The sequence below is a fragment of the Streptomyces sp. MUM 203J genome, from assembly GCF_022414595.1.
GTDB lineage: Bacteria > Actinomycetota > Actinomycetes > Streptomycetales > Streptomycetaceae > Streptomyces.
Map to the genome: position 1 here is coordinate 1 of NZ_JADWYO010000053.1, position 46,588 is coordinate 46,588.

Sequence of the window (46,588 nt, forward strand, 5' to 3'; positions counted from 1 at the left end):
GCCCAACGGCCACGGTCCTCGCAACTCCCACAGATCGCGGGTGTTGCGAGGACCGTCAGAACCCAAGCTGGCACCGGGGCCCTCAGTCATGCGCGGCGAGAGACCGGGCCGCCCGGCGCCCGCTCAGTCGTGCCAGGCGCCGTACTCGTCCAGCAGGGCCTGGAGCGGGGCGAAGACGCCGGGACTCGCCGCCACCGTCAGCTCGTCGCCCTCGGACGTGCCCGGGCGGCCGCCCACCAGGGCCCCCGCCTCGCGCGCGATGAGTGCTCCGGCGGCCCGGTCCCAGGGGCGCAGCCCCCGCTCGTAGTAGCCGTCCAGCCGCCCGGCCGCCACATCGGCCAGGTCCACGGCCGCCGAACCTCCCCGGCGGATGTCCCGCAGGCGCGGGATCAGCCGGTGGGCGACCTCCGCCTGGTGGGCGCGCACCTCGGCCACGTAGTTGAAACCGGTCGACACCAGGGCCTGGTCCAGCGGCGGCGCGGGACGGCAGCGCAGCCGCCGCACCCCCAGGAACGCCCCGCGCCCCCGCACCGCACGGAACGTCTCGCCCCGCATGGGCGCCTCGACCACCCCGACGAGCGCCTCGCCGTCCCGTTCGGCGGCGATGGACACGGCCCAGGTGGGCAGTCCGTACAGGTAGTTCACGGTGCCGTCGAGCGGATCGACGACCCAGCGGATGCCGCTGGTGCCGACGCTGGTGCCGCCCTCCTCGCCGAGCAGCCCGTCCTCCGGGCGGCGCTCGGCCAGGAAGTCGGTGATCAGCTTCTCGGCGGCGAGGTCCATCTCGGTGACGACGTCGATGGGGCTCGACTTGGTCGCGGCGACGCCGAGGTCCGCGGGGCGGCCGTCGCGGAGCAGCGCGCCGGCCCTGCGGGCGGCTTCCAGGGCGATCGCCAGCAGTTCGTCCGAGAGCGGGTCGTCGCTGCGGTCGGCGTTCGGCTGTTCGGTCACGGAATCTCCTCGTCAGGTGGTCCGAGGTCGGGGCCCGGCCCGGACGCCCACAGCTCGGCTGTCCGGGGGTGCCCCTTCGGGGGAGGTGAGGACGGGCGGCGCGCCGCCGCACGGGGCCGGTGCCCTTCCACGGCGGTGGCCGCACGTCGACGCGGCCGGGGCGGGGCGGTGCAGAGGCGGACCGGCCGGGCCTCAGGCGTACGGGCTGTCCGCGCCCGCTGCCGCGGGGTGTTCCGCACGCGCCGGGCAGCAGCCGGTCGGGCACAGGTCGTGCGACGGCCCCAGAGCGCCCAGAGCGCACCGCTCCACTGCGGCGCCCCGCTCCGTCGCGGCCCGCTCCAGCAACAGGTCGCGGACGGCGGCGGCGAACCGGGGGTCGGCGCCGACGGTGGCCGAGCGGCGCACCGGCAGCCCCAGCCCGGCGGCCTTCGCGGTGGCCTCGGTGTCCAGGTCGTAAAGGACCTCCATGTGGTCGGAGACGAAGCCGATCGGGACCATCACGGCGGCCGGGACACCCTGCTGGTGGAGTTCCTCCAGGTGGTCGCAGATGTCCGGCTCCAGCCACGGGATGTGCGGGGCGCCGCTGCGGGACTGGTACACGAGCCGCCAGGGGTGGTCGACGCCGGTGCGCTCCCGTACGGCGTCGGCGATGAGGCGGGCCACGTCCAGGTGCTGCCGGACGTACGCCCCGCCGTCGCCGTGGTCCGCGACCGGGCCCGAGGTCTCGGCGGCGGACTCGGGGATCGAGTGCGTGGTGAAGGCCAGATGGGCGTCCGCGCGCACGGACGCGTCCAGCCCTTCCAGGGACTTCAGGACGCCGTCGGTCATGGGCTCCACGAAGCCGGGGTGGTTGAAGTAGTGCCGCAGCTTGTCGACGCGGGGCAGCGGCAGGCCCTCCGCTTCGAGCGCGGCGAGAGCGTCCGCGAGGTTCTCGCGGTACTGGCGGCAGCCGGAGTACGAGGCGTACGCGCTGGTCGCGAGGACGGCGATATGACGCCGTCCGTCGAGCACCATCTCCCGCAGGGTGTCCTTCAGGTACGGCGTCCAGTTCCGGTTGCCCCAGTACACCGGCAGGTCGAGCCCGGCGCCCGCGAAGTCCTCACGCAGCGCGGTGAGGAGGGCCCGGCACTGCCCGTTGATGGGGCTGACACCGCCGAACAGGAAGTAGTGCTGCCCGACCTCCTCGAGCCGCTCCCGGGGGATCCCACGGCCCCGGGTCACGTTCTCCAGGAACGGGACCACGTCGTCGGGGCCCTCCGGCCCGCCGAAGGAGAGCAGCAGCAGGGCGTCGTACGGGGCGGGGTCGCGCTCATCGGGCACACGCTGATCGGACATGGGAATGATCCTGCCACCCGCGGCCGACAGCCGGAAAACCGCGGTGCACACCCACCCGTTCGGCCGTAATCTGTGAAGGCTGGCCATACGCCTTACCGGTGTGACGCGTAGGCCTCGGCCCCCACGCTCAGCACCTCGCGCCTCGCGCGTCCCCGACCGGAGTCCCCCTTGCCCAGTCCCTATCGCGCGGTCTTCGCCGCCCCCGGCACTCTGAACTTCTCCGCTGCCGGTTTCGTCGGCCGGATGCCACTGGCGATGACCGGCATCGGCATCCTGACGATGATCTCCGAGCTGACCGGGCGGTACGGGCTCGCGGGCGCCCTGACGGCGACGCTGGCGCTGTCCGCCGCCGTGCTGGGCCCGCAGATCTCACGGATGGTCGACCGGCACGGCCAGCGCCGGGTGGTGCGCCCGGCCGCGCTCGTGTCGGTGGTGTCGGTGGGCGCGCTGCTGCTCGCGGCCCGGGAGGAACTGCCGGACTGGACACTCTTCGTGTGCGCCGCCGGGGCGGGGGCCGTGCCGAGTGTGGGCGCGCTGGTCCGGGCGCGGTGGGCGGAGATCTACCGGGGCCGGCCGCAGGAGCTGCACACGGCGTACTCGCTGGAGTCGGTCGTCGACGAGATCTGCTTCATCGTGGGCCCGCCGGTCTCCATCGGGCTGTCCACGGTCTGGTTCCCGGAGGCCGGTCCGCTGCTGTCCGGGCTGTTCCTGCTCGCCGGTGTGTGGTGGCTGACCGCCCAGCGGGACACGGAGCCGGCGCCGCATCCGGTGCGGAGGAACGCGGGCGGGCGCTCCAGCGCCCTGCGCTCCCCCGGACTCCAGGTGCTGGTCGCGGCGTTCACGGCCACCGGCGTGATCTTCGGAGCGGTGGACGTGGTGACGCTGGCGTTCGCGGAGGAGGCCGGGCACAAGGCGGCGTCGAGCCTGGCACTGGCGGTGTACGCGCTCGGCTCCTGCCTTGCGGGCGTGGTGTTCGGGCTGACGCCCCTCAAGGGCGACCCGGCGCGGCGCTGGCTCGTGGGGGTCTGCGCGATGGCCGTGAGCATGATCCCCCTCCAGCTGGCCGGGAACCTGCCGTTGCTGGCGGGGGCACTCTTCGTCGCGGGTCTTGCCATCGCGCCCACCATGGTGACCACCATGGCCCTCGTCGAGGCGCACGTACCGCGTGGCAAGCTCACCGAAGGCATGTCCTGGACGAGTACCGGGCTCGCGGTCGGTATCTCGCTGGGATCCTCGGTCGCCGGCTGGGTGGTCGACGCGCACGGAGCGGCGGCGGCGTACGCGGTGCCCGGCCTGGCCGGGGTACTGGCGGCGCTGATCGCGTTCCTGGGGTACAGCCGGCTGCGCAGGCCGGTTCCGATGCGGGAGGGGCAGCGTGAGCAGCAGGACCCGGAAGAGCACGATCAGTCAGGCCCTGGCTCTGGGCCGGACCGGGCTGGGCGGTCGGGGCAGCACGTGGCGTAACTGGGCGGGGAACGTGTCCGCGCGCCCCGCGCGCGTGGCGCGGCCCGCGTCCGTGGACGAGCTTGTGGACGCGGTCGTCGGCGCGGCCGAGGACGGGCTGCGGGTCAAGACGGTCGGCACGGGCCACTCGTTCACGTCCGTGGCAGCCACCGACGGGCTGTTGATCCAGCCCGATCTGCTCACCGGAATCCGCGCGATCGACCGTGCCGCGATGACCGTGACCGTGGAGTCGGGCACGCCGCTGAAGCGGCTGAACGCGGCGCTGGCCCGGGAGGGCCTGTCGCTCACGAACATGGGCGACATCATGGAGCAGACCGTCGCCGGGGCCACCGCCACCGGGACGCACGGCACGGGCCGGGACTCGGGGTCGATCGCCGCGCAGATCCGGGGACTTGAGCTGGTGACGGCTGACGGCCGTGTGCTGGCCTGCTCGGAGAAGGGAACCGAAGAAGAGCGCGCCGTCTTCGCGGCGGCCCGGATCGGGCTGGGGGCGCTCGGCGTGATCTCCGCGATCACCTTCGCGGTGGAGCCGATGTTCCTGCTCACCGCGCGCGAGGAGCCGATGACCTTCGACCGGGTGACGGCGGACTTCGACGCACTGCACGCGGAGAACGAGCACCTCGAGTTCTACTGGTTCCCGCACACCGGGAACTGCATGACGAAGCGCAACAACCGCAGCCACGGGCCGGTGGACCCGCCGGGCCGGTTCAGCGGCTGGTTCGAGGACGAGTTCCTGTCCAACGGAGTGTTCCAGGTGGCGAATTCGGTCGGCAGCGTTCTCCCGGCGGCGGTGCCCGCGATCGCCCGGGTGTCGAGCCGGGCGCTGTCGGCCCGTACGTACACCGACATCCCGTACAAGGTGTTCACCAGCCCGCGCCGGGTGCGGTTCATGGAGATGGAGTACGCCGTTCCGCGCGAGGCGGCGGTGGCGGCGCTGCGGGAGCTGAAGGCGATGCTGGAGCGTTCGCCGCTGCGGGTGAGCTTCCCGGTCGAGGTGCGCACGGCACCCGCGGACGACATCACGCTGTCGACGGCGTCGGGCCGGGACACCGCGTACATCGCGGTGCACATGTACCGGGGGACGCCGTACCGGGCGTACTTCACGGCGGCCGAGCGGATCATGACGGCACACGACGGGCGTCCGCACTGGGGCAAGGTGCACACCCGGGACGCCGCCTATCTGGCGGAGGCCTACCCGCGGTTCGGTGAGTTCACGGCGCTGCGCGACCGGCTGGACCCGGACCGGGTGTTCGGCAACGCGTATCTGCGGCGGGTACTGGGCGGGTGACCGGCGGGGTGGCCCGGCACCGGGTCACCCCGCCGGGGCGGTGGCGTCGTCCGCGGCTTCTCCGGACGGGGAGGAACCGGACGCGGGCGCGGTGGTGGACGGGGTAGGGGCAGGCGCGGACCGGGACGTGGACGGGGTAGGGGCGGGGGTGGGGGTGGGGTCCGTACCGCTGTCCTCGCCGCTGCCGCCGTCGGCGGAGCCGGAGCCCGTGGAACCGGAGTCCGGGGTACCGGAGCCGGAGGGGGTGGGTCGGGGAGAAGCGGGAGGCTGCGTGCCGTTCGGGGCGGTATCGCCGTCCGGGCCCTGGCGGTCCGGGCGTTGCCGCTCCTGCTCCGGGGCCCGGGGATCCTCTCGGTCCTCGGCGGCTCCACCCGGTCCGGAGCCGCCGCGGACGGCCGAGCCGACGGTCGTGGCCCCCTTGCCGCCGCTGAGGTCCCGGCCGGAGACCAGTTCGTACACGGTGATACCGGTCATGGCCACCGCGAAGACCACGACGGCGGCGAGGACGGGCCGCCGACGGCCGCCCACCCGGCTGCGGTACGTCGTGGCCGCGCCGTACGAGCCGGCCTCGGGCTCGGAGGTACGGGCGGGCACCGGGGCGGGCGAGGCGCGGGTGGTGGCGGCGTCGCGCATCTTCGCACCGGTGCTGCTGAAGACATGCTGGAGGACCGGGCTGCCGCAGGTCGCGACGACACTGATCACGCCCGCGCCCAGAACCGTGCCGTAGACGCCCAGCCGGGAGGCGAGCAGGGCGGCCAGCACGGCCGCGACGGTGCTGGCGGCGACCTGCGCGGCGCTCAGTTCGAGCCGGCGGCCCTGCTCCCCCTCCCCTTGAGCCCTTTGTGCCCCTTCCGTTGCGTTCTCCCGCTTGTCAACCCTCTGACACATCCTCAGCCTCGGTTCACGATCTTCCCGGCTTGTGCTGTAAAGGGACTTATGAGCCAGCTGGACGGTTCCGTTTCGGCCAGTTCTGTGAAGGAGGCCACTCGGCGCCAGGACGCCCCGGAGGCCAACCACAGCCGCCGGCAGCGACTTCGACGGCGTGCCGGTCTACCAGCATGGGCCGAATGGAGTACTGTGGCGAACCCTGGGCATCGGTCTCTTACGGGTGTCCGGGATCAACGGGAGGGGCCGAAAATGGCACTCGATCCGGCGGCGCCGCGGCATCGCACGGAGACCTGCTGCGCAGCGTAACCGACCAGTTACGCTGAGTGGCGAAACAGGTAACCGTGCCATAACGGCGTTCCAGGGCCCATGCCCGACACGCCGGGCAACTCGGCAAGGTTGTGGCAGGCTGCACCCGGGCAGGCCACACTCGACTAGCGGAAGCAGCGACGCACGTGACGTCGGCAGGCACCACCCGGGAGGTCCCCATGCCCGAACTGCGTGTCGTGGCCGTCTCCAACGACGGCACACGACTGGTGCTGAAGGCTGCGGACAACACGGAGTACACGCTTCCGATCGACGAGCGGCTGCGTGCCGCCGTACGCAACGACCGGCCCCGGCTGGGCCAGATCGAGATCGAGGTGGAGAGCCACCTCCGCCCCCGCGACATCCAGGCCCGTATACGCGCGGGCGCGACCGCGGAGGAGGTGGCCCAGCTCGCGGGTATCCCGGTCGAGCGGGTGCGCCGCTTCGAGGGGCCGGTGCTCGCGGAGCGCGCGTTCATGGCGGAGCGGGCCCGGAAGACCCCCGTACGCAGGCCCGGTGAGAACGCCGGGCCGCAGCTGGGTGAGGCCGTGCAGGAGCGGCTGCTGCTGCGCGGCGCCGAGAAGGACACCGTGGCCTGGGACTCCTGGCGCCGGGACGACGGCACCTGGGAGGTGCTGCTCGTCTACCGGGTGGCCGGGGAGGTCCACACGGCGAGCTGGACGTACGACCCGCCCCGGCGCCTGGTGCAGGCCGTGGACGGGGAGGCCCGGTCGCTGATCGGTGAGGCCGACGACACCGTGGCCGTGTCGGAGCCCAGTCCGCCCTTCGTGCCCCGCATCGCACGGCTGCCCCGGGAGCGGACGCTGGAACGGGCCGCCGACCGGCCCGCGCTCGGCAGTGTGGACGGCGAGGGGGAACAGGAGCCGGAGTCCGAGCGGGACTCGCTGACCAGCCTGCTGGAGGCGGTGCCCAGCTTCCGGGGCGACATGGTCGTGCCCGAGCGGGCGTCCGTGTCGGAGACGTCGGCGGAGGACGAGGAGCAGGAGGCCGCATCCGAGGAGCGCCCGGCGTCCGCGGCGTCCGCGGGAGCGGGTTCCGCGTACGCGGACGTACTGATGCCGAGGTCGGTGACCGGTCACCGGGACCGGCTGACCGGCACGACGGACCGTCAGGCGGAGGCGGACGGGGTGCGGCCGGGACGGCGGGCGGCGGTGCCGAGCTGGGACGAGATCGTGTTCGGCACGCGCCGCAAGAAGCAGGAGTGACCGGGGCCTTCCCCGCCGTGCCCGGTTGCCGCTGCGTGGCGGGCGCCCCTTCCCGGAGCCCTGGGCTCCGCCTCCGGCCGTCGCGGCTTCGCCGCTCGTGCTCGGGCGCCGGACGTACCGGTCTCCGGGCGGGGCGGGGGAGTCAGCCGCGCTCCGGGCCCGTGGCCACCGGGCGACCGGGGTTCCGGGACCACTCGGACCAGGAGCCCGCGTACAGTGCCGCACGAATTCCGGCCACCGCCAGGGCCAGGACCTCGTGGGCGCCGGACACGCCCGAGCCGCAGTACACACCGACCTCGGAGGCGTCGGTCGCGCCCAGTTCCTTGAAGCGGGCGGCCAGCGCCTCCGGTGTCAGGAAGCGGCCGTCCCGCCCGACGTTCTCGTTCGTGGGAGCCGAGGCCGCGCCCGGGATGTGCCCGGCCACCGGGTCGATCGGCTCCACCTCACCGCGGTACCGCTCCCCTGCCCGCGCGTCCAGCAGCAGCCCCGACCGCGCCAGCGCCGCCGCCCCGTCCGCGTCCAGCAGCGGCAGGGCACCCGGCCGGGGGCGGAAGCCGCCCGCCACCGGCGCCGGGATCTCCGTCGACAGCGGGCCGCGCCACGCCGCGAGGCCCCCGTCGAGGACCCGTACATCCGGATGGCCCGCCCAGCGGAGCAGCCACCAGGCACGGGCCGCCGCCCACCCCTGGCCGCCGTCGTAGGCGACCACCCGCGCGCCCGCCGAGACCCCCGCCGCGCGCATCGCCGCGCCGAACACCTCCAGGTCAGGCAGGGGATGGCGGCCGCCGGCACCGGGGGGCCCGGCCAGCGCCGAGTCCAGGTCCACGTACACGGCCCCCGGCAGGTGCCCCGCCTCGTAGGCGGGACGCCCCGGAGGGCCGCCCAGCTCCCAGCGGACGTCCAGGAGCACCGGGGCGTCGGTGCCGGTCGCGCCGAGTTCGGCGGCCAGGTCCTCCGGGGACACCAGTGGGTGCGGGCCGGGCATCGGGTCTGCGTCAGGCTTCATGCCGCCATCCTCGCGCAGACCACGGGCGCTTCGGGACCCGCCGGGAGGATGGGTCCCCGTTTTTCGGGCATCCTCCTGCCGGATCGCGCCAATCCACGGCGCGGCCGGGGCGTACCGCTCGACCGGCGGTGCGAGCATCTGACGAGGCGTGGAGCTGCCGCTCGTACGGCATCCGCCCGGGTTCCCCCGCACGGCCACGACGATGGTCCGAGGAGAGAGTGACGATGACCGAGGCGACTCGGCGCACACCAGGTACCCCCTGTTGGGTGAGCTTGATGGTGCACGGGCTTGACGCGACGCAGGAGTTCTACGGGGAACTGTTCGGCTGGGACTTCACGCCCGGCCCGCAGCAGCTCGGCCCGTACGTGCGCGGTCTGCTCGACGGGCGGGAGGTGGCGGGGATCGGGCAGCTCCCCGCCGACCGGGACCTGCCGGTCGCCTGGACCCCGTACCTGGCCTCCGACGACGCGGACGAGACCGCCGAATCGATCCACTGCAGCGGCGGCACGGTCGCGGTGGGGCCGCTGGACGCGGGCGAGGCGGGCCGGATGGTGATCTGCGCGGACCCGTCGGGGGCGGTGTTCGGGGTGTGGCAGGCCTCCGCGCACCTGGGCGCGGCGGTGGCGGGCACGCCCGGTGCGCCGGTGTGGAACGAACTGCTCACCCAGCAGACCGAGTCGGTCGCCAAGTTCTACCGGACGGTGTTCGGCTACGGCCTGGACCTGCTGGACGCGCCGCGAGCGGGCGTCGGCGGGGGCACGGACTTCGTGACGCTCCTGGCGGACGGCCGCCCGGTCGCCTCGCTGCACGGGGTCGGCAACGCACTGCCGCGGGACCGGGGCGCCCACTGGATGACCTGGTTCGAGGTGGCCGACCCGGACGCCACGGCCGTACGGGTCGAGAAGCTGGGCGGCCGGGTGCTGGGCCCGCCCCGGGACGACGCGGCCGGCCGCCGGGCGACGGTCGCGGACCGGGAGGGCGCGGTCTTCACGATCGTCCGGTCCGCCACTCCCTGAGGCCGGGGGACTCCCGCCCCCCACCGGACCCCCGCATCGCACCTCGGCGGAATCCCCTGCTCGCGGACCCCGGGAAGCCGGTCCTCGCACTCCCCCGGACAGTCCGAACGGCACCTGCCACGCGCACGTGCCCTGGCAGTCGGTGGCCGCGGCGCCGCCGGTTGGCAGATGCGGTCGATCGACGACATCCACAACAGGCGCCGCGACCAGGATCGATCACATCCCGACCTGACTCGCTCAAGGGGGACGTTCTCGTTCCGGCACGGTCACGTGGCGAACGCGAACTGTCTATGCTCCCTTGCGTGTTGCGCCGCTCTCAGCGAGTAACCACACGCTGTGGAGCAGGCCGGACGGAACCCGGCTGTGGGGAGGCGTGACCACCGATGTGCTCCCGCACCCTCCGGGGGCATCGGAGGCACCCGTCGGACGTCCCGAACCGGCCCGTCCCGTCGGCGCACCGCGTCACTCCCTAGTCCACTGATCGCAGACTGTTTGGGGACCCCTCGATGGATCGTGCAGGTTCACCCCCTGGCGCCCCGCCACGCACGGCGGCGTCAGCATGGCTCATCCCCCCCGGTGTCCTGGCCGGGGCCTGCGGCATAGCGCTGCTCGCCGTCCCCGCGGAGATACGGCTGCCGGTCGCCTGGTCCGGCCTCGCCGCGGTCGTGCTGACGGCCCTCACCTCGGCACTGACCGCCCGCCGGGCGCGCGCCTCGGAGGCGGCGCGGCACGCCAGGGCGACCTCCGGTGTCCAGCAGTTCTACGCCCAGCGTGAAGCCGCCCTGTTCCGGCGGCTGGCGGACCAGCGGACCACCGTCGTGTGGCTCGCGGAGGAGCTCCTCCCCGCGGCGGTCGCCCGGCTCCGGCGCGGCGAACCCACCACGGAGATCGTCCGCACCATCCAGTTCGGCGACCATATCGACGCCGAGTTCGCGGAGGCGCTCCGCGGGGCCCTGCGGACGCTTCTGGACGCCGTGGAGCTGGAGGAGCGCACCAGGGACTCCTCCCAGCGTGCCCTCGTGGCCATCGCCCGCCGCGTCCAGGCGATCGTGCACCAGCTCGGCAAGGAACTGCACGAGATGCAGATGCTGCACGGCACGGACCTCGTGGTCTCCCGCGGCCTGCAGACCATCGACCACCGCAACGCGCTGGTCGGCCGTCTCGCCGCCAGCATCGCGGTCCTGGGCGACTCCCGGCCGGGACGCCAGTGGTCGAAGCCCATCACCCTCTACGACATCATCCGCGGCGGCATGTCCCGCATCGTGGCCTACCCCCGCGTGAAGCTCCAGTCGATCGCGGAGGTGGCCATCATCGGCCGCGGGGCCGAGCCGCTGATGCACCTGCTCGCGGAGCTGCTCGACAACGCCACGACCTTCTCGCCGCCGAACTCCCCCGTCCAGGTCAACGCGAGCGAGGTGCCCACCGGCGTCGCGATCGAGATCGAGGACCGCGGGGTCGGGCTCACCGAGGAGGTCCGCCACCGTGTGGAGCGCACCATGGAGCGCTCGGCAGCCGGCCACATCGACTTCTCCGACCTGGGGGAGACGACCCAGCTCGGCATGCCGGTGGTCGCCCGGCTGGCCAAGGAGCACAACTTCGTCGTCGACCTGCGTACCTCCGCGTACGGAGGCGTCCGGGCCGTCGTGCTCGTACCGCGCGGTCTGATCACCACCATCGCCCCGCCCGCGCTGAAGTTCCAGCCGCGCGCCCCCAAGCACCGGCGCGCGCCGGACGTCCCGAACACACCGCCGGTCCCGAGCGTGCCGAGGCCGGCACCGACGCGTGACGGTGCCGCGGACTCCGCCGAGCTCCCCACGACCACCAACGGACTGCCGCAGCGGCGGCGCCACTCGCCCGTCCCCACACCGGTCGTCCGCACGAGCCCCGAACCGCCCCCCGCCCCCTCCCGCCGCAGGACCCGGCCTCCAGGCCTGATGTGGGAGGCCTTCAAGGGCATCAGACCGAGCAGCGACCCCGACAGCCCGACCAGCGAGCCATCAGATAAGGGTGAGTAACCGTGCCGCCACTGCCCAACATTGACTGGATGCTCACCGACCTCACGACCAGCGTCCCGTATGTGCGACACGTGGTCGTGCTGTCGGCGGACGGCCTGTGCATCGGCCAGGCCAACACGGATCCCGACACGGCCGACGCGGTCGCCGCCGCCTGCTCGGGCATGCAGAGCCTGTCGAAGGCCCTCGCACAGCAGTTCCCGGACGGGGACGGCTCGGTACACCTGATCGGGATCGAGGTCGACTCCGGGTACTTCTCCATGATGGCTGCCGGACCGGGGGCGTACCTCGCGGTGCTGGCCGACGAGCGGGTGGACGTGGGTCTGCTGGGCGCTCGCATGCGGACACTCGTACAGCGGATCGGCCAGCACATCACCAGTCCGCCGCGCGACGACATCGGGCAGGCGATGTGACCTTAGACAGTCAGGGCCGCCCGTGGGAGGAGGCGGCTCCCGTGCCGATGTACGTCATCACCGGCGACCCCGATCCCGCAGCCAAGAACTTCGACCTGGTCACCCTCATCACCTCGCGCTCCACACCCGAACCGGGGCTGCAGCCCGAGCAGGCGACCATCCTCGTCATGTGCAACTACCCACTGTCCGTGGCCGAGGTCTCCGCGCATCTCAGCCTGCCGTTCAGCGTCGTCACGGCGCTGCTCGCCAAGCTGGTCGAGGACCAGCGCGTGGAGGCCACCGCTCCCGTCCCTGTCACGGCGGTACCCGAACTCGGCCTTCTGGAGGCGGTGATCCATGGACTACGCAAGCTCTGATGCCCCCTCCGTCGGCCCCAGCCCGGACATGCTTCTGCCGCACGGCGCCCGAGGGGTCAAGGTGGTGGTCGTCGGCGGCTTCGGCGTCGGCAAGACGACCATGGTCGGCGCGGTGAGTGAGATTCCGCCGCTGACCACCGAGGAGACCATGACCCAGGCGGGTGTCGGGATCGACCACAACCCCGGGGTAGCCGCCAAGAGCACCACGACCGTGGCGATGGACTTCGGCCGCATCAGCATCAACGAGCAGCTGATCCTCTATCTCTTCGGAACACCGGGCCAGGAGCGCTTCTGGTTCCTGTGGAACGGCATCCTCGAAGGCGCCCTGGGCGCCGTGGTCCTCGTCGACACCCGGCAGATCGAGGTCTGCTTCGAGATCATCACCCGTCTGGAGGACCGCCGCGTCCCCTTCGTCGTGGCCGTCAACACGTTCCCGGAGGCCCCTCAGCACCCGATTCCCGCCCTGCGTACCGCGCTGGCCCTCAACGAGTCGGTGCCCATCATCACCTGTGACGCGCGCGACCGGCCTTCCAGCCGTGACGCCCTGCTCTCGCTGATGGGCTACCTGCGCACCCTCGCCGCCGCTCAGGAGTCCGCATGACCCTCCCTCCCACCGACCACACCACCACCCCACCGGAACCCGTGCCCCCGCCGGGCTGCCCCGCCCACGTGCCGGGCGGGCCCGCCGCCACCGGGCCCGGAGGGCTGGCCCGGCTCTACGGCCCGGCCGCCGAGACCGACCCCATGGGCCTGTACGAGAAGCTGCGGGCCGAGCACGGACCGGTGGCGCCCGTCCTGCTCGACGGGGATGTCCGCGCCTGGCTCGTTCTCGGCTATCTGGAGAACCGCGATGTGGCCACCCGGGCCACCCAGTTCACCCGTGACCCGCGCATCTGGCACGGCTGGACCAGCGGTGAGATCGACGCCGAGACCTCCCCGCTGGTACCGCTGATCGGCTGGCGCCCCGACTGCGTGTCCGCGGACGGCGAGGAGCACCAGCGCCTGCGCCGGGCGGTCACGGCAAGTCTCAACCAGTTCGACCACCGCGGGGTCCGTCGCCATGTCATCCGCTTCGCCCACCAGTTGATCGACGAGTTCTGCGAGGACGGCCAGGCGGAGCTGATCAACCGGTTCACCGAGCACCTGCCCATGCTGGCGCTCACCCATCTGCTCGGCATGCCGGACGCGTACGGTCCCCGGCTCGTGCAGACGTGCCGGGACCTGATCAAGGGCTCGGCGGACGCGGTCGCCCTCAACACCGGTCTGCTGGAGACCCTGGAGCGGCTGGTCAAGGCCAAGCGGGTGATGCCGGGGCACGACATCGCCTCCGTCCTGATGGACCACCCGGCGGGTCTCGGCGACGACGAGGTGCTGCACCACCTGCGGCTCATCCTGCTCGCGGGCTACGAGACGACCGCCAACCTGATGGCCAACGTGCTGCGCATGGTGGTGATCGACCCGCGGTTCCGCGGGTCTCTGGCCGGAGGGCAGATGACCCTGCCGGAGGCGGTGGAGCAGGTCCTCTGGGACGAGCCGCCGCTGATGGTGTGCCCGGGCCGCTGGGCGACCGGCGACACCACGCTCGGCGGGCACGAGGTCAAGGCGGGCGACATGCTCCTGCTCGGCCTGGCCGCCGGGAACGCCGACGAGGCCATCCGCCCCGGCGCCGCGCCGCACGTCCACCACAACCGGGCGCACCTGGCGTTCAGCACCGGCGCGCACGAGTGCCCCGGGCAGGACATCGCGCGGGTGATCGCGGACACCGGCATCGACATCCTGCTCACCCGGCTGCCCGACCTCGGCCTGGCCATCCCCGAGGACGAGCTGACCTACCGCTCCTCCACCTGGGCCCGGCATCTGACGGCGCTGCCGGTACGGTTCGCTCCGCGCGGCCCGGCGGCCCACGAGGTGCCGACGCCGCTGCCCGCCCCGCCGCCGCCGAGCAGTGGCAAGCCCGCCTCGGGGCAATGGCCTTTCTCCGAGGCGCAGTTGCCGCCCGAGGTGCCGGGGGCGACCCGGCCACCCGAGCCGCGCGGGTCGTGGTGGGCTCGGCTGAAGCGGTTCCTGCGGGGGCGGTAGCGCCGGTCCGGCTGAGGCAGCCCGGGGGCGCCTCAGCCGTCACGCACGGCTGTCCGCCGTCAGCCGTCCAGCCAGTCGCCGCCGACCTCGGTCGGCACATGGCCCTGGGTGTTCCACACGAGGTGGGGGTGGGCGCACCCGAACATGTAGGCCAGCAGCGCGGTGTCCTCCTTCCAGGTCGGAGGCCGGTGCAGGACGTGGAACAGGTCGGCGCCGACCGCGCCGGAGTCGACCTGGACGGCCCGCGCGTCCGCCCCCGTCCCGCCCCCGAGAGACGCGGCCAGGGCGGCGAGATAGGTACGTCTCAGGATCTCCCAGGTGCTGTCCACCTCGCCGCGCCATTCACCGTGGAGGGCTTCGAAGGCGGCGAGTTCGGTGTGGAACAGCCGCCACAGCCGTGGGTGTTCGGTCCGGCAGCGGGCCGACAGGGCGGCCGCGCGCGCCCCGAGGCGGGCCACCGTGGGCCGGGGGCCGGTGCGCAGGGTGACGCCGCCGGACAGGAGACCGGCACAGGCGCTGGGCTGGATACCGCACAGCGGGCAGTCCTCGGCCGGGGGCAGGCCGGGGGTGATGCCGTCGAACCAGAGGGCGTGCCGGCCCGTGAGCCCCATCCACACCATGGTCGTCGGCATGAGCCAGGTGTTCCAGATGAGGCCGTGGGCCTCGGGCATGCACCCGTACTTGATCAGGGCGATGGCGCACGCGCCGTACAGGCTCTTCTCGTGGGTGGACAGCGACGAGAGCCAGAAGTTGTCGATCTCCCCGGTGACCGCATCGGCCCGGACGTCGACCATGTCGTTCACGACGCGGCACAGGACCAGTGAGGCGAGGTTCTGCTCCTGCCAGAGTTCGCTGTCGGGCGCGGTGTGCCAGAAGAGCGAGTCCAGCAGCTGGAGCAGGGCGTAGGTGGGCTGGTCGAACGGGGAGTACGGGGGGAGGACGACGGTTCCCGACCGGTGCCGGGCCAGCCAGTGCTCGTCGACGGACCGCTTGTAGGCGGCGTACAGACCGGAGACCAGGGCGCGGGCGCCGTTGACGCTGAAGTCCTCTGCGAGGCCCTCCTTGACGGCCCGTGCGACCTCTTCGACGTCGATGGCGTTCACGGCCCGCTTGTACTCGTGGAAGACCAGGATGTCGTCCTCGTACCGGAACCGGAGGCCGAGGTCCCGGTCCGCGTCGTTCATCTTCCTGGTCCACACCCAGCCGCCGGTCAGGACGCTGTCGAGTTCCCGCCGGTGGGGCCAGGTCTTGACGGTGAGCGGGCGGCCGTCGCTTCTGCGCCAGTCGTAGTCCGCCAGAGTGCGCGGGGGCGGTGCCGGGAGCCGCGAGCAGAGGGTGCAGTCGCACGGGGCGCCTTCCGGGGCGGGTGCGTCGGCCTCCGCGCGTGCGCGCCAGGCTCCCTCCAGCATCGTGCAGGCCAGCCTGCACATCCGGATCTCGGTCGCGACGGCGGGAAACGCCGAACGGACGAGGTCGAGGCACCGGTCCAGCTCGCGCAGGCGGGCCGCGCCGTGCGCGTCCGGTTCCGGGAACTCCTTCGGGACCCGGGTCAGGACCCCGTCCACCGGGAAGGTCTCGGGCTCCACACGGTGCCCGAGGCCGCCGCCCTTTCCCAGCCGGGTGAGTCCCGCGGACTCCCGGTGTCTGTACGGCGGGGCGCAGCGCGTGAGATGCGCCCCGACCGTCTCCATGAGTTCGCCACTGGTGCCGCTGTATCCCGCCATTGAGTCCCCGGCTCTTCAACTCGTCCACCAGCGCCTGCCGTTGGCAGATGCCTCAGGCGCGTGTCCGCCGGGCCGAAGATAACAGCGGCGGGTGTCATGGCAGGAGGAACAGAATCGGCCACCTGAGCCCGCAGGTGAGAAGTCAGGCGGGAGTGACGGGCAGGACGTCCGGCGAGAGGGCACCCGCGCGGGCCGCGGTGCTGGCCGTGCGGCGGCGGTGATGGCGTCGGCACAGCACCTCGTAACCGACCTCCTCAGCCGGGCGGTTGACGTCGCCGACGACGACCTGTTCGCCCTCGACCACCATCTCGCTTCCACCGTGCGGGCGTCGAGGGTGGCACGGGTCCCGCACCAGCGGCGAGCCGGTCGACCTGGTCCGGGGCCAGGAACTGTGCCTCGTCGAGAATCAGACGGTCGCAGCGGCCACCGCGCGAGAGATCGTCGACGACATGGGCGTACAGGTCCATGCCGTCCCCGGCCTCGACGGCGTCGGTCACCAGTCCGAGACGGGAGGACAGCCGCCCCTGGCTTGCCCGGTCGTTACGGCTGAAAATCATTCCCTGGAGGCCTCGCGGGCCTCCTCGAGCACCGGTGGCCGAACTCAAGGACAGTCACGGCGGGCGTCGGACAAGGTGTCGGCCCGGCATGCCCGGCCGGTCCGGCGCCGGCACCCGGTCAGGGGCGTCGGCGGCGGCCGGCTCGCGGACGGGCGGGTACGTCATTCAGTTGAGCATCTCGCTCCCCTGCTCCGGCAGCCGCTTCCGTTCACGTGCTTCGCACAGTGCGGCGGACTCACCCGCCGCCGCTGTGGGCCTGGCGCCCTCCTCGGTATCGGCGCGCAGCCACTTCGAGCCCAGGGCCGATGCTGAAGAGAATCTGAACTGGGCCGTCTCGGTGGACTCTACGATCGTGCGCGCTCACCAGAATGCGGCCGGAGCTCACAAAAAGGGGTTCTGGCTCAGGTTCTGTGACGTGGCCACGCTGAGTGACGGCTGAGCTTCTCCGGGCAGTGCGTGAAGTCGCCCGAAAATCAGCCGTAGCCATGGCAGCTGGGATGAAAGTTCGGGTCCGTGGAAGAGATCGTGACCCGGTTGAAGCAGCTGTTGTTCCCGTCGATCGCGGACATCGCGGTGCTGTCGGTGGACGTGAGCATCGCGATGGTGCGGGTCGACGCGGAATGCACTGCGAACGGTGCCGCTTGCCCGGCGTGCGGGGTCTGGTCGAACCGGGTTCGTGGATCCTACCTGCGGTTTCCCGCTGATGTGCCCAGCGCCGGACGAAGCGTTGTTCTTCAGCTGAGGGTCCGCCGGTTTGCCTGCCGGAACTCGGACTGCACCCGCCGCACCTTCGTCGAGCAGATACCCAGCCTGCCCCGTCGGCACGGCCAGCGGACCGAGCGGCTGTGCGCGACGCTGGCCTCGGTCGGTCTCGCCCTGGCGGGCCGCGCCGACGCCCGCCTGAGCTCCGCGCTCGGGGTATGCGTCAGCCGGAGCACCCTCCTGCGCCTGCTCGATGCCCTTCCCGAGCCGGAAGCGCCCGCCCCGCGTGTGGTCAGCGTTGACGAGTACGCCACCCGCAAGGGCCGCTACTACGGCACCGTTCTCGTCGACGTCGAGACCCGCCGCCCTGTAGACCTGCTGCCCGACCGGGCGGCATCGAGCCTGGCGGCCTGGCTCGCCGATCGGCCCGGCGCCGGGGGTCGTGTGCCGGGACCGGGCGCCATTCTTCGCCGAGGGCGCCACCGCCCGTGCACCGCAGGCCTTCCAGGTCGCGGACCGGTGGCATCTCTGGCGCAACCTCAGCGAGGCCACCGAGCGGAGCGTCGCCGCGCCCCGTCGCTGCCTCCGCGCGCTGGTTTCCACGGTTCCCGCACCCGGTCCCGAACCCGAGGCCGTCCCGGCCGCGGACTCGCCCGGTTCTCCTTGGCCGCGCGGGCACCGATTCGCCGATCGGACCCGGGATCGGCATGCCGCAGTCCACGCACTGCTGACGGCGGGACACAGCCGACGCTTGGTGCAGCGGCAGCTCGGGATGACCTACCGCACCGTCAAGCAACTCGCAGACGCCGCGACGCCGGAGGAGCTGTTCACCGGTCAGTGGCAGAACCGGCCCTCCGTCCTCGACGACTACAAGTCCTATCTGGACGACCGCTGGAGCGAGGGCTGCACCAACGCCTGGAAGCTGCGGGAGGAGATCGTGCCACTCGGCTACAAGGGCAGCTACCAGCACGTTCGCGCCTACTTGCAGGACAAACGCACCTCACCGCGGCCGGTGACCGCCCGGCCGCCCTCGCCCCGAACTGTCGCCGGATGGATCCTCCGCCGTCCGGACACCCTCACCGAACCCGAGCAACTTCAGCTCAAGGCCGTTCGGACGCACTGCTCCGAACTCGACGCTCTCACCAGGCACGTCCGCTCCTTCGCGACCATGCTCACCGAGCGCCAGGGCGAGCGTCTGCCCGCCTGGCTCGACGCCGTCCGGCAGAACGACCTGCCCAGCCTCCACGCCCTCGCCGCCGGCATCGACCGCGACCGCGACGCCGTCATCGCCGACTTGACCCTGCCTTGGAGTTCGGGCGCTGTCGAAGGCCATGTCAACCGAATCAAAATGCTCAAGCGCCAGATGTACGGCCGCGCTGGCTTCTCACTGCTGCGCAAGCGAGTTCTCCTCGGTTCGTGAGGACAGCTGCTGCTTTCAGCACCTCAACCATTCGCGGCTCTGCGAATGGTGACCGCGGACAAGAACGGGTCGGTAGGCGGCACCAGCTCCCTGGAGGAGACGTCCACAAGGTGCGCCGGAGCATCGCCATGTTGCAAGGCGGCCACGTACTCGATGATCTGAGCGTGGGAGAGCGCTGGCACTCTTTGACGCAGGGCATGCATGGCATGAACCCTCCCGCGAGCGCCTGCCACCGCCCGGACCTCATCGTGCAGATCGTCCACTGCGGTCCGCGTGACCTGCTTTCGAATGCGGACTCGGTAGTCCGCTTCCCACGCGTCCGTCACTGCGGAGACGACACCGATCTGATGCAGACTTCCGTCGACGCGGTCAACAAGGTACGGCCCATTTCCGGCCAGTGCGAAGTCTGGGTTTCGGGTGCGCAGGTACTCCTCAGATGCCCAGGAAATGATCCACACCAGCTCATGCTGCTCTACCTGCGACACAGCCATGCGGATCGGGACAAGCCCAAGCGACTGCTCCCGCTGGTAGTCGCGTTCCAGCTCTTCCTCAACGATCTGAACCGCGGCATCTCGTTCAATCACTTTGGCAGCATCTCGTACGGCCCAGATGGCCACCACCAAGTTTCCTGCTCGCTTCACGTCTTGGCAGACCGAAGGGGACGTAGGTGAACGGCACCAACGAACGCTGTTGATTCTCCGAGCGATGAGGTACCCGACTATCACTCACGGTGACCCTGTCACAGAACCTGGGCCAGACCCCTTCATCGCGGCGCGATACCTACCACGCTCGCGGATGGCGCAGGCGCCAAGTCCGTCCGCCACCGGATCGGCACTGGCCGGGACCACCTGCCCAGCTCCACCGTGGCAGAAATGTTCAGGTCAGCACCGTGGGGGCGACGAGCCATGCCTTGCGGCTCCTGCCCAGGGCTCGAACCTGCGGCCGGCTCGTCCGCCCCTCCCCGGGGCTGCCAGTCACGCGATTGGCGCGGCAAGGACTCGCAATGCCGGGTGTCCCTGCCCCCGAGGCCTTCGGTGCCGCGACTACGCAGGTCAGCCCGGCGTGACCGGCAGTACGTCGGGGGACAGTGCCGCTGCTCGCGCCGTCGCGCTCGTCATCCGCCTGCGATGGTGCCGACGGCACAGCACCTCGTACCCGACGACCTCCGCGGCCACTCCCACATCCCCCACCACGACCTGCTCGCCCTCGACGACCATCTCGCCGCCCACAGTGCGAGCGTTGTGGGTGGCCCGCGCCCCGCACCAGCACATCGCCTCGACTTGCAGCGCCTCGACCCGGTCCGCCAACTCGATCAGCCGCTGCGAACCGGGGAACAGCCTGGTCCGGAAGTCCGTGGTGATGCCGAACGCGAACACGTCGAGATCCAGATCGTCCACGATCCGGGCCAGCTGGTCGATCTGCTCCGTCAGCAGAAACTGGGCCTCGTCCACGATGACGTAGTCGACCTTGCCGCCCTTCGTCACCAGCTCCACCACGAACGAGTAGAGATCCAGCTCCGGCGTGGCCTCCACCGCCTCGGTCACCAGCCCCAGACGCGACGACAGCTTGCCCTTCCCCGCGCGGTCGTCCCGCGTGAAGATCACGCTCTGCAGACCGCGAGCCGACCGGTTGTGCGCGATCTGGAGCGCCAGAGTCGACTTCCCGCAGTCCATCGTCCCGGAGAAAAAAGCCAGCTCAGACATGGAGAAGACAGGACCTTTCACACCGAACAACGATGGAATCATGCAACACGGACAAGTACGGAGTCACTTCACACGGCTCCCACGGCCACGGCGCGACCCGTACACGGTGGACACCCAAGAGAACCGGCGCCCTTTGCGCAGTCCCTCGTTCCGGAGAAGAACACCGGCTCGGGCATGGCTGAGTGACGGCCTTTCGGGTCAGGGGTTTCGTACAGGGGGAAGGGCTCGGATGACCCGGTTCGCGGCCTACGAGCGTACTTCGAGGAGCGGAACAAGCTGCTCCGCCGCCGTCATGGAGCCGTGCATGCCGGCCATCGCGGACTCGTGGGGCTCGTTGACGGACGCGGTGATCGCCACGTCGTCGTGGGCGGCGGCGATGACGTCACCGATCCTGCCGTGCACCCGCTCGTCCACCTCCGGGCCGAACCAGCCCGCGGCGAGGGCCTCCTCCCGGCTCGCCACCCAGAACCGGTCCCCCAGCACCTCACGCCAGCAGGCCAGCACGTCCGACCGGGCGCCCGGTACCGCGTACACATGGCGGGCGCGGCCCTCGCCGCCCAGCAACGCGACTCCGGCGCGCAGCTCCCAGTCCTCGTCGAAGTCGATCCGGGCGTCCTCGTCGAACGGGATGTCCACCATGCCGTGGTCCGCCGTGACGTACAGGGCCGAGCGGGGCGGCAGCTGTTCGGCCAGGCGCTGCACGAGCTGGTCGGCGTGCATGAGCTGGCCGCGCCAGGCGTCGGAGTCGACGCCGAAGCGGTGACCCGCGCCGTCGACCTCGCTGTAGTACGTGTAGACCAGCGCCCGGTCGGCGGCGGCGAGCCGCTGGGCGGCGAGGTCCATGCGGTCCTCGCCGGAGAGGCGGCCGTGGAACGTTCCGCCACTGAGGGCGATCTTGGTGAGCGGGGTGTCCTGGAAGGCGGGCGAGGAGACCTGCGCGGTGTGCACGCCGGCGGCGTCGGCCAGCTGGAAGACAGTGGGGTACGGCTGCCAGACCTGCGGCGGAGTCCAGGGGCGCCAGCGGAGCTGGTTCATCAGCTCGCCCGTGTCCGGGTCGCGGACCGTGTATCCGGCCAGGCCGTGGGCGCCCGGGTGCAGTCCGGTGCCGACCGAGGCCAGGGAGGTGGCGGTGGTGGCGGGGAAGCCGGAGGTGAGGGGGCGGCCGGTGCCCCCGCGCGAGGAGCCGAGCAGCGCGTGGAGGAACGGCGCCTCGGCGGGGTGGCTGCGGATCTGCTCCCAGCCGAGACCGTCGATGAGGAAGACGCACACCCGGTCGGCGGGCGTCAGCTCGGCGATCCGGTGTTCCAGGCCCGGCACGCCGAGCCCGGCGGCCAGCGTCGGCAGCAGGTCGGCCAGGGAGCCGGAGCCGTACGCCGGGACGGGCGCGGTATCGAGGGCGAGCGGGACCGGGTCGTCGGGCCAGGCGGCGGCCGTGGCGGCGGGCTGGGCCATCAGCGGACGGCCGCGGTGGCTTCGGACAGTGCCTGCGCGAAGAGCAGCGCCTGGCGCACGGTCTCCGGGCCGTCGCCGGCCTCGCTGACACGGAGGCTCAGGTCGTCGGCGGTGGAGTTGCCGGTGTAGCCGTGGTCGGCCTCACAGTTGGGGTCGCCGCAGGCGGCGGGCTCCAGGTCGATGCGGGAGACGGCGCCCCAGCCGATGGTGAGGACGGCCTCGCGGGGCAGGGTTCCCGGGGAGTAGGACTCCGGGTTGGCGACGACCCTGCTGAGCACGACGGAGGAGATCCGGCCCAGCTTGACGGACTCGGTGGAGGTCGTGGCGTACGGGGTCGGGGAGGTGGTGTCGGCGTTCTGCTCGTCGGTGTGGCTGACGATGAAGCGGGTGGAGGTGAGGACGAGGACGGTGACGTGGCGGCGTACCTCGTTGGCGTCGAACGTCGTCTCCTGGTGGACCAGGTACGAAGCGATCGGCTCGCCGCCGACGGCGGCCTCCACCGCCTCGGCCACGAGAGCCGGGTAGTAGCCGCTGCGCTCGATCGCCGAGCGCAGCCCCTGGGTCGTCGTACCGGTCTTCGCCATGGGCTCCATCCTAATCCCCGGGTGGAGCCGCTCCGGCCGTCCGTGAGCGGGGCCCCGGTCAGTAGGCCGGGAGCCGTCTGGGTCCGAGGTCCGAACGGGCGGGCGGCGGCGCGAGCCGTACCGCCGCGCCGAGGACGGCGACGCCGTGCGGCGCGACGACGACCGGTTCGAGCGAGACGGCGACGATCTCCGGATGGTCGTCGACCAGCCGAGACACTCTGAGCAGCAGCTCTTCCAGGGCGGGGGTGTCGACCGGGGTGGAGCCGCGCCAGCCGAAGAGGAGCGGCGCCGTCCGGATGGACCGGATCTGCTCGGCCACATCGCGCTCGGTGGCCGGAACGAGGCGGTGCGCGGTGTCCCCGAGCAGTTCGGACGGGGCACCGGCGAGACCGAACGACAGGACCGCGCCTACGGCGGGGTCGATGGCGGCCCGTACGACGGTGTCGACGCCTCGCGGGACCATGGCCTGCACGACGGGCCGGGTCTCCGCGGGGCTGCCGAGCGTCTCGGTCAGCTCGGCGTACGCGGTGCGCAGCTGCTGCTCGGCGGCCAGATCGAGCCGCACGCCTCCGAGGTCGGGCCGGTGCCGCAGATGCGGGGCCGTGGCCTTGAGCGCGACCGGGTAGCCCAGGTGCGCGGCGGCGCGGACGGCCGCATCGGGGTCGGGTGCGGCGAAGGCCGCCCGCACCGGGACGCCGTACCGGCCGAGCAGTTCGTGGACCTCGACGGGCGCCAGGACGACCCCGTGCTCGCCCACCTCCTGGGCGGTGAGCAGCCGCTCGATCTGTGCGGCGGCCCCCGCCTCGTCGATCCCCTCGTACTCGGGCACCCGCCCGGGTGCTGCGGCCTTGCGCCGCCACTCCGCGTACCGCACGGCCTCCGACAGGGCCCGTACGGCCCGCTCGGCCGCGGGGTAGGCGGGGATACGCCCGCCGGTGGCGGGCCCGCCCGTGCCGGGGGCGGGCCCCTCCGGGACGGGCGCGGGCGCCTCGCGCCCCGCTCTCGCCCCGGGGGCGGAACCGGCGGGTGCGGGCTCCGGGACGGAACCGGGCGTAGGCGCCGGAGGCGCAGGTTCCGCTGCCGGGGCCGTGGCGGACGCGGCCGACAGGGCATCGGCCAGGGCGCCGAGTTCCACGTGGACCACGAGCACCGGTTTCCGCGCCGTCGATTCCGCGCAGGCCTGGCGCAGGGCCGCGGCCAGTGCCTCGCCCTCGGTCTCGGTGGCCGTCGCCTCCTGCTCGCCCACCCACGGGATCGCCGTGACGACCACCGCGTCACAGTCCTCGTCGGCCAGCGCCGTCGTGAGCGCCGCGCGGAAGTCGTCGGACGTGGCGGCGGTGGTCAGGTCGCGCGGAGGCAGCGGGTGCAGCCCCTCGGCCAGACACGCGTCGTACGTGAGGAGGCCCAGCGACTCGGAGTTGCCGAGGATCGCCACGCGCGGCCCGCTCGGCAGCGGCTGCCCCGCAAGCAGCAGGCCGACGTCCACCAGCTCGGTGACCGTGTCCACGCGGATGACGCCCGCCTGGCGCAGCAGCTCGGAGACCGTGCCGTAGGGCATGCGGGTGGCCGGCACGGCGTGCCCGGGCGGCGCGCTGCCGCTGTGCCGGCCGCCCCGCACGGCGACCACGGGCTTCGCGGCGGCGGTCCGGCGGGCCAGCCGGGCGAACTTGCGGGGGTTGCCGATCGACTCCAGGTACAGCAGCACGACGTCGGTGCCGGGGTCCTCGTACCAGTACTGGAGTATGTCGTTGCCGGACACGTCCGCGCGGTTGCCCGCCGAGACGAACGACGACACGCCCGCGCCGCGCCGGTGCAGCCCCGCCAGCAGCGCGATGCCGATCGCGCCCGACTGGGTGAACAGCCCGATCCGCCCGGTGGCCGGCAGCCGGGGCGCGAGCGAGGCATTGAGGCGGACGTCCTGCGCCGTGTTGAGGACGCCGAAGGCGTTCGGCCCGATGACCCGCATCCCGTACGAGCGGGCCTGCCGCACCAGTTCCCGCTGCCGCTCCCGCCCCTCGGGCCCGCTCTCGGCGTACCCGGCGGAGAGCACGACCAGCCCGCGCACCCCGTGCTCACCGCACTCGGCCACGACGGAGGGCACCCGCTCGGCGGGCACCGCGACGACGGCCAGGTCGACCGGCTCCCCGATCACGGCGACCGAGCGGTGCGCGGGGACGCCGTCCATGACCGCGCCCGCGGGGCCGTCGGGGAGGGCGCGGTTCACCGCGTGCACCCGCCCGGTGTAGCCGGAGTCCAGCAGGTTGCGCAGGACCGTCCGGCCGACGCCTCCGGGGGTGCGGCCCGCGCCGATGACGGCGATCGAGCCGGGTGCGAGGAGCCGCTGCACGGACCGGGCCTCCGCGCGCTGCTCGCGGGCGCGCTGCACGGCCAGGGACTGGTCGGTGGGCTCCAGATCCAGGTGGAGGCGGACCGCACCGTCCTCGAAGCTGCGCTTCTGGGTGTAGCCCGCGTCGGTGAACACCTTGATCATCTTGGTGTTGGCGGGCAGCACCTCCGCCGCGAACCGCCGGATGCCGCGCTCACGGGCGCACGCTGCGATGTGCTCCAGCAGCGCGGAGGCGACCCCGCGCCCCTGGTGGGCGTCCTGGACGAGGAAGGCGACCTCGGCCTCGTCGGCCGGGGAGGGGGCCGGGTGGCCGTGCCGGTCGATGCGGTCGTAGCGGACGGTCCCGATGAAGTCGCCGCCGATGGTGGCGGCCAGCCCGACCCGGTCGACGTAGTCGTGGTGGGTGAAGTGATGGACGTCCCTGGCGGAGAGCCGCGGGTAGGGGGCGAAGAAGCGGTAGTACTTCGACTCGTCGGAGACCTGCTCGTAGAAGCTGACGAGTCGCCCGGCGTCGTCCGCGGTGATCGGCCGGATCCGCGCGGTTCCCCCGTCGCGGAGCACGACGTCGGCTTCCCAGTGGTCGGGGTAGGCGTGGGCCGGCCGCGGGGCCGACGGGACCGACTGATCGGACGCGTTCCGCATGGGCCAAGCGTACGGCGCTCGTCCGGGCGGCACAGGCGGGCTGACACCATGGGCCGCAAGGAAGGCCGGTCGCCGGGCGGGGGCGGGCCGAAGGTCCCCCGGCCGGGGGACCTCGCCGCATGTGTGACACTGGTCTAGACAACCCCCGAGCACCTGAAGGGCAGACACCATGGCTGAGCGCCGCGTCAACGTCGGTTGGGCCGAGGGCCTGCACGCCCGCCCCGCCTCCATCTTCGTCCGGGCCGCCACGGCGTCCGGCGTCCCGGTGACGATCGCCAAGGCCGGCGGCGCCCCGGTGAACGCCGCGTCGATGCTCGCGGTACTGGGGCTGGGCGCGCAGGGTGGCGAGGAGATCGTGCTCGCCGCCGACGCGGAGGGTGCGGAGGCCGCCCTGGACCGCCTGGCGAAGCTGGTGGCGGAGGGCCTGGAGGAACTTCCCGAGACCGTCTGACGTCTCACATTCCTCAAACGCCGGAGGGATTCCGAGTCCGTCCGGCGTTTGAGGACGAGCGGCGGAGCCGCTGTGCGCGGAAAGGGCAGCAGAAATAGGCGGTCCCTATTCCCTCCCCCTGTATACGGCCCGCTCGTTAATTCCGCGCTCCCACCGTGTTTACGGAATGTTGCGCGGCCCTCACACGCTCCGCCCGCCGCAAGCGGTGCACCCCGCGCCACCGCTCCGCGTGCCGCTCCGTCAGCGCACGCGCCCGCTCCGCGTCACCGCGCGCCACCGCGTCGGCGATGGCGCCGTGCTCCGCCCAGACCTCGGCGGGCCGCTCGGGCTGCTCCACCGCGTACATCCACGCGATCTTGTGGCGAAGCTGCGTGAGCAGTGCGGTCAGCCCGGGGCTGGCGCAGGCCTGGGCGAGCGTCTCGTGGAACCAGCCGTCCAGCGACACCAGGTCCTCCCCCTGGCCGCGGCGGGCCCGCTCCTGGCCCAGCCGGACCAGGCCCCGCAGGACCTTGAGGTGGGCGTCGGTGCGCCGCTGCGCGGCCCGCGCGGCGCCCAGCGGCTCCAGCAGCGCGCGCATATCCAGCAGGTCCGCCGCCTCCTGTTCGGTCGGCTCCGCGACGAACGCGCCGACGTGCCGGCGGGAGGTGACGAAGCCCTCGGACTCCAGGGTGCGCAGCGCCTCGCGCACGGGGACACGGGAGACCCCGTAGCGGCGGGCCAGCTGCTCCTCCGCGAGCCGGCCGCCCCGGGGCAGCGCTCCGGAGACGATGTCCGCGCGGATCGCCGTGCATACCGAGTGCGCGGGAATGCGCATACCGTGCCTCCGAATCGCTCCGCCCACCGCTTGCCCACCGCTTTAATGCGTGCGAAACACACACGCCCGACGCCGTTGGCGTGACTCTAAGGCAAACTGACGTCTTTTCCGATGCCCGGCCGTAATTCATGGGTATTTTTTGGCCGGAAGCCGGGCTCCCGGGTGCGGCGGGACCGCGGTCACGCGGAAGGCCCCGGCTCGCGAGGCGAGGGGCCGGGGCCTTCCAGGCGGAGCCGACAGGCCGTCAGACACGCACCCCGCGCGCCCGCAGGTACGAGACGGGGTCGACGTCGGAGCCGTAGTCCGCCCCCGTCCGGGCCTCGAAGTGCAGGTGCGGGCCTGTCGAGTTGCCGGTCGACCCGGACACGCCGATCTGCTGGCCGGGGGCGACGTTCTGGCCGACGGCCACGGTGACGGAGGCCAGGTGACCGTACTGGGTGTAGCTGCCGTCGTGCATGCGGATCACGACGTTGTTGCCGTAGGCGCCGCCCCAGCCCGCCTCGACGACGGTGCCCATGCCCACGGAGACGACCGCGGAGCCGTACGGGGCATGGAAGTCGACGCCGGAGTGGCTGCCGGAGGACCAGAGGGCGCCGCCCGCCTTGTAGGCGGTGGAGACGTGCGAACCGGCGATCGGCAGCTGGAAGGACTGGAGGCGCTTGCGCTCGGCCTCACGGTCGGCGCGCTCCTTGGCCACGCGGGCCTCCTGGAACCGGACCTCGGCCTGGCGCTTCGCCTCCCGCTCGGCCTGGTCCTGCCGCTCGGCCGCGGCGGCGACCTGCTCCTGGACGACGGCCTGCTCCTGGACCTCCTCCGCGAGGTCGTGCCCGGCGACCGCGGCGGTGAGGGCGGCGCCTTCGGGGACCTCTGCGGCCCCGGCGGTGTCCACGGCCTCCAGGGACCCGGTGGGGGTCTCCTTGTCGGCGGCGACGGCCGGGGAGGTCAGGGTTCCGATCACGCCGGTGGTGGCGAGCGCGGCGACGCCCGCGGCGTGCGCACTCCTGCGGCTCAGGCGGCTGGGGGCACGGTGCTTCCCGGTGGCACGGGTGAACGCCATGAAGTGGGGTGGTCCTTTCCTTCCCTCTCGCCTACCGGGTTAGCTGACGGGTTCGGAGCAGGAAGGTCTCCTACGGGCCCCTCCGCCGGCGGCGAAGGCGTCCGATTCACCCCACGGGACTTGGGTTCTCCAGCCGCGAAGGCAGCGACGGGAGGGTGGGTCCCCGGCTCCCCAGGCTCGCGCCCGACGGGGATTCGGCGATCGCTGCCCGGTGCCGCGGATGCGGCGGTTGCAACGGCCGGACAGCGACGAAGACGCTATGCGGCCGATCTTTCAATCACCAAACGGACACGGATTTTTGTAGCGCACGCCACAGGGCAGACAGGTAACGAACCCATTAAAACGGTCATATGGCAGAAGGTGAGCGGAACCCCGGCGTCCGCTCAGGAGCGCCGGGGTACCCGGATGGAGCGTCAATCAGCCCGTGACAACTGTCACTTCACCGATACCGAGGGCCTCGACCGGCTCCTTGATCTCGGCGGCGTCACCGACGAGGACGGTGACGAGCCGGTCCGGCGGGAAGGCGCTGACGACCGCCGCCGTGGCCTCGACAGTCCCCGTCTCGGCCAGCCTCCGGTACAGCTCGGCCTGGTAGTCGTCCGGCAGGTGCTGCTCGACCTGGTCCGCGAGCGTGCCCGCGACGGACAGCGCCGTCTCGTACTTGAGCGGGGCGACGCCCACCAGGTTGTGCACCGCCGCGTCCCGCTCCGCGTCCGTCAGGCCCCCGGCGGCGAGGGTGCGCAGCACCTTCCAGAGGTCGTCCAGCGCGGGGCCGGTGTTGGGCGTGTCGACGGACCCGCTGATCGCCAGGATCGCCGCGCCCGTGCCGTCCGGCGTGGAGCGCAGTACCTGCCCGAAGGACCGCACACCGTAGGTGTAGCCCTTCTCCTCACGCAGGACCTTGTCGAGCCGGGAGGTGAGCGTGCCGCCCAGGCAGTACGTCCCGACGACCTGCGCCGGCCAGACCCGGTCGTGCCGGTCGGGGCCGATCCGGCCGATCAGCAGCTGGGTCTGCACCGCGCCCGGCCGGTCGACGATGAAGACGCGGCCGGTGTCGTCGGCGGTGACGGGCGGCGCCTTACGGGGCCGGGCGGCGTCCCCGGTCCAGGTGCCGAGGGTGTCCGCGAGCAGTAGGTCAAGGTCGATACCGGTCAGATCGCCCACGACGACCGCGGTGGCCGACGCGGGGCGGACATGGGCCTCGTAGAAGGCACGGACGGCCGGCGAGTCGATGCGGGCGACGGTCTCCTCGGTGCCCTGGCGGGGCCGGGACATCCGGGTCTCGGACGGGAACAGCTCCGCGTAGAGCTGCTTGGCGGCGCGGCGGGCCGGGTTGGCCGTCTCGTGCGGGATCTCGTCCAGGCGGTTGCGGACCAGGCGGTCGACCTCGCTGTCCACGAAGGCCGGGGCCCGCAGCGCCTCCGCCAGCAGGCCGAGGGCCTTGGGCAGCCGGGACGCCGGGACCTCCAGGGAGACCCGTACGGCCGGGTGGTCGGCGTGCGCGTCCAGGGTCGCACCGCAGCGCTCCAGCTCCGCGGCGAACTCCTCCGCCGTGTGCTTGTCGGTGCCCTCGGACAGGGCGCGGGCCATGATCGTGGCCACCCCGTCGAGCCCCTCGGGCTCCGCGTCTAGCGGGGCGTCCAGGACGATCTCGACGGCGATCACCTGCTGGCCCGGGCGGTGGCAGCGCAGCACGGTCAGGCCGTTGCCGAGCGTGCCGCGCTCCGGGGCGGGGAACGCCCAGGGGCGGGGTGTGCCGCCCTGCGGCTGCGGGTGGAAGTCCATGCTGGTCAGAGACACGGCAGCGTCGCTCACTTGTCCTTGCCCTCTTCCTCGTCGTCGCTGTCGGTCTGCGCGGCGGCAGGTTCCGCGGTGTCCGCGTCCTCGGCCTTCGTGGGTTCGTACACGAGGACCGCCCGGTTGTCCGGGCGCAGCCGCTCGGCGGCGACGGCCTGCACCTCCTCGGCCGTCACCTCCAGAACCCGCTGCACGGCGGTCAGCGCGAGCTGGGGGTCACCGAACAGCACGGCGTAGCGGCACAGTTCGTCGGCGCGGCCGGCGACGGTGCCGAGCCGGTCCAGCCACTCGCGCTCCAGCTGGGCCTGGGCGCGCTCCATCTCCTGGTCCGTGGGGCCCTGGGCGGCGAACCGCGCCAGCTCCTCGTCGACGGCCGCCTCGATGTCCGGCACCTCGACGCCATGGGACGTCTTGACGTCCAGCCAGCCGAGCGAGGGCGCCCCGGCGAGCCGCAGGACGCCGAACCCGGCGGAGACGGCGGTGCGGTCGTGGCGGACGAGCCGGTTGTGCAGCCGGGAGGACTCACCGCCGCCGAGGACGGTCAGCGCCAGGTCCGCGGCGTCGCACGCGCGCGTGCCGTCCTGAGGGAGCCGGTACGCGGCCATCAGAGCGCGGGCCGGGACGTCTTCCTCCACGACGTGGCGGAGCTGCTCCCCGATGGTGTCGGGCAGCTCGCCGTCGCGCGGGGCGGGCTTGCCGTCGTGCTGGGGGATGGAGCCGAAGTACTTCTCGATCCACTGGAGCGTCTGCTCCGGGTCGATGTCCCCGACGACGGACAGGACCGCGTTGTTGGGCGCGTAGTACGTACGGAAGAAGTTCCGGGCGTCCTCGAGGGTGGCGGCGTCCAGGTCGGCCATGGAGCCGATGGGCGTGTGGTGGTACGGGTGCCCCTCCGGGTAGGCGAGGGCCGTGAGCCGCTCGAAGGCGGTGCCGTACGGCACGTTGTCGTACCGCTGGCGGCGCTCGTTCTTGACGACGTCCCGCTGGTTCTCCATGGACTCGTCGTCGAGGGCGGCGAGGAGGGAGCCCATCCGGTCGGCCTCCAGCCAGAGGGCGAGCTCCAGCTGGTGGGCGGGCATGGTCTCGAAGTAGTTGGTGCGCTCGAAGCTGGTGGTGCCGTTGAGGGAGCCGCCGGCGCCCTGCACCAGTTCGAAGTGGCCGTTGCCCTTGACCTGCCCGGAGCCCTGGAACATCAGGTGCTCGAAGAGGTGCGCGAGGCCGGTGCGGCCCTTGACCTCGTGACGGGAGCCGACGTCGTACCAGAGGCAGACCGCCGCGACCGGGGTCAGGTGGTCCTCGGAGAGCACCACGCGCAGGCCGTTGGCCAGCCGGTGCTCGGTCGCTGTGAGGCCGCCGGCGCCGGCCGGGGCTGTGGCCGTGTGACCCATGGGCATGTAGGTCCCTTCGATCGCGTCATGAGAAAGTCCTGCCACTGTATGCAAGCGCACAGGTGGCGCGGGAAGTTCCCGGCGAACCGCACCTTCCCCCTTCCGGGTAGCGTCCCTCTCCCGGGTCGCGGTGGGTGCTGTCAGTGGGACGGTCCACAATGGTCCGCGTCAGATCAGTCCTTGTTGGTGAAGGAGCCGCAGCAGCGATGGCCCGCCGCAGCACGAAGACCACGCCGCCCGACGAGTTCGAGGAGCGGATCCTCGACATCGACGTCGTCGACGAGATGCAGGGCTCCTTCCTCGAGTACGCGTACTCGGTGATCTACTCCCGGGCCCTGCCGGACGCGCGGGACGGCCTGAAGCCGGTGCACCGCCGGATCGTGTACCAGATGAACGAGATGGGGCTGCGCCCGGAGCGCGGCTTCGTGAAGTGCGCCCGTGTCGTCGGTGAGGTGATGGGCAAGCTGCACCCGCACGGCGACGCGTCGATCTACGACGCGCTGGTGCGCATGGCGCAGCCGTTCTCGATGCGGCTGCCGCTGGTCGACGGGCACGGCAACTTCGGCTCGCTCGGCAACGACGACCCGCCGGCCGCTATGCGGTACACCGAGTGCCGGATGGCCGACGCGACGTCCCTGATGACGGAGTCCATCGACGAGAACACGGTCGACTTCGGGCCGAACTACGACGGCCAGGAGCGGGAGCCGGTCGCGCTGCCCGCGGCGTTCCCGAACCTGCTGGTCAACGGCGCGTCCGGGATCGCGGTCGGGATGGCGACCAACATGCCGCCGCACAACCTGGGCGAGGTCGTCGCCGCCGCCCGGCACCTCATCAGGCACCCTGGCGCGGACCTGGAGACCCTGATGCGGTACGTGCCGGGGCCCGACCTGCCGACCGGCGGCCGGATCGTCGGCCTGAACGGCATCAAGGACGCGTACGACTCCGGCCGCGGCACGTTCAAGATCCGCGCGACGACCAGTGTGGAGAACGTCACGGCCCGCCGGAAGGGCATCGTGGTCACCGAGCTGCCCTTCACGGTCGGCCCGGAGAAGGTGATCTCCAAGATCAAGGACCTGGTCGGCTCGAAGCGGCTCCAGGGCATCGCGGACGTCAAGGACCTCACCGACCGGGAGCACGGGCTGCGGCTGGTCATCGAGGTGAAGAACGGCTTCGTCCCGGAGGCCGTCCTGGAGCAGCTCTACAAGCTGACGCCCATGGAGGAGTCCTTCGGCATCAACAACGTGGCGCTGGTCGACGGGCAGCCGGTCACGCTGGGCCTGAAGGAGCTGCTGGAGGTCTACCTCGACCACCGGTTCGAGGTCGTCCGGCGGCGCAGCGAGTTCCGCCGCGGCAAGAAGCAGGACCGGCTGCATCTGGTCGAGGGTCTGCTGGTGGCGCTCGTCGACATCGACGAGGTGATCCGGCTGATCCGGTCCAGCGAGAACTCGGCGCAGGCCAAGGAGCGTCTGATCGAGCGGTTCGGGCTGAGCGAGGTCCAGACGCAGTACATCCTCGACACGCCGCTGCGCCGGCTCACCAAGTTCGACCGGCTGGAGCTGGAGTCCGAGCGGGACCGGCTCACCGGGGAGATCGAGCAGCTGACGCGGATCCTGGAGTCGGACGCGGAGCTGCGCAAGCTGGTGTCCTCCGAGCTGGCGTCCGTGGCGAAGAAGTTCGGCACCCCGCGCCGGACGGTGCTGCTGGAGTCTGCCGGGAGCCCGGCCGCCGCGATGCCGCTGGAGGTCGAGGACTCGCCGTGCCGGGTGCTGCTGTCCTCCACCGGCCTGCTGGCCCGCACGGCGTCCGGGGAGCCGCTGCCGGAGACGGACGGGAAGCGCGCCAGGCACGATGTGATCGTGTCGGCGGTGGCTTCGACCCAGCGGGGCACGGTGGGCGCGGTGACCTCGGCCGGGCGGCTGCTGCGGATCTCGGTCATCGACCTGCCGCAGCTGCCGGACACGGCCGCCGCTCCGAACCTGTCGGGCGGCGCCCAGCTGTCGGAGTTCGTGACGCTGGAGAAGGACGAGACGGTCGTCTGTCTGACCACGCTCGACGAGTCGTCGCCGGGCCTCGCGCTGGGCACGCTCCAGGGCGTGGTGAAGCGGGTGGTGCCCGACTATCCGGCGAACAAGGACGAGCTGGAGGTCATCACCCTCAAGGAGGGTGACCGGATCGTGGGCGGGGTGGAGCTGCGGACCGGCGAGGAGGACCTGGTCTTCATCACCTCCGACGCACAGCTGCTGCGCTACCAGGCCTCGCAGGTGCGCCCGCAGGGACGCCCGGCGGGCGGCATGGCCGGCGTCAAGCTGTCGGCGGGCGCGCAGGTGATCTCGTTCACCGCGGTGGACCCGGCGGCCGACGCGGTGGTGTTCACGGTCGCGGGCACGACGGGCACGCTGGACCCCGCGGCGGGTACGTCGGTGAAGCTGACGCCGTTCGACCAGTACCCGCGCAAGGGCCGGGCCACGGGCGGGGTGCGCTGCCAGCGGTTCCTGAAGGGCGAGGACGTGCTGGTGCTGGCCTGGGCGGGGACGACACCGGCGCGGGCGGCGCAGAAGAACGGCGCGCCCGTGGAGCTGCCGGAGCCTGATCCGCGCCGGGACGGGTCGGGCACGCCGCCGGTGAAGCCGGTGGCGGTGGTCGCGGGCCCGGCGTCGTAGGGCTCAGACGTCCTGGAGGGCGTCCTCCGCGGGGACGTCCTCCGGGTCTTCGTCCCCCGGGCCGGGTACGTAGCGGAGGACGCCCCACATGTGCCGGTCCTCGGGCCGGTCGTCCGGCCCCGCGGTCACGCACCCGGCGAGGGCCTCACGCAGCGCGTCCCCGTCGGTGCCGGAGCCGATGAGGACCAGCTGGGTCAGGCGCGGCTCGCCGGACGCCCAGGGCCGCGGGTAGAACCGCAGGAAACGGCCGACGGCGTGCACCGCGTACCGGTTGGCGGCGTCGCCCTCGCCGAAGTCGACGAAGCCCTTGATCCGGTACAGCCCCTCGGGCCGTGAGTCCAGGAAGTCCATGAGCCGACGCGGATGCAGGGGCACGTCGCTGGTGAAGGACACCGTGTCGTACAGCGCGTGCGGGTGCCCGGTGTGGTCGTGGGCGGCGTCGTACGCCTCCGCGTACAGGTCCTCGAAGGAGAGCTGGCTCCCGCCGACGAGGTCGTCCTCGGGCCTTGCCGCCCGGTCGAAGAGCAGTTCGGGATCGACCCGCCCGTAGGCCGCGTCGACCACGGCGGCACGGTCCGCGAGGCCGGTGACGGACCTCCGTACCCGGCGCAGCCCGTCCTCCGGGACGCGGTCGGACTTGTTGACGACGACCAGGTCCGCGAGGGCGAGATGCCGGTCCGTCTCGGGGTGGCGGGCGCGGGTGGCGTCGAACTCGGCGGCGTCGACGACCTGCACGAGTCCGCCGTAGACGATCCGCTCGTTGTCGCTGGCGAGGAGCATCCTGATCAGCTCCTGGGGCTCCGCGAGACCGCTGGCCTCGATGACGATGACGTCGAGGCGGGAGGACGGCCGGGTGAGGATCTCCAGGTAGGTGTCGAGTTCGCCCGCGTCGACGGCGCAGCACAGGCAGCCGTTGCCGAGGGAGACAGTGGAGCCGACCTGGCCGGCGACGGTCATCGCGTCGATCTCGATGGACCCGAAGTCGTTGACCATGACGCCGATACGGGTGCCCCGGGCGGTGCGCAGGAGATGGTTCAGCAGGGTCGTCTTGCCGGATCCGAGGAATCCCGAGAGGACGACAACGGGGATCTGCTGCGGGCTCAAGGGGCGCCTTTCTCGCTGGCCGTCCACCGGGTACGGCGCTGATCAGGCCCTTCAGGATAGGCGGGCCCGGAAGTGACGCCGGCCATTCCCCGGGGCGGCGGGGGCCGTCTAGCGTGAGCCGCCATGAGGCTGGGCCGACCCCGCAGGGTCTTCTCGCAGGTGCTGCTCATGCAGCTCGCCGTCGCGGCCGGGGTGACGATCCTGGTGACGGGCCTGTTCCTGTGGCCGCTGAGCGCGCAGCTGGACGACCAGGCGATGCGGCGGGCCCTGGCGATCGCTCAGACCACGGCGTCGCCCGGGGTGGCGGCCGAGCTGATGGCGACGCCGCCGGACCCGGACGGCCCGGTCCAGGCCGGTGCCGAGCGCGTCCGGCGGGCCACGGGCGCGGAGTACGTGGTGGTGATGGACCTGCGCGGGGTGCGCTGGTCGCACCCGGACCCGCACCGGATCGGGGGCGTGGTGTCCACGGACCCGAGCCGGGCGCTGGGCGGCCACGAGGTGATGGAGATCGACAGCGGGACCCTCGGCCGTACGGCCCGGGGCAAGGTGCCGCTGCGGGCGCGGGACGGCGAGATCGTCGGCGCGGTATCGGTGGGCATCGCGTACGACACGGTGCGCGGCCGGTTCCTGGCGGCGATCCCGGGGCTGCTGGCGTACTCGGGCGGGGCGCTGGCGGTGGGGGCGCTGGCGGCGTGGCTGATATCGCGGAGGGTGCAGCGGCAGACCCGGGACCTGGCGTTCTCGGACATCTCGGCGCTGCTGGCGGAGCGGGAGGCGATGCTGCACGGCATTCGGGAGGGGGTCGTGGCGCTGGACGGGGCAGGGCGGATCCGGCTGGTCAACGACGAGGCGCAGCGGCTGCTGGGGCTGGGGCCGGAGGTGACGGGCGGCGCGGTGGACGCGGTGCTGGGCGCGGGCCGCACGGCGGATGTCCTGACCGGGCGGGTCGCCGGGGAGGACCTGGTGGCGGTCCGGGGGCAGCGGGTGCTGGTGGCGAACCGGATGCCGACGGACGACGGCGGCGCGGTGGTCACCCTGCGGGACCGTACCGAGCTGGAGCGGCTGGGCCGCGAGCTGGACGCGACTCGCGGTCTGATCGACGCGCTGCGGGCACAGGACCACGAGCACGCGAACCGGATGCACACGCTGCTGGGGCTGCTCCAGCTGGGGTTGCACGAGGAGGCGGTGGAGTTCCTCACCGACGTGGTGGGGGTGCACCGGGCCACGGCCGAGCAGGTCACGGAGCGGGTGCGGGACCCGCTGGTGGCGGCGCTGCTGGTAGGGAAGGCGGCGGTGGCGGCGGAGCGGGGGGTGGCGCTGCGGATCGCCGAGGGGTCGCTGCTGCCGGACCGGCTGGTGGAGCCCCGGGAGCTGGTGACCGTCGTCGGGAACCTGGTGGACAACGCGCTGGACGCGGCGGCGGGGTCCGCCGACCCGCTGGTCCAGGTGGAGTTCGACGTCCGGGACCGCACGGTGGTGCTGCACGTGGCGGACAGCGGGCCGGGGGTGCCGGTGGAGCAGCGCGAGGCGGTGTTCACCGACGGCTGGTCCACCAAGCGCCGCCCCGCGCACGGTGGTGAGCGGGGCCTGGGTCTGCCGCTGGTACGGCGCCTGGCGGAGCGCCACGGGGGCGCGGTGACGGTGGGGACGGGCCGTCTGGGCGGCGCGCGGTTCACGGTCACGCTGCCGGAGGCGGTGGCTTCTCCGGGCCCGCCCGCTCCCGGCTGTGCCGATGCGCGCCGCAGCGGCTGAGGTCGGCGCGTCCGGCGCCCGAGGACGAGCGGCGACGCGCCGATGCCGGAGGCATGGAGGCGAAGCCCTCCCTCTCCGGAGGGGCCGCGCCGGGGCCGGTCACACGGCGCCCGCACCTGTCAGAGCCCGCACCTCCGCCTCCGCGTACCTCGCCGCGTCCGGCGGCTCCGGAGAGGTCACCGTGCCCAGCCACCCGGCGAGGAACCCCAGCGGGACGGACACGACCCCGGGGTTCTGAAGCGGGAACAGCTGGAAGTCCAGGCCCGGGAACAGCGCCTCCGGCGTGCCGGACACCACCGGGGACAGCACCACGAGCAGCACCGCCGGAACAAGCCCTCCGTACACCGACCACACCGCCCCGCGTGAGGTGAACCGCCGCCAGAAGAGCGAGTAGACCAGGACCGGCAGGTTCGCGGAGGCGGCCACCGCGAAGGCCAGCCCCACCAGGAACGCCACGTTCAGGTCCTGGGCCAGCAGCCCGAGCCCGATCGCGGCGGCGCCGATGACCACCGCCGCCACCCGGGCCACGGCGACCTCGCTGTACGGCGTCGCCACGCCCCGTCGCCGTACCAGCGAGGCGTACAGGTCGTGGGCCACGGACGTGGAGGACGCGAGGGTGATTCCCGCGACGACGGCCAGGATCGTCGCGAACGCCACCGCCGCGACCACCGCGAACAGCACCGCCCCTCCCGTGGTGCCCGCTCCCCCGCCCAGGAAGAGCGCGAGCAGCGGCACGGCGGTGTTCCCGGCCGCGTTGGATTCCCGTACGGCGTCGCTGCCGAGCAGCGCGGCGGCGCCGAAGCCGAGCACGATGGTCATCAGGTAGAAGCTGCCGATCAGGCCGATGGACCAGACGGTCGAGCGGCGCGCGGAGCGAGCGGTCGGCACGGTGTAGAAGCGGGCCAGGATGTGCGGCAGTCCGGCGGTCCCCAGAACCAGGGCCAGGCCGAGGCTGATGAAGTCCAGCCGGGCCGTCCAGTCCGTGCCGTACGCCAGTCCGGGGCTGAGGAAGTCCCGGCCGTGCCCGCTGCGGTCGGCGGCCGTGTTCAGCAGCTGGTCGAGGTCGCCGTGGAAGCGGAGCAGGACGAGCCCGGTCAGGGCGAGCGCGCCGGCCATCAGCAGCACGGCTTTGACGATCTGGATCCAGGTGGTGGCGCGCATCCCTCCCAACGTCACGTAGACGACCATCAGGGCTCCCACCCCGACGACGGTCCACGAGCGCGCGGCTCCGCTCGTGCCGCCCAGGAGAAGGGCGACGAGGCTGCCCGCTCCGACCATCTGGGCGACCAGATAGAGAACGGACACGGTCACGGAGGAGGTTCCCACCGCCGTACGGATTCTCCGCTCGCCCATGCGGGCGGCGATGACGTCGGCCAGCGTGAACCGTCCGCAGTTGCGGACCAGTTCCGCTACGAGGAGCAGCACCACCAGCCAGGCGACGAGGAAGCCGACGGAGTACAGCATGCCGTCGTAGCCGTAGAGGGCGATGAGCCCGGAGATGCCGAGGAAGGACGCGGCGGACATGTAGTCGCCCGCGATGGCGAAACCGTTCTCCATCGGGGAGAACAGCCGCCCGCCCGCGTAGAACTCCTCGGCGGAGCCGCGCCGGCGGCGGCCCGCCCAGGTCGTGATCCCGAGCGTCACGGCGACGAAGGCACTGAACAGCAGCAGGGCGAGGGTCTGGTGGCCTCCGGTCACCGCTTGGCCTCCCGGGTCATCTGCTGGGTGTCCCAGCGCAGGTCGAGCGCGGCGCGGTCGCGGTGCACGCGTGCGTGCCGGGTGTAGGCCCAGGTGAGCGCGAAGGTGGTGAGGAACTGTCCCAGGCAGGCGAGCATGGCCACGTTCACCGCACCCGCGACGGGACGGGCCATCAGCCCGGGCGCCGCGGTCGCGGCGGCCAGGTACGCGAGGTACCAGCCGAGGAAACCGGCCGTGGCCGGGAGGACGAACCGGCGGTACCGGCTGCGCACTTCCCGGAAGGCGGGGCTGCGCTGGACCTCCAGATAGATGTCGGCCGCGCTGCGGGGCCGCTCGGCGGGACCCGGACCCGGATCCGGAGGGAGCCCCGTCCCGGCCGGCTCGCCCCAGCCGGAGGCCAGCGCGTCGTACCAGGGGTCCTGGATCCGCGTCGTGGTGCCGCCGGGTCCGGCGGTGTCGGGTCGTTCCCAGTTGTCCACCCGTCAACTCTCCTTGTCAGCGAACCGTTTCGGCCGCGTGGCCCAAGGATGGGCAGATCGGGAAGATCCTGGCCTCTTCTCCCGCGCACTTCACCCCATCAGGTGATATTGGATGCATGAAGCCCATCAGCCGGGCAGTGTTCCGGCCGATGGGCTTCGAGAGATGCTGCGACGCAAGCGCCCCGGGGAGGGCCTCAGGCGTCGATACGGGAGCGGTCGAGGGTGGCCGCGGAGCTGGTGATGAACTCCTTGCGGGGCGCCACCTCGTTGCCCATGAGCAGGTCGAATACCTGCTCGGAGGCCTCCAGGTCACCGATGTTGATGCGGCGGAGGGTGCGGTGGCGCGGGTCCATGGTGGTCTCGGCCAGCTGGTCGGCGTCCATCTCGCCGAGGCCCTTGTAGCGCTGGACGGACTCCTTGAAGCGGACGCCCTTGCGCTGGAACTCCAGCAGAGTCTGGCGCAGTTCGCTGTCCGAGTACGTGTACACGTACTTGTCCTGGCCCTTCTTGGGCTGGACCAGCTCGATCCGGTGCAGCGGCGGCACGGCGGCGAAGACCCGCCCGGCCTCCACCATGGGCCGCATGTAGCGCTGGAAGAGCGTGAGGAGCAGGCAGCGGATGTGCGCACCGTCGACGTCGGCGTCGACCAGGAGCACGATCTTGCCGTAGCGGGCGGCGTCGAGGTCGAAGGTCCGGCCCGACCCGGCCCCTATGACCTGGATGATCGCGCCGCACTCGGCGTTCTTCAGCATGTCCGAGACGGACGACTTCTGGACGTTGAGGATCTTGCCGCGGATGGGCAGCAGCGCCTGGAACTCGCTGTTGCGGGCGAGCTTGGCGGTGCCGAGCGCGGAGTCGCCCTCGACGATGAAGAGTTCGCTGCGCTCGACGTCGTCGCTGCGGCAGTCCGCGAGCTTGGCGGGCAGGGAGGAGGTCTCCAGAGCGGTCTTCCGGCGCTGGGCCTCCTTGTGCTGGCGGGCGGCGATGCGGGTGCGGGCCGCGGCGACGGCCTTCTCCAGTACGGCGCGGGCCTGGGCCTTGGCGTCCCGCTTGGTGGAGGTCAGGAAGGCCTTGAGCTCCTTGGCGACGACGTTCGCCACGATCCGGTTGGCGGCGGAGGTGCCCAGCACCTCCTTGGTCTGGCCCTCGAACTGCGGCTCGGCCAGCCGTACGGTCACGACGGCGGTGAGGCCCTCCAGGGCGTCGTCCTTGACGATGTCGTCCTCGGCCACACGCAGCAGCTTGGCGGAGCGCAGCACCTCGTTGACCGTCTTGGTGACGGCGCGTTCGAAACCGGTGACATGCGTGCCGCCCTTGGGGGTGGCGATGATGTTCACGAACGACCGGACGGTGGAGTCGTAGCCGGTGCCCCAGCGCAGCGCGACGTCGACGCCGAGTTCCCGGGTGACCTCGGTGGGTGTCATGTGGCCGCGCTCGTCGAGGACGGGCACGGTCTCCTTGAAGGTGCCCTGCCCGGACAGCCGCAGCACGTCGCAGACGGGCCTGTCCTGGGCGAGGAACTCGCAGAACTCGCTGATGCCGCCGTCGAACCGGAAGATCTCCTGGCTCTTGCCGATGCCCTCCAGGTCGCGGTCGTCCCGGACGACGATGGTGAGCCCGGGCACCAGGAACGCGGTCTGGCGCGCCCGCTGGTGCAGCGTCTCCAGGGAGAGCTTGGCGTCCTTGAGGAAGATCTGGCGGTCCGCCCAGTACCGTACGCGCGTGCCGGTGCGGGTCTTCGGGACGCGCTTGCCCTTGCGCAGGCCGCCGGACGGGTCGAAGGGGGCGTCGGGACCGGACTCCGTGAACATGCCGGGGACGCCGCGGCGGAAGCTGACGGAGTGGGTGGCTCCGCTCCGGTCGACCTCGACGTCGAGCCGCGACGAGAGCGCGTTGACGACGGAGGCGCCCACTCCGTGCAGGCCGCCGGAGGCGGCGTACGAGCCGCCGCCGAACTTGCCGCCGGCGTGCAGCTTGGTCATCACGACCTCGACGCCGGACAGCCCGGTCTTCGGCTCCACGTCGACGGGGATGCCCCGGCCGTTGTCACGGACCTCCACCGACCCGTCGTCGTGCAGGACGACCTCGATGTGGTCGCAGTAGCCGCCGAGGGCCTCGTCGACGGAGTTGTCGATGATCTCCCAGAGGCAGTGCATCAGGCCGCGGCTGTCCGTGGACCCGATGTACATCCCGGGCCGTTTGCGCACCGCCTCTAGTCCCTCCAGGACGAGCAGGTGCCGCGCGGTGTAGTTGGAACCGTCACGGTCTGCGGTCAGCAGCGCACTGGACGGAACGGACGTTTCGGCGGTCACGCGGTTCGCTCCTCGCTGAATTTGAGTACGGGCCCCACGGGGTAAGGGTCGGCGTCGGTCGCCGCTCAGAGCGTACAGAGGCCTGGTAGAGCCGTTGTCACGCCACCCTCGCGAAACCTCATGCTAGTCCAGAGTCGTACGAGCGTTCGATCACCCGTACGGGTGACGTGGACATCACGTTCCCTTCCAGGCATGAACCATTTAGGCTCCGGGCACGTCCTCATGCACAACCGGCAACCCGGCCGGGAGGACGGACGAGACAGACAACGCGAAACCCGTAACGCAGAGCGACACAGCAATACGGCTCATTCGCCGCCAACCGGCAGCAGCCAGCCTCCTTGGAAAAACTTTCGAGGAAAAGCCGCGAGCGGGAACGTTTTCGGCCTGGTTGGATGTTGTCCCTGGTACGACAGCTCGTCGAGCTAGAGAAGAGGCGACGTGACTACTGTTCTGACCCCCGCGAGCCCGCTGACGGCCGCCGACCGCTGCGACCGCTGCGGCGCCCAGGCATATCTGCGCGTCGTGCTGACCAGCGGTGGCGAACTGCTCTTCTGCGCCCACCACGGTCGCAAGTTCGAGCCCGAGCTGAAGAAGGTCGCCGCGGAGATACAGGATGAGACGGACCGGCTCACGACCGTGCCGGCCGGCGCAGCCACCGAGGACCGCTGACACGCGCATCCACGACGAGCGGCAGCCGGTCCAGGACCGGCCCGACGGGCGGCCGTCCCCTCACCCTGGGGAGGCCGCCCGCCGTCGTACCCCCGCTCCGGCCTGAATCACCGGAACCGGGGCCTTGGGCACCGCCCGCAGTCCCGGCGACGGGCGCGGCGGGTTGCGGCTACAGGTCCGGCAGGACCGTGGCCACCCGCGTGTAGACGCCCGGGCTGTCCGCCCGCCCGCAGCCGCTGCCCCAGGAGACAAGCCCGATGAGCCGCCCGCCGGCCACCAACGGGCCCCCGCTGTCGCCCTGGCAGGCGTCACGCCCGCCACCCCCGGGATCTCCGGCGCACAGCATCGTCTCGGGCAGGTAGCGCACCCCGGCCGTGCCCGGATAGGCCCGGGCGCAGGCCTCGTCCGGCAGCACCCCGACCGCCGCCGAGCGGAGCGCGTACGAGTACGTCCCGAGTCCGGTCGTGTCACCCCAGCCGTACACCCGCGCCTCCGTCCCCGGCTCGTACACGGGGTCTCCTGAGGGGGCCACAGGCAGCACATGGCGGCTGTCGAGCGGCTCCGCGAGGGTGAGTACGGCGGCGTCGCCCTCGTTGCTCTCCGGGTCGTACGCGGGGTTGATCCGCACCTCCCGCACCGCGACCTCGCGCCCGCCCCCGCCCCGCAGCTCCGCGCGGCCCGCGATGACCTTGAGGTCGCTGATCTGGTTCGGGTCCACGCCCAGCACCTCCTCCAGCAGGCAGTGCGCGGCGGTCGCCACCTTGGTCGGCGCGACGACCACTCCCCCGCAGAACTGGCCGGCCCGGATTCGGCCGAACCGGTCACGGCTGGACAGCGCCACCACCCACGGCGCCTCGGAGACGCTGACCCTCTGCCCGCCCACGACGACGCTGTCCGCGCTCGCCGCGGCCGGCACCAGCAGCGGGACGACCGCCGCCGTGGCGGTGAGGACGGCGGCAGCGGCCCTGCTCCGGCCGCGGGGCCGCCGTGACCGCGCGGGTGGCGGGACAAGCAACGGCACGGAACGCGGAGGGCGCTTACGGCGCATGCGGGCTCCTGACTCTATGAGGCGTGTCGTGCACCCAGAGTCAGACAGAAAGGGGCTCCGCGCACCCCGCGCAACGCCGGAGGCCCGGCTCCTTTACGTAAAGGAGCCGGGCCTCCGGCAGACAACCGGCCGAACCGGATCAGTCGAGGTAGTCCCGCAGGACCTGGGAGCGCGACGGGTGACGCAGCTTCGACATGGTCTTGGACTCGATCTGACGGATCCGCTCACGGGTCACGCCGTACACCTTGCCGATCTCGTCGAGCGTCTTCGGCTGGCCGTCGGTGAGACCGAAGCGCATGGATACGACGCCCGCCTCACGCTCGGAGAGCGTGTCGAGCACCGAGTGCAGCTGCTCCTGGAGAAGGGTGAAGCTGACCGCGTCGGCGGGCACGACCGCTTCGGAGTCCTCGATCAGGTCACCGAACTCGCTGTCGCCGTCCTCGCCCAGCGGGGTGTGCAGCGAGATGGGCTCCCGGCCGTACTTCTGGACCTCGATGACCTTCTCCGGGGTCATGTCGAGTTCCTTGGCCAGCTCCTCCGGGGTGGGCTCGCGGCCCAGGTCCTGGAGCATCTGGCGCTGGACGCGCGCGAGCTTGTTGATGACCTCGACCATGTGCACCGGGATACGGATGGTGCGGGCCTGGTCGGCCATGGCGCGGGTGATCGCCTGACGGATCCACCAGGTGGCGTACGTGGAGAACTTGTAGCCCTTGGTGTAGTCGAACTTCTCGACGGCGCGGATGAGACCCAGGTTGCCTTCCTGGATCAGGTCCAGGAAGAGCATGCCGCGGCCGGTGTAGCGCTTGGCGAGCGAGACGACGAGCCGGAGGTTGGCCTCCAGCAGGTGGTTCTTGGCGCGGCGCCCGTCCTCCGCGATGATCTCCAGCTCACGCTTGAGCTTCGGCGCCAGCTTGTCGGCGTTCGCCAGCTTGTCCTCGGCGAAGAGACCGGCCTCGATGCGCTTGGCGAGTTCGACCTCCTGCTCGGCGTTGAGGAGGGGGACCTTGCCGATCTGCTTGAGGTAGTCCTTGACCGGGTCGGCCGTGGCACCGGCGACGGCGACCTGCTGGGCGGGCGCGTCGTCCTCGTCCTCGTCCGACAGCACGAAGCCCTTGGCCTCGCCGTCGGTCTCCTCCTCGGCCTCGCCCTTGCCGGGCTGGACGTCCTCGACCAGTTCCTCGGTCTCGAGCAGCTCCTCGCCGTCCTTCTTGGAGGCGGTCTTCTTGGCCGTCGTCTTCTTGGCCGCGGTCTTCTTCGCGGCGGTCTTCTTGGCCGCGGTCTTCTTCGCGGCAGTCTTCTTGGCGGGGGTGGCACCGGCCTCTTCGGCCGGGGCGTCCGCGCTCTGGGCCGTGGCCGCCGCGGCGGGCGCGGCCGTCTTGGCCGCGGTCTTCCTGGCGGTGACGGTCTTCGTGGCGGTGCGCTTTGCCGGGCTCTTCGCTGCGACGCTCTTGCGGGCGCGCTTCGGCGACTCCGCTGCACTGACCATCAGCGTCACACCCTCTTCCTCGAGGATCTGATTGAGGCTGCGCAGAACATTCTTCCACTGTGTGGGCGGAATCTGGTCAGCCTCGAAGGCCCGACGCACGTCATCGCCCGCGATCTGCCCAGCAGCCTTTCCCCGCTCGATGAGCGCCATCACAGACTTGGACTCAGCGATCTCCGGCGGGAGCGTACGCGATGTGCTGGCCGACACGAACAACCTCTCGGAACGATGGGAAACGGCTTCCGGCCCCGCCCATGATCGGGCCGGAGCCGACGACCGTCGGCAGGGAATGGCCGACGACGCGGGCTGAACCTCGGAGGTGCACAGCGCCGGGTGCGGCGGCTGTATTCCCTCCTCGGCTGTCACCTCTTAGGTCATCGCGGTGCTTCGCGGAGCGTTACGCCCATTTCGCGTGTCCCGAGTCACATCCCGGGACAGGTGAATGCGAACGGAACGGATGAAACCTCCGCAATCACACCGCCGACTCTCCGAAGTCCCCGCCGCCCGACCTTCGCCCGGGCCGGGTCGGCTCCGGCGACGCCGCCGGGCGGACGCCACCGGTTCCGACATGGCCGTGTACCCCCGGGGAGCGGCGGCACACCTCCGTTCCGCTTCGCCGCGCCGGTCGTCCGGTCACGGTCCGCCGTTCAGTGCTCACGCGGGGCGGGCACGACCCGTTCCACCTCGGGCTGGATGGTGAGGAGCTGCCGCATCGCGGCCTCGGCCGCCTGCCCGTCTCCGGCGGCGAGGGCCTCGACGATCCGGGCGTGGTGGGTCACGCAGGACTCGCCGGGACGGTCGCAGCTGATCGTGGGGGCGCCGGACACCTGGAGGGCGGCGCAGACGATGCCGGAGAGGTGCTCCAGCATGCGGTTGCCGGCGAGGTGGATGACGAGGGAGTGGAACTCGGCGTCGGCACGGGAGAACGTGATCGCGTCGCCCTGGCCGAGGGCGTGCCCCATGATCTCCACCATGTCGGCGAGACGGCGCTGCACCTCCTCGCGGCCGTGTCCGGCGGCGAGCCGGGCTGCGAGCGGCTCGATGGTCCAGCGCAGCTCGCTCAGCTCACGGCGCTGGTCGTCGCGCTGCGGCCCGAAGGCCCGCCACTCGATGATGTCGGGGTCGAGGAGGTTCCAGTCCCCGACCGGGCGGACACGGGTGCCGACGTTGGGCCGGGCGCTGACGAGGCCCTTGGCCTCAAGGACCCGGAGCGACTCGCGGACGACGGTGCGGGAGACCTCGAAGCGCTGGCCGATCTCCTCGGGGACGAGCGGACGGTCGGCGCCCAGGTCACCGGAGACGATCATCTGGCCTAGCTGCTGGACGAGTTGGCCGTGGAGGCCGCGGCCCCGGCTGCCGGCGGTGCGACGGCCGACACGGCCCAACTCCGTTTCCCCGGCATCCCAGGAGGGCGCGGCGGGGCGCTCGGGGGCGGGTGCCTCCGCGTAGGGGTAGCGGTCCAGTCCGCCCGGGGCCGCGAGGGGCGCCTCGGTGGGGCGGGCGGCGGTCATCATGGTGTGCGCAAGGGTACTCACGCATCCTTTGTCGGCGCGGCTTCCAGACCCCTTGAGGTCTTTGGTGAAAAGCACACGAAAGGGTGATCGGTGCCCGTTGCCCAATTGACGCCTTATCGGAAGGAAGCGGGCAAATTCCAAGACACCGCGACCGATTGAACCGGATCGAGCCATGTCGGTCAGGACCCGGTCGCGAGTGATCACCTCCTGATGCTCCTCCGCAGCCCTTGAAGCAGAAAGGAGCAGAGCAGGGCGAACAGCGACAACGTGAGGGCGATGCCCATGGGTTGAGCCATGGGCCGCAGGGCCCCGTCCAGCCAGTGACCGGCCTCGCGCGGCCAGTCCGCAGAGGCCAGTTCCCACAGCCGCGCCGGAAACCCTGCGATCGAACGGGGGGAAGGGCCCGCGACGGCCCGTTCGACGAGCGGAGCGATCACGACCGGCACGGCCAGGACGGCCGCCGGGCCGGCGGCGGTGGCCCGGAACAGCCCGGCGGCGAGCAGCCCGGCCCATCCGCTCCCGACCAGCAGCCCTGCCCAAGCCGCGCACACCTCGGGCCAGTTCTCCGGTACGGGGATCAACGCGCCCCCGTAGAAGAGGTGCAGCACCTCCAGGTTGACCACCCCAACCGCCACGGCCAGCAGCAGCGCGGCGCCGGCCGTGACGGCGAGCTTGGCCAGCAGCAGCCCGAGGCGGCGAGGAGCGGCCCCGAGCGCGTGCTGGAGGACCGGATAACGGAACTCGTGCCCGTACGAGAAGGCCCCGAGCAGCCCGGCACCGAACGCGGCGGGCGGCAGCGGCAGCCACGCGGGCCACCCGGCCAGCACCTCCGTCACTCCCGGCCTGAGCCGCGCCGCCACCGCCTCCGCGCAGCTGTACGCGAGCCGCTGTACC

The 46,588-nt window shown here is 72.1% G+C and carries 36 protein-coding genes, 3 pseudogenes and 1 riboswitch; of the genes and pseudogenes, 15 read left to right on the forward strand and 24 right to left on the reverse strand.

From position 1 onward, the window contains the following. Window positions 1–123 precede the first annotated feature (123 nt). Both I3F58_RS22585 and I3F58_RS22590 read right to left on the reverse strand, forming a co-directional pair. Window positions 124–951, reverse strand: coding sequence for an inositol monophosphatase family protein (locus tag I3F58_RS22585; protein WP_240110491.1), 828 nt, complete (start codon window positions 949–951; stop codon window positions 124–126). Between the two features lie 192 nt (window positions 952–1,143). Then, window positions 1,144–2,271 carry a ferrochelatase gene (locus I3F58_RS22590; protein ID WP_240110520.1) on the reverse strand — a complete coding sequence of 376 codons (1,128 nt, stop codon included), beginning with the start codon at window positions 2,269–2,271 and terminating at the stop codon, window positions 1,144–1,146. Window positions 2,272–2,454: 183 nt separating this feature from the next. Here I3F58_RS22590 and I3F58_RS22595 point away from each other — a divergent pair, with 183 nt between their 5' ends. Both I3F58_RS22595 and I3F58_RS22600 read left to right on the forward strand, forming a co-directional pair. Next, entirely contained in the window at window positions 2,455–3,750 is a 1,296-nt protein-coding gene (locus I3F58_RS22595; RefSeq protein ID WP_240110492.1) for an MFS transporter, read from the forward strand. Continuing rightward, entirely contained in the window at window positions 3,707–5,038 is a 1,332-nt protein-coding gene (locus I3F58_RS22600; RefSeq protein WP_240110521.1) for a D-arabinono-1,4-lactone oxidase, read from the forward strand. Before I3F58_RS22595 ends, I3F58_RS22600 begins: the two co-directional genes overlap by 44 nt. Window positions 5,039–5,062: 24 nt before the next feature. Here the strand turns inward: I3F58_RS22600 and I3F58_RS22605 are convergent, their stop codons facing one another. Beyond that, window positions 5,063–5,926 carry a hypothetical protein gene (locus I3F58_RS22605; protein WP_240110493.1) on the reverse strand — a complete coding sequence of 288 codons (864 nt, stop codon included), beginning with the start codon at window positions 5,924–5,926 and terminating at the stop codon, window positions 5,063–5,065. Window positions 5,927–6,378: 452 nt separating this feature from the next. Here I3F58_RS22605 and sepH point away from each other — a divergent pair, with 452 nt between their 5' ends. Then, window positions 6,379–7,455: a septation protein SepH gene (gene sepH / locus I3F58_RS22610; RefSeq protein WP_240110494.1), complete on the forward strand. Its 1,077-nt coding sequence runs from the start codon at window positions 6,379–6,381 to the stop codon at window positions 7,453–7,455. A 142-nt stretch (window positions 7,456–7,597) separates the two neighbouring features. On the opposite strand, the gene I3F58_RS22615 is transcribed toward sepH, so the two are convergent. Further along, window positions 7,598–8,461, reverse strand: coding sequence for a sulfurtransferase (locus I3F58_RS22615; RefSeq protein WP_240110495.1), 864 nt, complete (start codon window positions 8,459–8,461; stop codon window positions 7,598–7,600). A 224-nt stretch (window positions 8,462–8,685) separates the two neighbouring features. Between I3F58_RS22615 and I3F58_RS22620 the strand changes: the two genes are divergently transcribed. From I3F58_RS22620 to I3F58_RS22645, 6 genes are all read left to right on the forward strand, one after another. Beyond that, a complete protein-coding gene (locus I3F58_RS22620; protein WP_240110496.1) occupies window positions 8,686–9,477 on the forward strand; it encodes a VOC family protein in 792 nt (263 codons plus the stop codon). Window positions 9,478–9,983: 506 nt separating this feature from the next. After that, window positions 9,984–11,492, forward strand: coding sequence for a sensor histidine kinase (locus tag I3F58_RS22625; protein WP_240110497.1), 1,509 nt, complete (start codon window positions 9,984–9,986; stop codon window positions 11,490–11,492). Window positions 11,493–11,521: 29 nt separating this feature from the next. Continuing rightward, window positions 11,522–11,902, forward strand: a complete 381-nt coding sequence (locus I3F58_RS22630; protein ID WP_240110498.1) for a roadblock/LC7 domain-containing protein — start codon at window positions 11,522–11,524, stop codon at window positions 11,900–11,902. 47 nt (window positions 11,903–11,949) lie between these two features. Continuing rightward, window positions 11,950–12,258 (forward strand): DUF742 domain-containing protein, encoded by a 309-nt coding sequence (locus I3F58_RS22635; RefSeq protein WP_240110522.1) that lies wholly within the window; start codon window positions 11,950–11,952, stop codon window positions 12,256–12,258. Then, window positions 12,239–12,859, forward strand: a complete 621-nt coding sequence (locus tag I3F58_RS22640) for an ATP/GTP-binding protein (protein ID WP_240110499.1) — start codon at window positions 12,239–12,241, stop codon at window positions 12,857–12,859. The genes I3F58_RS22635 and I3F58_RS22640 overlap by 20 nt, the downstream gene beginning before the upstream one ends. Further along, a complete protein-coding gene (locus I3F58_RS22645; RefSeq protein ID WP_240110500.1) occupies window positions 12,856–14,337 on the forward strand; it encodes a cytochrome P450 in 1,482 nt (493 codons plus the stop codon). The genes I3F58_RS22640 and I3F58_RS22645 overlap by 4 nt, the downstream gene beginning before the upstream one ends. Before the next feature lie 59 nt (window positions 14,338–14,396). Here I3F58_RS22645 and I3F58_RS22650 read toward each other — a convergent pair whose 3' ends face one another. The 3 genes and pseudogenes from I3F58_RS22650 to I3F58_RS29455 form a co-directional block, all read right to left on the reverse strand. Continuing rightward, complete coding sequence (locus I3F58_RS22650; protein ID WP_240110501.1) at window positions 14,397–16,061, reverse strand: hypothetical protein; 1,665 nt, start codon at window positions 16,059–16,061, stop codon at window positions 14,397–14,399. Window positions 16,062–16,203: 142 nt separating this feature from the next. Further along, a pseudogene (locus I3F58_RS22655) lies at window positions 16,204–16,672 on the reverse strand (thymidine kinase). A 419-nt stretch (window positions 16,673–17,091) separates the two neighbouring features. Then, window positions 17,092–17,214 carry a hypothetical protein gene (locus tag I3F58_RS29455; protein WP_275678828.1) on the reverse strand — a complete coding sequence of 41 codons (123 nt, stop codon included), beginning with the start codon at window positions 17,212–17,214 and terminating at the stop codon, window positions 17,092–17,094. Between the two features lie 4 nt (window positions 17,215–17,218). On the opposite strand from I3F58_RS29455, the pseudogene I3F58_RS22665 reads away from it, so the two are divergent. Together I3F58_RS22665 and I3F58_RS22670 are read left to right on the forward strand one after the other, a co-directional pair. Then, window positions 17,219–17,326, forward strand: a pseudogene (locus I3F58_RS22665) (hypothetical protein); the annotation flags it as partial. A gap of 748 nt (window positions 17,327–18,074) precedes the next feature. Beyond that, window positions 18,075–18,740 (forward strand): transposase, encoded by a 666-nt coding sequence (locus I3F58_RS22670; protein ID WP_240110523.1) that lies wholly within the window; start codon window positions 18,075–18,077, stop codon window positions 18,738–18,740. A 23-nt stretch (window positions 18,741–18,763) separates the two neighbouring features. On the opposite strand, the gene I3F58_RS22675 is transcribed toward I3F58_RS22670, so the two are convergent. From I3F58_RS22675 to I3F58_RS22695, 5 genes are all read right to left on the reverse strand, one after another. Next, window positions 18,764–19,357 (reverse strand): YrhB domain-containing protein, encoded by a 594-nt coding sequence (locus tag I3F58_RS22675; protein ID WP_308355054.1) that lies wholly within the window; start codon window positions 19,355–19,357, stop codon window positions 18,764–18,766. Between the two features lie 435 nt (window positions 19,358–19,792). Next, the gene (locus I3F58_RS22680) at window positions 19,793–20,443 is read right to left on the reverse strand and encodes a thymidine kinase (RefSeq protein ID WP_240110502.1); all 651 of its coding nucleotides are present in this window, start codon (window positions 20,441–20,443) and stop codon (window positions 19,793–19,795) included. Between the two features lie 246 nt (window positions 20,444–20,689). Further along, complete coding sequence (locus tag I3F58_RS22685; protein ID WP_240110503.1) at window positions 20,690–21,895, reverse strand: alkaline phosphatase family protein; 1,206 nt, start codon at window positions 21,893–21,895, stop codon at window positions 20,690–20,692. Further along, complete coding sequence (locus I3F58_RS22690) at window positions 21,895–22,479, reverse strand: DUF5998 family protein (protein ID WP_240110504.1); 585 nt, start codon at window positions 22,477–22,479, stop codon at window positions 21,895–21,897. Before I3F58_RS22690 ends, I3F58_RS22685 begins: the two co-directional genes overlap by 1 nt. Before the next feature lie 58 nt (window positions 22,480–22,537). Continuing rightward, entirely contained in the window at window positions 22,538–25,468 is a 2,931-nt protein-coding gene (locus I3F58_RS22695; protein WP_240110505.1) for a bifunctional GNAT family N-acetyltransferase/acetate--CoA ligase family protein, read from the reverse strand. 169 nt (window positions 25,469–25,637) lie between these two features. Here I3F58_RS22695 and I3F58_RS22700 point away from each other — a divergent pair, with 169 nt between their 5' ends. Next, window positions 25,638–25,919, forward strand: coding sequence for an HPr family phosphocarrier protein (locus tag I3F58_RS22700; protein WP_240110506.1), 282 nt, complete (start codon window positions 25,638–25,640; stop codon window positions 25,917–25,919). Between the two features lie 136 nt (window positions 25,920–26,055). On the opposite strand, the gene I3F58_RS22705 is transcribed toward I3F58_RS22700, so the two are convergent. The 4 genes from I3F58_RS22705 to I3F58_RS22720 form a co-directional block, all read right to left on the reverse strand. Next, window positions 26,056–26,733, reverse strand: a complete 678-nt coding sequence (locus I3F58_RS22705; protein WP_240110507.1) for a GntR family transcriptional regulator — start codon at window positions 26,731–26,733, stop codon at window positions 26,056–26,058. 244 nt (window positions 26,734–26,977) lie between these two features. Continuing rightward, complete coding sequence (locus tag I3F58_RS22710; protein WP_240110508.1) at window positions 26,978–27,790, reverse strand: M23 family metallopeptidase; 813 nt, start codon at window positions 27,788–27,790, stop codon at window positions 26,978–26,980. 13 nt (window positions 27,791–27,803) lie between these two features. Next, window positions 27,804–28,000: riboswitch (cyclic di-AMP (ydaO/yuaA leader) on the reverse strand. Window positions 28,001–28,207: 207 nt separating this feature from the next. Further along, window positions 28,208–29,575 carry a pitrilysin family protein gene (locus I3F58_RS22715; protein WP_240110525.1) on the reverse strand — a complete coding sequence of 456 codons (1,368 nt, stop codon included), beginning with the start codon at window positions 29,573–29,575 and terminating at the stop codon, window positions 28,208–28,210. A gap of 26 nt (window positions 29,576–29,601) precedes the next feature. Then, window positions 29,602–30,981: a pitrilysin family protein gene (locus tag I3F58_RS22720; protein WP_240110509.1), complete on the reverse strand. Its 1,380-nt coding sequence runs from the start codon at window positions 30,979–30,981 to the stop codon at window positions 29,602–29,604. Window positions 30,982–31,181: 200 nt separating this feature from the next. Here I3F58_RS22720 and I3F58_RS22725 point away from each other — a divergent pair, with 200 nt between their 5' ends. Next, on the forward strand, window positions 31,182–33,635 hold the full coding sequence (locus I3F58_RS22725) for a DNA topoisomerase (ATP-hydrolyzing) subunit A (protein WP_240110510.1): 2,454 nt from the start codon (window positions 31,182–31,184) through the stop codon (window positions 33,633–33,635). 3 nt (window positions 33,636–33,638) lie between these two features. Here I3F58_RS22725 and I3F58_RS22730 read toward each other — a convergent pair whose 3' ends face one another. Further along, window positions 33,639–34,739, reverse strand: coding sequence for a GTP-binding protein (locus I3F58_RS22730; RefSeq protein WP_240110511.1), 1,101 nt, complete (start codon window positions 34,737–34,739; stop codon window positions 33,639–33,641). A gap of 123 nt (window positions 34,740–34,862) precedes the next feature. Between I3F58_RS22730 and I3F58_RS22735 the strand changes: the two genes are divergently transcribed. After that, the gene (locus tag I3F58_RS22735) at window positions 34,863–36,491 is read left to right on the forward strand and encodes a sensor histidine kinase (RefSeq protein WP_240110512.1); all 1,629 of its coding nucleotides are present in this window, start codon (window positions 34,863–34,865) and stop codon (window positions 36,489–36,491) included. 99 nt (window positions 36,492–36,590) lie between these two features. On the opposite strand, the gene I3F58_RS22740 is transcribed toward I3F58_RS22735, so the two are convergent. The 3 genes from I3F58_RS22740 to I3F58_RS22750 all read right to left on the reverse strand — a co-directional run bounded on the left by I3F58_RS22740 (window position 36,591) and on the right by I3F58_RS22750 (window position 40,980). Then, window positions 36,591–38,189, reverse strand: a complete 1,599-nt coding sequence (locus I3F58_RS22740; RefSeq protein ID WP_240110513.1) for a cation acetate symporter — start codon at window positions 38,187–38,189, stop codon at window positions 36,591–36,593. Further along, window positions 38,186–38,668 (reverse strand): DUF485 domain-containing protein, encoded by a 483-nt coding sequence (locus I3F58_RS22745; protein WP_240110514.1) that lies wholly within the window; start codon window positions 38,666–38,668, stop codon window positions 38,186–38,188. The genes I3F58_RS22740 and I3F58_RS22745 overlap by 4 nt, the downstream gene beginning before the upstream one ends. Before the next feature lie 194 nt (window positions 38,669–38,862). Then, entirely contained in the window at window positions 38,863–40,980 is a 2,118-nt protein-coding gene (locus I3F58_RS22750) for a type IIA DNA topoisomerase subunit B (RefSeq protein ID WP_240110515.1), read from the reverse strand. Between the two features lie 438 nt (window positions 40,981–41,418). On the opposite strand from I3F58_RS22750, the gene I3F58_RS22755 reads away from it, so the two are divergent. Further along, window positions 41,419–41,649, forward strand: a complete 231-nt coding sequence (locus I3F58_RS22755) for a hypothetical protein (protein ID WP_240110516.1) — start codon at window positions 41,419–41,421, stop codon at window positions 41,647–41,649. 169 nt (window positions 41,650–41,818) lie between these two features. On the opposite strand, the gene I3F58_RS22760 is transcribed toward I3F58_RS22755, so the two are convergent. The 4 genes and pseudogenes from I3F58_RS22760 to I3F58_RS22775 all read right to left on the reverse strand — a co-directional run. After that, window positions 41,819–42,697 (reverse strand): trypsin-like serine protease, encoded by an 879-nt coding sequence (locus I3F58_RS22760; RefSeq protein WP_240110517.1) that lies wholly within the window; start codon window positions 42,695–42,697, stop codon window positions 41,819–41,821. A 139-nt stretch (window positions 42,698–42,836) separates the two neighbouring features. Continuing rightward, the gene (locus I3F58_RS22765) at window positions 42,837–44,390 is read right to left on the reverse strand and encodes an RNA polymerase sigma factor (RefSeq protein WP_240110518.1); all 1,554 of its coding nucleotides are present in this window, start codon (window positions 44,388–44,390) and stop codon (window positions 42,837–42,839) included. 437 nt (window positions 44,391–44,827) lie between these two features. Continuing rightward, entirely contained in the window at window positions 44,828–45,769 is a 942-nt protein-coding gene (locus I3F58_RS22770; protein WP_308355056.1) for a FadR/GntR family transcriptional regulator, read from the reverse strand. Window positions 45,770–45,894: 125 nt separating this feature from the next. After that, window positions 45,895–46,588, reverse strand: a pseudogene (locus I3F58_RS22775) (ABC transporter ATP-binding protein); the annotation flags it as partial.

Bases quoted from the DNA above. Each gene is read 5' to 3' on its own strand.
- I3F58_RS22605 (WP_240110493.1), bottom strand. From the start codon at position 5,926: ATGTGTCAGAGGGTTGACAAGCGGGAGAACGCAACGGAAGGGGCACAA.
- I3F58_RS22615 (WP_240110495.1), bottom strand. From the start codon at position 8,461: ATGAAGCCTGACGCAGACCCGATGCCCGGCCCGCACCCACTGGTGTCC.
- I3F58_RS22620 (WP_240110496.1), top strand. From the start codon at position 8,686: ATGACCGAGGCGACTCGGCGCACACCAGGTACCCCCTGTTGGGTGAGC.
- I3F58_RS22625 (WP_240110497.1), top strand. From the start codon at position 9,984: ATGGATCGTGCAGGTTCACCCCCTGGCGCCCCGCCACGCACGGCGGCG.
- I3F58_RS22630 (WP_240110498.1), top strand. From the start codon at position 11,522: ATGCTCACCGACCTCACGACCAGCGTCCCGTATGTGCGACACGTGGTC.
- I3F58_RS22635 (WP_240110522.1), top strand. From the start codon at position 11,950: ATGTACGTCATCACCGGCGACCCCGATCCCGCAGCCAAGAACTTCGAC.
- I3F58_RS22640 (WP_240110499.1), top strand. From the start codon at position 12,239: ATGGACTACGCAAGCTCTGATGCCCCCTCCGTCGGCCCCAGCCCGGAC.
- I3F58_RS22645 (WP_240110500.1), top strand. From the start codon at position 12,856: ATGACCCTCCCTCCCACCGACCACACCACCACCCCACCGGAACCCGTG.
- I3F58_RS22650 (WP_240110501.1), bottom strand. From the start codon at position 16,061: ATGGCGGGATACAGCGGCACCAGTGGCGAACTCATGGAGACGGTCGGG.
- I3F58_RS29455 (WP_275678828.1), bottom strand. From the start codon at position 17,214: ATGCTCACGTCCACCGACAGCACCGCGATGTCCGCGATCGACGGGAAC.
- I3F58_RS22680 (WP_240110502.1), bottom strand. From the start codon at position 20,443: ATGTCTGAGCTGGCTTTTTTCTCCGGGACGATGGACTGCGGGAAGTCG.
- I3F58_RS22685 (WP_240110503.1), bottom strand. From the start codon at position 21,895: ATGGCCCAGCCCGCCGCCACGGCCGCCGCCTGGCCCGACGACCCGGTC.
- I3F58_RS22690 (WP_240110504.1), bottom strand. From the start codon at position 22,479: ATGGCGAAGACCGGTACGACGACCCAGGGGCTGCGCTCGGCGATCGAG.
- I3F58_RS22695 (WP_240110505.1), bottom strand. From the start codon at position 25,468: ATGCGGAACGCGTCCGATCAGTCGGTCCCGTCGGCCCCGCGGCCGGCC.
- I3F58_RS22700 (WP_240110506.1), top strand. From the start codon at position 25,638: ATGGCTGAGCGCCGCGTCAACGTCGGTTGGGCCGAGGGCCTGCACGCC.
- I3F58_RS22705 (WP_240110507.1), bottom strand. From the start codon at position 26,733: ATGCGCATTCCCGCGCACTCGGTATGCACGGCGATCCGCGCGGACATC.
- I3F58_RS22710 (WP_240110508.1), bottom strand. From the start codon at position 27,790: ATGGCGTTCACCCGTGCCACCGGGAAGCACCGTGCCCCCAGCCGCCTG.
- I3F58_RS22715 (WP_240110525.1), bottom strand. From the start codon at position 29,575: ATGGACTTCCACCCGCAGCCGCAGGGCGGCACACCCCGCCCCTGGGCG.
- I3F58_RS22720 (WP_240110509.1), bottom strand. From the start codon at position 30,981: ATGCCCATGGGTCACACGGCCACAGCCCCGGCCGGCGCCGGCGGCCTC.
- I3F58_RS22725 (WP_240110510.1), top strand. From the start codon at position 31,182: ATGGCCCGCCGCAGCACGAAGACCACGCCGCCCGACGAGTTCGAGGAG.
- I3F58_RS22735 (WP_240110512.1), top strand. From the start codon at position 34,863: ATGAGGCTGGGCCGACCCCGCAGGGTCTTCTCGCAGGTGCTGCTCATG.
- I3F58_RS22760 (WP_240110517.1), bottom strand. From the start codon at position 42,697: ATGCGCCGTAAGCGCCCTCCGCGTTCCGTGCCGTTGCTTGTCCCGCCA.